The organism is Providencia sp. (assembly GCF_052096715.1).
Classification (GTDB): domain Bacteria; phylum Pseudomonadota; class Gammaproteobacteria; order Enterobacterales; family Enterobacteriaceae; genus Providencia.
Genome location: NZ_JBQDNB010000013.1, coordinates 1 through 57,671, shown reverse-complemented (window position 1 = coordinate 57,671; position 57,671 = coordinate 1). Strand labels below are relative to the sequence as shown.

The window sequence follows — 57,671 nt, the reverse complement described above, 5'->3', positions numbered from 1 at the left end:
TTGTTTTTTGTAACATAATGTTTTTTTATGTGGAATTTGTGGTTTGTTTTTTTATCGAGTATGTTAATTTCTGAGGGGAATTAAATTAGGTAATTAGTTGTTTTTATGTGTGAAAATTGTTTAAATTTTGTGCTTATGTTTGCGATTAAGTATAGATATAGTGGCTTATTAACAAAAATAGATATATTTCGAGATAGCATGATAAATAAAATTTAAAATAGGCGTAATATAAAAATATTAATTTAAAAATGAGATGTGAATATATAAAAATGTAATTTTATGTAGCGGTAAATTAGCGGATAAAAAAATACTGTTAATAAATAAATTTCATTGAGACAATTAATTTTCTCACTCAAATTTTTATTATGATTAAATTACAAATAACGTTAATGATGTATTTTAAATATCTTAATTAAATTTTCACCATTAAGCTAAGTTACGACGTAGTTTGGTTACGTTTATAAGCTGCGAGTAATGTACGCTCTGATAAATCAAGATAGCTTCGCAACATATCTGCCGCTTCTTGGTTATGTCCTGAGTCCAATAATTCAAGAATTGACTGGTTTTTATCAATATAAGGCGCGTAAAGTATTTTTGGGTCATTCAAATGACCAAATGCTAAACGTAATTCAGCTGAAACATTGCGATAAAGCTTGATAAGCCTTTCACTATCAGAAAGTTCAACAATGGCAATATGGAACTTCATATTGGCAGTACCGACACCTATCCAATCTTTGACTTCTTCATGTTCACGCGCTTCATTTACGGCTTGGCTCATTTTTTGAACTGCTGGATGTAAGGCGTATGCATGGCTCAATGCATCACATTCTATCAAACGGCGAACTTGGTAAATATCAATAATAGCGGCCATATCAGGGACTGAGACATAAACCCCTTTATTGGGTGCATAAGTTAATAAGCCTTCTTGAGTTAATACTCTAAATACCTCACGTAAGGTATTACGGGAAATCTCTAACTCTTCACTCAGCATGGCTTCCGATAAGCGCTGCCCAGGAGTAAGCGCACCGACCATAATTTTGTATCTGATAGTTTCAGCGATGGTGACGGACAATGTTTGAGCAACAGGCTGTTTTTTCATAAGAAGACAAATTTTGGGTTGAGTGAAGAAATGGAATAAAGCGCTATCTTCACATATTCGAGTTACAGCGGCAAGGTGCCTTTCATGCACTGATAGGGTGAATATAAATCAATTATCTACCTGAAAGTGATCTATGCATTCAATCTATGCACTTATTTGGTGCATTTGGTTTTAGTTTAGTGCAATCGCAATGTTAATAATTGAGGTTAATTGTTAATTAAGTGATCAAGATTTGATTTTTAATCATGGGATAACGATTTATGTTGATTGTTTTATCAGCATTTCATATTAATTGTTCAACAATCTATTCTTGATGAATTAACAATTTAGGTAACTAGTAGAACAATGGCACGATAATTGCCTAGTCTTATTGGGTTATTTGCTTAGGTTTATAGCTCGGAAAACTAGGTCAGTATTTAAAACACAACATCAATAAGCACACTAATAATTAAAAAAATAATCAAATTAGAGGGGTATGTATATGACAGCTCAAGAAAGTACCACCACCGCCGAGTATGTAAAAAAAAGACGTTCATCGCTAATAGGCGCAATCTTCTTGATGGCAACATCGGCAATTGGGCCTGGTTTTATCACGCAAACGGCAACGTTTACCGTGACATTGGGTGCGGCATTTGCTTTTGGTATTTTAGCTTCGATAGTGATTGATTTCGTGGTACAGCAAAATATTTGGCGAATAGTGACCTTAACTAAGATGCATTCATCGGATATTGCGAATGCAACGATACCGGGAAGCGGGTATTTGTTAGCGGTTTTGGTCATTTTTGGTGGATTGATTTTCAATATCGGTAATATTGCTGGCGCAGGCTTAGGATTAAATGCCTTAGTCGGGCTTGATCCTAAATGGGGTGGGCTAATTAGTGCGCTGCTCGCAATTTATATATTTTCTTCTCGTAAGGCGAGCTCATTTATTGACAGACTTATTATTGGCTTAGGAATAGTCATGATTGGTTTGACTTTATTTGTTGCTATTGCATCAAATCCACCTTTAGGGGAGGCATTACGCCAAACTGTACTACCTGATACTGTCGATTTTGCTATGATCACAACCATTGTTGGCGGTACCGTTGGTGGTTACATCTGTTATGCAGGAGCACATCGTTTATTAGATAAAGGTGCTGTTGGTATTGAAAATATCAAGGCTGTTTCTAGTGCGGCGACTAAAGGCATTTTAGTTGTTGGTTTGATGCGCTATATATTATTTCTTGCTATCTTAGGCGTTGTGGCAAGCGGTGTGACTATTGATATTTCAGGTAAAGCAGCTAATCCTGCATCACAAGCCTTCCAAGCGGCAGCAGGTAACTTCGGATTACGTATTTTTGGCTTGATTTTATGGGCTGCGGCACTCACGAGTGTTATTGGTGCGGCTTACACCTCCATGAGCTTTATTTCAGCATTTAAACAATCCATCACAGAAAGACAACGTAACGTTGCGACCATTATCTTCATTGCCATTTCATTAGTTATCTATTTATTGATGGGAACTGCACCTGCTGCGTTATTGGTTTTCGCCGGCGGCTTTAACGGTCTTATCCTACCGATTGGTCTAACTATTTTTGTTTACATTGGTTGGAAAAGAGCGGATTTAATGTCTGGATATCATTACCCGCGCTGGTTGCTGTGGTCTGGTGTTATAACCTGCGTACTGACATGGTATATGGGCGTTATGTCCGTTGAAGCTATCTTCAATTACTTGAAATAATATCGAGGAATAATAATGAAAAAAAGAATCGATTTAAACAGTGACCTTGGAGAAAGCTTTGGTCAATGGCAAATGGGAAATGATGAGGCAATCCTACCTGTGGTCAGTAGCGCCAATATTGCTTGTGGTTTTCATGCAGGCTCTCCAGAGGGAATATTCAAAACATTGAAGGCAGCGAAAGAAAATGGGGTTGCCGTTGGTGCTCATGTTGGTTATCCCGACTTAGTGGGTTTTGGTCGCCGCAACATGGATATTGACTCGGGCGAATTAACCGCAGATGTAGTTTATCAAATTGGCGCGCTCAAAGGGCTAGCGGCAGCGGCTGGTACCCAAGTGCAATACGTCAAGCCGCATGGTGCGCTCTATAACACTATTGCTCACGATAAACGTCAAGCAATGGCAGTGATAAATGCAATTCTTGCTATCGACAATCAATTGATATTAGTGGCACTTGCCGGTTCACCATTGATTGATTGGGCGCGTGAACAAGGCCTCAAGGTTGTTGCTGAAGCTTTTGCGGATAGAGCCTACAACAGTGATGGAACATTAGTATCCCGTAAACTTACTGGCGCAGTATTACACGATCCTAAGCAGGTTGCACAGCGTATGCTGCAATTGGTCACTGAAGGGGGGGTTATGTCTATTGACGGTAAATTTACGCCGATTGAAGCCGGGTCAATTTGTGTTCATGGGGATACCCCTGGAGCCCTTGAAATGGCACAACAAGTCCGTGCCATATTTGAAGCACAAGGTATCGAAGTCTATGGTTTTGCGCATAAAGGGGATAATGAATGACTCAGTTAATGAAAGCCTCTAAACAGGCGATTGACGCTGCAAAATCAGCAAGAGAAGCGATACGTCATGGATTCGATAAGCCTACGGCAGGGTTAGCGCCGGGTATGACACAAGCGAACATGATTGCACTGCCGCGCGATTGGGCTTTTGATTTTTTACTTTATGCGCAACGTAACCCTAAAAGTTGTCCCGTTCTTGATGTCTGTGAAGCAGGGAGCTGGCAGACGGTATTAGCGGAGGGGGCTGATCTGCGTACCGATATCCCGCGTTATCGCGTTTGGAATGATGGTCAATTGGTTGATGAAATTACTGATGCAACAGATATTTATCATCAACACCCTGATTTAGTTACATTTTTGATTGGTTGTAGTTTTACTTTTGAAACACCAATGATTGAAGCGGGTATTGATATTCGCCACATCACGGATAAATCGAATGTACCTATGTACAAAACTAATCGTTTATGCCGTCCCGCAGGACGATTGCAAGGTGAGCTCGTGGTCTCAATGCGTCCAATCCCTGCCGATAGAGTCGCTGATGCGGTAAGTATTACAGGTAGATTTCCGGCGGTCCATGGAACGCCTGTACACATAGGTGCTCCTGAGTTGCTTGGTATTAACGATATTATGCAGCCAGATTTTGGCGATGCGGTTCGTATCGAGGAGGGTGAAATTCCTGTGTTTTGGGCTTGTGGTGTTACACCGCAAGCGGCTGTAATGAAGTCAGGCGTACCCTTTGCGCTTAGTCATGCGCCCGGTTACATGTTCATTACTGATGTTCCCGATGCTGCTTACCATATATAGAGGTGCCAATTGCGTTTTTTACCGGTCAATTTGAGTGCATTTATGGTCGAATTGCAAAGTCTTGAACAGACGATGGCATTGACTGATTCATTAAATAATATGCCAATTCAGGGAATTGAAGAGATAACCCCGGCAGCGAGAACGATACTGGTTCGTTACAACCCAGTAATTACCAAAATCAATGAATTGGTGCGTGAGATATCATTACGTGATGTTTCTAAAGTGGAGTTGAAAGTCAGTAAGTTAGTCACTATTCCCGTTGATTACCGCGGTGAAGATATTGCTGAGGTTGCGCAGTATTTAGGGGTAACGATTGATGAAGTGATCCGACGCCATACTGAAAATGAATACCAAGTTGCTTTCAGTGGTTTTGCGCCAGGATTTGGTTATATGGTATCTAAAGGGGCACAGTTAAATGTGCCAAGACGTCAATCGCCACGTGTTCGAATACCCGCAGGCTCAGTGGCTTTGGCGGGCGAATTCAGTAGTGTTTATCCACAAGCCAGTCCGGGTGGCTGGCAATTGATTGGTACCACAGATATTGCCGTATGGGATATTGATCGTGAGGAGCCTGCTCTACTGCAAGCAGGTTATCGAGTTAATTTTATCGATAAAGCACGAAGCAATGTGACATATAGCTTGCCGATTAGTCAACCAATTAAGAATCGTAGTCAACAGGTTGAAACTACTGATTTAACCATATTAGCCGTGGGTTTACAGACCTTATTTCAAGATGTGGGACGAATTGGTCAGTCAGCACTCGGAATTTCTGAATCAGGGGCAATGGATAAAAGCGCATTGCACAGTGCAAATCGCTTAGTGGGTAATTCGTCTGATAGCACCGCTTTAGAAATCACGCAAGGTGGCTTTAAAGCACGAGCAAACAGAGATTTGCTTGTTGCCATTACTGGTGCAACTTGTCCTATTCAAATTATGACGTCGGAAAACGAACATTATGAGGCGAAAACTTATCAGCCCATTGGCTTAGCGAAAGGGGATGTCATACATGTGGGGCGACCGAGCCAAGGTGTACGTAGCTATTTTGCTGTAAGGGGTGGTTTCAATGTCGCCACAGTTTTAGAAAGTTGCTCATTTGATACATTAGCTCAAGTTGGACCTGCTCCATTAGTTGTCGGGCAGTCGTTATCTATCAAGGCAAATAATCAACAATCGGCAATATCATTGAATGAAACACCGGCTTTTGAGTATCCAACTTCAGAGGATGTGGTTGTTCTTGATGTAGTCTTAGGGCCGAGAACTGATTGGTTTACTCCGCAAGCGATTGAGTTACTCCGCAATCAGCTATGGCAAGTCACGGCAGCCTCTAACCGTATTGGCTTACGCCTTGCGGGAGATGTGCCATTTGAACGCGAAAAACAGCAAGAGTTACCTAGTGAAGGAACTTGCATTGGTGCGATTCAAGTGCCCGCCAATGGCCAACCTGTATTGTTTTTAAATGACCATCCCTTAACGGGTGGATACCCAGTTATCGGGACAGTTTGTGAATACCATTTGGATTTAGCAGGGCAGCTGCCTGTCAATACTAAAATTAGGTTTAATCCACTTGGTGAATTTAAGCAATTTGAAGGGAGTCATGTTGAATATGAAAACAAATAATAACGCTAACCCATTAAATAAAGAAAATACTTCACATAAAGTATTGATAGCAAACCGTGGCGAAATTGCCGTTCGTATCATTCGCGCTTGTCGTGATTACGGTTTCGCTTCAATCGCTGTTTATGCCGATAACGATATCGATGCTTTGCATGTAAAAATGGCCGATGAGGCGTTTGGCTTAGATGGCAGTGCACCAGCGCAAAGTTATTTAAACATCGAAAAACTGATTGCGATTGCAAAGCGATCAGGGGCCACGATGGTGCACCCTGGTTATGGTTTTTTATCTGAGCGTGCTGAATTTGCGCGAGCAGTCGAAGAAGCCGGCTTAATTTGGATAGGCCCAAGTGCTCAGTGTATTGATATTCTAGGTGACAAAGTCCAAGCGCGTCATATTGCGTTGCAAGTGGGAGCGCCTTTGGTGGTTGGTACTAAAGATCCCGTTAAAGATGTTCGTGAAGTGGTGGAATTTGCTCATACTCATGGCTTGCCGATTGCAATTAAAGCGGCTTTTGGTGGTGGTGGTCGAGGTTTGAAGGTTGCATGGCAACTAAATGAAGTTGAAGAACTGTATCATTCTGCGGTGCGGGAAGCCACCGCTGCATTTGGTCGCGGGGAGTGTTTTTTAGAACAATTTCTCCATAATCCGCGTCATATTGAAGCGCAAGTCATCGCCGATAAACAGGGTAATGTTGTGGTTGTGGGAACTCGGGATTGTTCATTACAGCGACGGAATCAAAAGCTTGTTGAAGAATCTCCGGCACCTTTTTTATCTGATATGCTGCAACAGCAAATTATTAAGGCATCGACTGATATCTGCCGTAAAGCTGGCTATGTTGGTGCCGGTACGGTTGAATTTTTATTAAGCCAAGAAGGAACGTTATCTTTCTTGGAAGTGAATACCCGATTGCAAGTTGAGCATCCTGTTACCGAGGAAACGGCGGGTATTGACTTGGTTATTGAGCAGTTACGCATTGCTCAAGGCTTACCACTAAGTATCAAAGAAACACCACCGCCAAGAGGTCATGCTTTTGAGTTTCGTATCAATGCAGAGGATGCAGGAAATGGTTTTCTTCCTACTCCGGGGACCATTACGTTATTTGATGCGCCATCAGGTCCCGGCATTCGTATTGATAGTGGTGTAGTAACCGGCTCGACTATTCCGGGTACTTTTGATTCATTGATGGCTAAACTCATTGTGGTGGGAAATACTCGGGAACAAGCAATTAATCGTGCTCGACGTGCACTGGCTGAATTCACGATTGAAGGTGTGGCATCTGTATTACCTTTTCACCGCGCAGTCATGGAACATGCTGATTTTTGTGAGCAATTTAAGGTGCATACACGCTGGATTGAAACTGAATTTAATACACCAATTTCACCGGCAAAAAGACAAGTGCCAACATCGAGTGGTGAATTGATACGAACGTTTATTGAAATTGATGGAAAACGTTGTGAACTTGGTTTACCCGCACAATTATATTCTGGTTTTCTTACCAACGGTTTATCTTCAACGAGTTTAGCTGAAAATGGCTCAAGAAACACCAAAGCGAGCCAGCTTGTAGACAACAATCCAGATAGGGTCAATGCACCAATTTCAGGTATTTTATTTAATTGGCTCATTCCTCAAGGGGAAAAAGTCATTGAAGGTGATGTCATTGGTGTAATGGAAGCGATGAAAATGGAAGTTCAAGTATTAGCTCATCGCGCCGGAAAATTAACCTATAGTGCCAATAAAGGTGATTTTATTGAGGCGGATTGTAAAATTGCTGAAATTAATTAATAGTTGAAACTGATGTCGTTTTAAATAAAGCGGTAATTCTAAAAGGTTACCGTTTTAATTTACTTTGCTAGCAGATGTATGATTTTTGAACGCAAACCTTAAGGTGATTTATGTATTATATTGATATAATAGAATAAATAGCCACTTCTTTAGGTGAAGGGAAGTTCTGGAAGGTTGGTTCATTAAATTTATAGGGAAAACTTAGCGTGAATTACGGCTAGGTAAAGTCCGTAAAGGGGGATTAGGGGCAGGGACTGCATGTTTTTCAGAACTAACCACGTCTTCGCTATCTCGATAAACTTCACCACAGAGAAAAAAAAGATTTGGGCGTTTTGACTCAAGATAAGATTTTCGACTGATACACTGTTGCTCAGTAAATAGGGTGTCAGTAACTGGTAGTGCATCACATGAGTCTGTTCCACAAGGGCTAACCCATAATGCCCAACCAACCAGTACCATATGTCCTGCCATTTATGTTGCCTTCCCAATTGAGTCGTTATAAAAATTTTTCAAATTATGCGCTTTCAAATGAAGTAAATATTATTAATACACTATCAGTTAAATCAAGCGTCAAATTCTAGCATTGGATTTAGTGAATGTATTCATCTGTAAGCCACTGAAAGGGACATTCACACTATTAAGCAAATCTATAATTATTATTCTATACGATATGTAATAAAAATTATATTTATCAAAAATGAAAAATATTTTGCACTGGCAGGTACAAGTAAGATAGAACGATTTTTCGTGGTTGATCGCAAAAAAATAAAATAATTATCTGCAAATTGCTGTTTTAAGAGTTCAAGCCTGTCAATTTAAACAATTTTTATCTACGATGAATTTAACATTAAGTATTAATAGAAGCAGGTATATGATGAATACCATGGAAGAAGTGCTTTCATTTTGGTTTGAAGAATCAACGCCAAAGCAATGGTTTGAAAAAAGCAAAAAATTTGATTTAGCAATTGCTAAGCGATTTACACATGTTACTGAAAGAGCAGCTAAATGTGAGTTAGCTTATTGGCGAGTTTCTATTCGAGGACGTTTGGCTGAAATTATTGTTTTAGACCAATTTTCACGAAATTTATGGCGTGATACACCAAAGTCTTTTGCTCAAGACAGTATGGCATTGGCTTTGGCGCAAGAAGCGATTAAACAACATGATTTTAATTTGCTCACATTATCACAGCGTAAATTTATTTTAATGCCATTTATGCATTCAGAATCAAGCTTTATCCACTTACAAGCTGTCGAGTTATTTCGTATGTTAGGGGATGACAATACATTGGATTACGAAATGCGCCATAAGGCGATTATTGATAAGTTTGGTCGTTATCCGCACCGTAATGAAATAGTAGGGCGGTCTTCAACTCCAGAAGAAATCACATTCTTAACACAACCTAATTCGTCATTTTAAGTTTGAAATTTAATGAGTTTGTCGTTGAACAGTTACAAACTCATTAAATGTTATCAAATTAGAAATTAACGATATAATTCAGCTTTAACTGGAGTCAAATTAAGTTGCTGTTGAAGCGCTCTTAAATATTGTTCAGTGATTATGGCAAGGTTAGGGTAAAACGGCTGCTCAGTTTGGCTCTGTTGTACCAATTCTAAATAGCGATATGCCCAAGGTAGTAAGTGTTGTTCTAAAAGGACAATAATCGCCTCATCTTCACCTTTCTCTGCTAAGGCAGAGATTGCCATCAATATTAAACCAAATTGATCTTCTGGCTCACGAACGCCGGTTTCTGTGACTAACCCTTTAGTCATTAAAAACTGTCGGTAAGCTGCGGTTGACTCTCCCATGACCGTATTATCATGGGCCAAGTAAACAGAGCCCCAAGGCGGAGCAGGCATCGCGCCTTGACCTTCGAATAAAATAGAAAAATCGTAAGTAATATCACCAGTATTGATTTGTGAAAATGATGAGCAAATTTGCTGTACTTGGTTGATATTTTCCCATGAATGTAATGATGACAATTCAGGTAAAACAGGCAGTAGGTTCTGAAATGTTTTTGTTTGTGGTGCGTAGTAGAAGCAGGCGCCGAGGATTCTGAGTAGTGTGGTGTCAATCATGATATATCCGTTATATTTCGAGCTACAGCGTTGTTGGCTGCGCTCAGCTACTCGAGTCACATACTTATGTATGCTCCCCGAGCTATCTTTGCTTGCCGCCTAGCTGTAACTCGAACTATTTAGGATATAAATTATTTAGCCTATTTCGAATTACAGCGCTATTGGTTGCGTTCAGTTACTCGGGTCACATACTTATGTATGCTCCTCGAGCTATCTTTGCTTGCCGCCTAGCTGTAACTCGAACTATTTACAGCGTTATTGGTTGCATTCAGTTATTCGAATTACATATTTTGGCGTATTAGTTTTAAACAAAGAACCCACTATTTGGGCTCTTTGATGAACTATCATATCACAGTAAGAACAATGCCTTACATAGTGATCTGCCAGAGGTTATAAAATGCAATACGGCCAGCGAGTTCAGCTAACAGAACCGCAGCAGCGCTGGTGGCTAAAATGGTTTTTGAGGTACGTTGTTTTAATGCCATGCCTACAAAAGCCGCGAGGGCAATAACTAACACAACAACTTGGAATCCCCAAAAGCCAGTTTGTTCACTGCTAAGAGTCGGGCCCGTATCAGTTAAAAATGCTTGGTATCCGGCTCGGCTGGCAAAAATAGCCAATGTACCGATGAGGAAAGAAGCAAGTCCTAAGCCACGAGCGCCAATAACAATAGCCAGCGCTCCACCACCTACTAACATTGTCATCCACATTTGTAGCGTCGTGTAACCCGTGTTCCAGTTAGCGATAGACGCAATATTGTAAACTTGGGGTATTGACCAAACAAAGGCAAGACCTGTAATTACAGCTGCAATATTAGCTAATTCGCGCAATACAGTTTGTTTATAAAAATGCGTAAAAAATAATGTTGCAGCAGCGCAACCGACAAATACACCACTGAGGAATGCTTCGTTACTCATTGGTGAACGACCGACACCTAATAACATATTGAAGAAGCGTAGTGGTTGTCCAACGTGCAGGCCACCAATACCAAGTCCTATCACCATGATAATAAAAGCGACAATATTGGCTGTTTTTAGCTGCTTGTCATCAATCGAGCCCATTTTTCGACTTAAATAAGCGAGCAGAAATAGGCCTACTGCGGATTGTCCTAAGACAGTGAAAAAAACGAGTGGTAATTCATGCATTTTACACCTCCGCAGGGTTTTTTAGTTCGCCACTTTTATCACCAGATGGTTTGGCGTCTTTGTGTGGCTTGATGACGATGTTAGGGTTGGTCAGGCTTGGGTCTGGCATAGGTGCAATACCACACTCAGTACCATGTAACTCGCGTAGAACCGTAATATCATCAAAGTCTAAAGCGCGCTGCGGGCAAGATTCAACACAGACGGGTTTCATTCCTTTAGCGACACGTTCATAACAGCCATCGCATTTGCTCATGAGCTTTTTCTTTTCATCATACTGAGGCGCGCCATATGGGCAACGTAGCTCACAGTAACGACAACCGACACAGATTGACTGGTCAACAACGACTAAGCCATCTTCCGCTCGCTTGTGCATTGCGCCTGTCGGGCAGCCTTCAACACACGTTGGGTTAGAACAATGGTTACAAGAAATGGACAAATAGTAGTTAAAAACATTTTGTTGCCAAATGCCATCTTGTTTTTGCCAACTTCCGCCGCCGAACTCATATACACGACGGAATTTTGGACCTAAATCTAAATCTTTTTCATCCTTACAACTGACTTGACAGGTTTTACAGCCAGTGCATTTAGTGGAGTCAAAATAAAAGCCATACTGTTTCATAAATTAACTCCTTAAGCGCGTTTCACTTCAACAAGGTTGGTATGCTGTGATGTACCTTTCGCGAGTGGCGAAGGAACTTGTGAGGTTAGTGTATTAATACAGCCACCAATATCTAAACCTTCACTATCGAGGGTACGCCATGCACCCTGAGGAACAGCGATAACACCTGGTAATACACGCTCGGTAACTTTTACAGTAATTTTGATACGGCCGCGATCATTGAAAATCTCAGCAATATCGCCATTATTTAGTCCACGTTCTTGGGCATCAATTGGGTTGAGCCAAAATTGGTGCGGGATAGCTTCACGTAACATGGCTACATTATAGTAGGTTGAGTGTACGTGGCCTTTATCATGGAAACCGGTCATGAGTAATGGATGTTTTTGCTGCGTTGCCGCCGCTTCAACACCTTCTTTATTGATGCAATACTCAGGAACTGCAGGGATACGTTGACCAGCTGGTAACTCCCAGTTTTTGACTCTATCCGCCAGTTTTTCTGAGTAAATTTCAATTTTGCCCGAAGGGGTTTTTAGTGGATTATCGACAGGATTATCACGGAAGTTTTTGAGCGCAACATTTTTTGAGCTATCAATAAATTGACGGTCAATAATACCGGCACCATTAGTTTCACTAAATTCAGGTAAATGAGGCATTTTTTCACGTGTTTTGTTATAACAAAATTCAATCCAATCGGCATAAGTACGGCCTTCGGTGAACTCATCTTTAACGCCCATTTTTTCAGCAACTTCAGCTAATACATCATAGTTAGGTCGATTTTCCCACAATGGCTCAATGGCATTTTGTAGGCGAACTAAATAGTGATAAGCACCACTTGCATAAGAGTTGTTGATTAAGTCATTGGTTTCGACTGGCGTGACATCCGGTAATAACAAGTCCGCATATTTTGCTGATGGGGTGTCATGGTTATCCCAAACAAGGATAAATTCACACTTAGATTCATCAGATAAAATTTCATGTGTTTTATTCAAGTCGCCGTGCTGATTGCCAATTACGTTACTGGAATAGCACCACATGAATTTAATGTCATTATCAAGTTTTTCAACGCCTTTAATACCAGCATTTTCAGCGGTTAATTGCTTGCCATGAGTAATCGCATCAGTCCACATATAAGTTGGGATCAATGCTTTAACTGGATTTGGCAGGCCAAACCCAGTGACAGGATAAGCGAAGCTATTACCCCATAAGCCTGTGTTAGTTCCGGCACGGCCAATATTGCCAGACATAATTGGCAACATCATGATTGAGCGGCAAGCTTGTTCACCATTTTCAGTGCGTTGTAATCCCCAGCCTTGTGAGATCCATGCACGATTAGAGTTACCGATTTCACGTGCTAATTGCGTAATGCGGGCAACTGAAATACCTGTAAGTTTACTTGCCCATTCAGGCGTTTTTACGATGCCATCAGGACCATTGCCGAGAATATAATCTTTATAAGAAGCATTGCGTGGCGCTGATTCAGGTAATGTTGACTCATCCCAGCCGACACAATGGCTTTGCAAAAACTGCTCATCGGTTAGGCCTTCTTGGATCATGACATAGCCAAGCGCTGCTACTAATGCAGCATCAGTTCCTGGATAGATAGGGATCCACTCAGCACCGAGTGTGGTGACGCTGTCGGTACGACGAGGGTCAATAATAATGACTTTGGCTTTGCTTTTGTCTAATGCGTTAAGTGTTTCATAAAACTGGCCGCCACCGGACATACGTGTTTCGGCAAGGTTATGACCAAACATCACCACAAGATCAGAATTTTGGATTTCAGATAAATAAGACTCTTCAATACCACCATAAACATAAGGGGTGATTTCCATTAGTTGAGCATAGGAATAAGTCCCATAGTCGCCAAGAAATCCACCTGTTAGGCTTAAAAGGCGTTTACAGGCTGCACGACCATGTAAATTTGCACCAGTAGAGCCTGAACCATATTGATAATAAATTGAATCGCTACCGTATTTATCTATCGTATATTTGAGTTTTTCAGCAATGATGGTAGTAGCTTCATCCCAGCTAATTTTTTTAAATTTACCTTCACCACGTTTACCAACACGCACCATTGGGTATTTTAAACGGTCTGGATTGTAAGTTTTCCAACGAACAGACCGACCACGCAAGCAAGGACGAATTTGATGTTCACCGAGTGTTGAGTCATCAAACATAGTTTCATTGGATATACGACTAATGACGCCATCTTTGACGTGAACTTTTAGAGGACAACGGCTACCGCAGTTAACTAAGCATGCGCTGTAACTGATCTTTTCGCTGGCTTCATCGGGCATTATTGCTGGTGTTTTGGCTTGTGCGGAAAATGGTAGAGCTATTGAGCTGGCAACAGCGGCTGCGCCCGCGATAGTTGCAGAGGTCTGTATAAACTCCCTCCTGCTCAGTGCTCCAAATTGAGTATTTTTTTAATTTTATGCATCGACATTGCCTATATGTAAATAACGTTATAACTTTCTTCTTTTGTATGTTAAAAAAAGTCTGTTCTAAGTAACATGATTTACATCAACAATAGGTAGAATAATTCAAAGGCATTGGTTTTTATTTATTTGATTTTTAATGAGTTATTGTGCCTAAAGAATAGAATAATACTATTTTAATTAACTATCGTTATGTTTTTTTTTATATAATGAGTGGTAGAGAAGGCAGAAAAAAAGAGGGATTTACCCCTCTTTTATTTACTACTTAAGTTGTAGATAAATAAGATATACTTACTAATCACTAAGTGTTAACTATTTTACTGTGCTTTACCTATCATTCTAACGTCATTTCCGGTAGGTGATTGGTGAACTAACAAATTGAATTGCGGTAGAATTGAGAATATATGGTCAAAAATATCAGATTGTATTCTCTCGTAGTCCACCCATACTGTTGTATTGGTAAAAGCATATATTTCTATTGGTATTCCATTCGAGTCAGATTCAAGTTGTCTGACCATAATTGTCATACTTTTATGAATATTAGGGTGTGATTTAAGATAGGCTTCTATATAGGCACGAAATGTACCGATATTCGTCAAACGTCGTTGATTGAGTGGAATGGCTTTATCTTCGGGTAGCGATGAATTGAACACTTGAATTTCAGTGACTTTTTTATCTATATAAGGCTCAAGTAAATTCGCTTTTTCAAGGTTAGCTATTTCATCAGGCTCTAGAAAATGAATGCTATTAGCATCTAGGCGAATGCTGCGTTTAATACGTCGACCACCCGAGTCGGTCATGCCTTTCCAATTTTTAAAAGAATCAGAAATAAGCGCATAAGTTGGGATTGTAGTGACGGTATTATCCCAATTACGGACTTTAACCGTTGTTAATCCGATATCAACAACTGCACCATCAGCACCATATTTGGGCATTTCAAGCCAGTCGCCAATATTGACCATGTTATTGGCAGATAATTGAATTCCTGCTACTAATCCCATAATTGGGTCTTTAAACACTAACATCATTACTGCCGTCATTGCGCCCAAGCCACTTAATATAATTAAAGGCGACTTACCAATAAGCAATGCGATGATCATTATGGCGATAAGAATTGAAGCAATGAGTTTTATGCTTTGAAAAATTCCACGTAATGGCAGGTGAGCTGTTTTTGCAGCACGTTGCAACATGCCTAATATAATATCTAGAATGGAATAAATAGTGAGCAACCCAAATAACAAGCACCAAGCTTGAGAGCCAACTTTAAGAATAATTTGTGCAGTAGAATCTGAGTGTAACCAAAGTGTTGCTTGGATATTCACCACAATACCTTGAATAACAAAAGCAATACGATTGAAAAGATTATGTTGAGTTAATTGATGCTGCCAGCCTATCCCTTGTTTTTGTCCATTTTTTTCAATACGAGGGAGAAGTATTTTATGTAAAAACAGGTGCAGTATTAGGGCGACAATTAGGATTAACCCAAGAACCATTATGAGTGAGGCAAGGTTGGCGTAGTCTTGATTAAACTGGCGTACCCAGTCTAGCAGTTGCTGCTGCATGTGTTCTCCTTCTTTGGAACATGATTAAATCTTTTATTGAGATTAAACCCTAACATAAACAAAACCAAATTTCATTAATGGAACGATAAAAAACGCCGTCAGTACTGCTTAAATAGTGATAAATATTAAGATGTTAATCTCAAATGCATAATAAATGTAAACAGGCAATAGTGATAATACAAAGCATAATATGTAAATCGACAAACTTTATATTTTTAAATACATGTCTATAACATTTATTGAGGTAGATGGTATTGAGCGAGGCGATAAAAAAAAGAAATACGTAACAGTATCGAGAGAGAAAATAGCGTAAATTGGGAAGTCAACACGATGAAATATTATAATAAAAAAGCGGCCTTATAGACTAAGGCCGCTATGCAAAATATTTTGCAAACTAACGCTAATGATGAGGTAAATCAAAGGTCAATTGACTAGGAAATTCTACAAATTACATAAAACGTTTTGAAAGTGATTCAACAACTTCTTGTACGCTGTTGATAAATTCTTTGATGCTGTTCATGTCGGCTCCAATTATTAAAGTGTGATCTTGATCACGTAAGCACATTTTAGCTACTAGCTTGTTAAAGTCAAGTTAATATTCAAAAATATTTGAATGATTAAACTTATTTTTAGTGTGCTTTATAGCACTTATATAATAAAGCTTATTGAGCATCTTTAAGGTGAAAAATAGGTATATAAATTAGAAGTGGTGCAGTGAATTGTTTCGTTATTAGTTGTATTGTTATAGTGTTAGTCGTGTATGAATGTTGGCCTTGAATGAAATTTAATCCACAAAATGGAACGTAAATCTATGATTGCCTATGTTAATGGTGAGTTTTTACCTGAAAATCAAGCAACAGTCTCTATTTTTGATCGTGGTTTTTTATTTGCAGATGGTGTGTATGAGGTAACTGCCGTTATCAATGGGCAGCTTATTGATTTTGAACATCATATTGCTCGGTTACAACGTTCATGTCATGAACTAGAGCTGACATTACCTTATGGTGAAGCTGAATTAAAGCAAATTCATCATCAATTAATTGAAAAAAATAACCTTCATGAAGGATTGATTTATTTGCAGCTAACCCGTGGTAATGCTATGACACGGAATTTTTTATATCCAGATAAAGATGTAAAACCGACATTAGTCTTATTTAGCCAAGAATCTAGCATTGTTGATCATCCGAAAGCTAAGTTTGGTATTGAGGTTGTGACTTTTGACGATATTCGTTGGCAGCGGTGTGATATTAAAACTGTCGCGTTACTTGCCGCATCAATGGCGAAAGAATATGCACATAAGCATGGTGCTGATGATGCTTTATTCACAAAAGATGGTTATATAAACGAAGGAAGTTCAAGTAACTGCTTTATTGTTACTCAGGACGATAAATTACAAACCCGCGAGCTAAATAACAAAATATTACCAGGGATCACGCGTCGAGCTATTCTTACGTTAGCGCAAGAAAAAGGGTTAGAAGTTATTGAGAAAGCCTTTCGGCTTGAAGATGCATTAAATGCAAAAGAAGTTTTCATTACATCTGCAACAACACTTATATGGCCTGTTATTAAAATTAATGGGCAAAATATTAGTGATGGTAAGCCGGGAAATATTGCAGTCCGGCTACGAGAAATCTATTTGCAAAAGGCTAAGAGTCAGAAATAACCAATAAATAAGTTTATTGGTTATTTAACTTATTTAATTTGCATGAATTCTTTAAGTGATGAAATAGTCGCCATTCCTTGCAACGCTTGCATGCTTTGTTCATGAAGCTCAAGCGTTGCAGCAGCACATAAGTCATCGAGTACGCTAACATAGTAACCTAAATCATGGGCTTGTCTTGCGCTACTTTGAATTGCCATTAATGAACTTACACCTGCTAAATATAAATGGGAAATTTGATTATCAATAAGCCATTTATTTAATTTATTGCCCGTAAAAGCAGAGACACCTTTTTTAATCATAACAGGATCACGAAAGTGAACTTCAAGATCATGCACCCAGTTACAGCCATTTCCACTGAGTTTTAGTGCTCCAATTTGTTTTGCACGCTGAAACATAGGTGAACCTGTTGGAATATCTTGATAATCATCAGCAAAGCCAACTTTTACCCAGATAACAGGGATATTATGACTTCGTGCAAAATTGGCGGCTTGGTTGGTTTTTTCAACAATATTACGTGCTAGTACTTGTTGATAACTGGAATTAGATAAGCCGTTTTTTCCAATAATCTCTTCAATCAGATCAATGATTATTAACGCTTGTGACATTAGTACCTCTTTCAATGCATAAATATTTTAAGTAGAAGCACCTATTATACTTAAAATATCCAGTAGCACTGTTAAGTGAATAACATAATCACATTTAAGGTAAGTCAATAATAAAACCAATACCTTTATTTTCTATTCCATCAGATACTCGAATAACAGCCCCAATTTTACCCGCTAAGTTTTGTGCGATTGATAAACCTAATCCGCTACCTATTTCTGTCGTACCGGGAACACGATAGAAACGAGAAAAAATATGCTGACGATTATCGAGAGGAATACCGCGGCCATTATCTTGAACACTAATAATCGCACCAAAGGGTGAAAGATCTTTTAGTGTTATTTTTATTTTTGCATTCTCATGATTATATTTAATGGCATTTTCGAGTAAATTAGTGAAGATATTAGTTAGTGCGAGTTTATCTGAAACAATATAAAAAGAATCAGGGCTTTGTAACTCAACATCAATATTTTTATTGATGGCATGAGGGATATGAGAAGAAATGATATGGCTGATTAGCATCGGAAGGTCAATTTGTTCCGTGTGTAAGGGAAAGTCCTCTGCCTCTAAGCGTGCTAAATCTATGAGCTGATGTGATAACGATGCAGCTCGATTAAGCGTTTGTTGCATATCATCAATGATTTCTTCTTTTTCTTTGGGATTATTAATTTGTATGAGTAAGTGCAATTGAGCAATCACTGCCGCAATCGGGGTGCGTAATTCATGAGCCGCATCAGCCATAAAGCGTTTTTCTCGTTGATTAGTTGCATCCACTCTAGCCATTAAATTATTAATGGCTTCGATAATTGGGCGTATTTCTTTATATTGTTCTTTGATTTCAATAGGCGTTAAGTTACCAGGTTGGCGAGTCGAAATTATTCTTGCAGATTGTCGCAATGGTTGCGAGCTAAAGTAAGCTGCGAACAGTATCGCGATAAGCATTCCGCCTAAAACCAGGGCTAGTGGGATCGCCGTTCCCCCAGCAGGACTACCTAATAGTGTGGTACGTTCAGCTTGTGACTCTGCAATTAAAACCTCAAATGTATTTGCTTCATTCCACGCTGAGGTAAAATGCCAATCTTTATGTAAGTCTGTTAATTCTTCTATAGTTTTTAGCGAAGGAACCTTTAATTTTTCACTATTTCGATATAAAACATTTCCTAGTTTATCTCTAACAACAACGAAGGGGCGATAACTAATACCTTCTTCACTTTCTATTGCATCGGTATACATTTTTTGCAGGGAATCTGCTACTTCATTGAAATATTTTGGGTTATCTGAAACGACCCCAAGGGTTCTAGCAAAACCTTGAGTGATTACTTGTTGTTGTTTATTGAATTCATTATATATGGACGGCCAGTAGGAATACTGAAGCCAAATAAGGAGTAATATCCATAGAAAAAGGACAGAGCAAATTTGTAAACCAAAGGTGTAAATAAAAAGAGATTTAATTTTCACTAGGCTGCGCATCTTTTTTTAATAAGTAACCTATGCCACGTATAGTAATTATTCTGTCTTTACCAATTTTGCGGCGTAAATTATGAATGTGTACTTCAAGAGAATTGCTCTCTATTTTATCATCTAGACCAAACAGGCGTTGCTCTAAATCAGCTTTACGGACAACATTATCTGCATTTTTAATTAACTCAAAAAGTAGTAAATATTCTTTACCTGATAATAATAAAAGCTGTTCATTTAGTGTGACCTGATGATTAATAGGATTTAACTGTAGGTTATCTAGTTGCCATATTTCAGAGGAAAAACCGGCGATGCGACGACTGACAGCTTTGACTCTTGAAATAAGCTCAGGCATGGCAAAAGGCTTAGTGAGAAAATCATCTGCACCAGAATCGAGGCTTGAGACAAGGTTGTCCATTTGATTACGTGCAGTTAAAATAATGATAGGGATCGCTTCACCTGCATGCCGCCAAGCCACTAATTCATCATGACCATCGCCATCAGGTAAGCCCAAGTCTAATAACATTAAATCAAAATTACGGTTTTTTAATTGAAGTTTTGCATCTGTAAGCAAACGAACCCAACATGGATTAAAACCGGCTAATTCAAGTCCTCGACACAACGCTTTCCCTAATTGGAGATCGTCTTCGACTAATAGGATATTCATTTTATCACCTCTGCTTCGCAGTATAAGCAGTCAACCAATACTCGACAATAAGGCAATGACTTATTTTGAAGTAATTTTAAGTATTTCTTAATATTGGGTTAACCATTTATTAAGGTACAAAAAATTAATCAGATTACTATCCTCGTATATCTCTAAAAATAAGAGCATTGGCGATGAAATACACTTTCATAGAAGTGCCTATATACGCAATTGTTATTTTTATTGCTCTGATGTTTATAGGAAAAAATTTTAGTAAAACTCACCACACCAATTTTTATAATGTGAAGGTAAGTGAAGTTAGAACTTGCATTGGAATAGATAAATGCATTCCAAATGTTCACATATCTTTAGATAGAAAAAACACATTCAGTCCAATAAAGAAAATTAAAGTTTTTATTAGGCAAAAAATTTATTAATAAAAAGAGCGTAAACTTTAACATGAGCGAAATGAAACGCGTATTCACATTAGTGCTTTGTGCATTGCCGTGTAGCTATACTGTGGCTAATGAAAATATATTTATTATTGGCACGGGTATGAATATTGCCCCTGTTTATGAAGGCTCTAAAAAGTATCAAGTTGAGCCAAGTCTTGAAGCGAGTTATGCATATGCAACTGATAATTACGGTGTTTTTAGTTTAAGCGTAGATGGTGCTGCATGGGCGGTTGGGCTCACTGATAATTTTACATTTGCGACCTCTGTTGGCTATGATGATGGTCGTGATGAAGATATAGGCGTTTTAGGTCATAAAAATAAAGACTTAAAAGGTATGGGGAAATTAGACGGTTCTGTTCTTGTTGGATTTGATCTTTATTACACATTGAGTGATTATCAATTATACATAATGACAGATATTGCCACTAAAGATCGCAAATATGGTGGGCGTCAGATAGGTAGAGCTGTTACTGTTGAATTAGGCACAAATACGCAATATGAGATTAATCAAGATTGGAACATAGAATATAATCTAGCTACAGTTTGGGGAAATAAAGCCCACAATCAAGCCTATTTTGGTGTTTCTAAACAACAAGCGAGTAAATCAAAGTTTGCAGAATATGATGCGGGAAGTAGCTTTAAAGATGTGCATGGTTCAGCAATTTTAAACTATAAAGTAGATAAAAACCTTTCTTTATATTCAGGTATAGGGGCTTACTATTTAATGGGGGATGCCAGTAAAAGTACGCTTACTGAGCAACGTTCAGGCTTTGTTGGTTTAGCGGGCATTAGATACACGTTTTAGTTTGTAATCTTTATTTTCGAATAATGATAAATGAAAGAAAAATAATAGAGAAAAGGAATGCTGTACACTATTTTATCGGTAAAATAGTGTACAGCATTCCTTTAATTTTTATCACTCTACAGATTCTTCAGGTAACCAGCCATCGTCCATCCAAATTTCTTCAAGTATTTCTTCTATCCTAATTTTGTCTTCCGCAATCTTAGTTCCTGAGATATTAATACTCTGTTGCGTACTTAAACCAACTCGAGTGACCATATCAGGATACTGTGTTTGTAGTTTGCGTAAAATCTCAGATTCAAGTGCATGTAGAACATTGTTATCTGGTTTTTGTTTTGAATTTTTATCAAATAATACTTCAATGCGTAACATAGTAGCCTCGCTTAAGACTGTATTAATATACAGTATATTTAAATGGATGAAGAATAAAGTCAATATCAGAAAGAAAATATTTTTGTTATTGCTAACAGAATAAAACAAAATGCAAAAAACATAAGTCTTATATATTAATAAAAACAATGAATTAGTTTTTTTTATGAGGGCTAAGATGAAATATAACTCATTGCCTATAGGCTGAAAATAAGTATGCTAAGGAGTCTGTTTTTATTCAAATAATGATGAGATTTAAAATCTAATGCTAATAGTAAAACGCATAACTCGAGATGATTTTAGAAAAATTAACGATGTTAATAAGCTTTATGACAGTGCATTTCCACGTTATGAGCAAAGAAGCTATCAAGGAAGAGTAAGCATCTTAGGGCATGATGATTATCATCTCTATTATTTCACTGATAATGAGATTTTTGTTGGATTTATTGGCAGTTGGAAAATAAATGATTATTTTTATGTTGAGCATTTAGCAATATCGCCAACATTGCGGGGGCAGGGCTACGGTCAAGTAGTGCTAAAACAGTTTTGTACTGAAGTAAATAATGTAATTTTAGAGATTGATCCAGTTATTGATGAGGTGAGTCAAAAAAGATTATCGTTTTACCAGCATTGTGGCTTTAAGCAAAATAGCTATCAACATACTCATCCAAGCTATTATCCTGAAAATGAACCCCATAAACTTGAAGTGTTAACATTTCCAACTGAAATCGATCGAGAAAGCTATCATCTATTTAGTGAAAAATTAAAAACTGTGGTAATGAGTCCTTTATTGCTTTAATTTTTATGAGGTTGATTTATCAGTAAATTTATTTTAGGGATTATAGCAGTAGATAAGTTCAGGGTCATTTTTATCGAGATTTTCAATGACTCCACTGGTAATAAATCCCGTTTGAGTAAGTAATTTTTGGGTGGCGACGTTTGATTGATTAGTAGACGTAAATAGTTTTGGTGTTTTACGTAATTGCTTGAAATTTTCAATCAATGTTAACGCCAAACCTTGGCGGCGATATTGTTGGTCTACCATTAATAGTTCAATAAAATTCTGACCAAAAAAGTGGGAATGAAAAATACCATAAGCGACAATGGTGTCACTTATTTCGATCAGGTAAGCGTTATCTTGAGTCACCCATTGTATAATTTCTTGATAGCGTTCACTTGAATTGACACTATCAATACGGCATAAAGCTAGGATATCGTTTTGATTTGCAGGTCTAAAAATAGGACTATATCCTTTGTTTGAATTTTGATTCATCATTATATGAGTAGTCAGCTATAAATATTTAGTTATCACTATAAAGTAGTATAAATTGAAAAACTAAAGAGTGACAGTCGTGTTAATAGCTAATTAAAACTCAAAGTGAGATAGATAAAAATGTCCGATTTAATTGAAAGTAAAGAGTATTTTGAAGAAAGTTTTAAAAAACTTGAAATGGGTGAAAGTCGCTTAGTTGAAACCGTATTTGAAAAGTGTGAATTTATTCAATGTGATTTTTCATCAGCAAGTTTCACTAGCTGTAAGTTTATTGATTGCTTATTTGATAGATGTAATCTGAGTCTGGTCGCGCTTGCAAATACTCGTTTGTCTAATATTGAATTTTTAGGTTGTAAACTGGTTGGTATTGATTGGACTAAAGCTTATTGGCCACGCTTTGATTTTTATTCTCAGCTCAATTTTAAAGATTGTATTTTAAGTGGTGGGAGCTTTTTTGCATTAAAACTCCACGAGTCCACTTTTGAGGATTGCCGTTTACATGATGTTGATTTTAGAAATACGGAGCTAAATAAATCCGTCATAACAGGGTCTGATTTATCAAATAGCTTATTTATGCAGACAAACCTAGAGTCTGTTGATTTTACTGATTCGTACTCGTTTAACATTGATATTCGCCAAAACAAACTCTCAAAAGCAAAGTTTTCACAACTCGAAGCTTTGGCTTTATTACGAAGTTTAGATATTTTGCTGGTGGACTAATAACCAAGCCGATGTTTTTTTAGGCATAATATGCATTATTTTGAGGTTTTTAATGGAAAATACAAATTAAACTGAAAATAGGGTTGCCAGAAGATGAGTAATATGAGTAAATAGCGTCATCGGTTTGGAAGTACAGACCTATTTATGATAGTCGAGTTTAAAGAAGTTCACCATTTAGTTATCCATGATACCTATCAAGTGCGAATTCCTTCTAATTAGTACCATAAGTAATAAATCGAACTCAAACCAAATATGCCTATGGCAATCAATTAAAATTTAAAGGAAATCCTATGTCTAATACAATGACTGGTACAGTAAAATGGTTTAACGATGATAAAGGTTTTGGTTTTATCACTCCTAAAGATGGCAGCAAAGATGTGTTCGTTCACTTCTCAGCAATCCAAAGCGAAAGCTTCAAATCTTTAGCTGAAGGCCAATCAGTTTCATTCTCAATCGAGAATGGCGCAAAAGGCCCAGCTGCAGCTAACGTTGTAGCTATCTAATAGTTTTCTAACTATAGATCAGAATTTAAAGACCTCACTTCGGTGAGGTTTTTTTTTACTTATTATTTAACTATAACGCGAAATATTTCGAGAATACTGAATATAAAGAGTAAAAATTTTCGAGTTAATTTCCCCTTGAAATTTTAAATACGATCATTATATTTATGACTGTCCTGAGTAGGACATTAGTAATTTCATTTGCTAGGTGTAGATAATTTATTCTGACAATTTTTTATAAAAAATAATTATTGAGGGTTGAAAAATAGTAATAAAGCCTTATCTGTATAACGAATCTATTGGTATAAAGTATTTATCTGTACAACTCATTAATATTTAACCTACTATTCAATTAATACTGAAGGAGGAGTTATGGCTCATATTAAACCTTTTTCATTATTTCCAGTAATTTCAGATAATGTGTTGTCAAATCGTGTTGATCAAATTGAACGTTTGTTTAGTCAGTTAACAGGAAGTAAATCTATTTCATCTCCTATTCAGACTTATAATTTGAAGCAGGTGGATGACAATCATTATGAATTAATTGTCAGTGTCCCAGGATATCAAGAAAGTGATTTAGCTGTTTCATTAAAAGAAGGTCGTTTATTTGTTGAAGGAAGAAAAGAAGAAAAAACGAAAGACGAAAACGAAAAATGGATCCATCGTGGGATAACTCAAGGTCAATTTACTTTGCAGTTTGACCTAGGTAAGAATGTTAAAATCGAAAAAGCTAGTCTATCAAGTGGGCTTTTGACTGTAAGTATTGAATATGAAGTACCTGAAGAAGAAAAACCGGTAATGATCGCGATTGAAAATAAAGATAAAAAATAATTCATTTTAGTTTATGGTCGTTTTAAAAGCGTACATAGTTAATAGTTAGATGAAAGAGCCACATAAGCATGATATCGATGCTATGTGGCTCTTTGCTTTAATTAAAATAAACTAGCTGAAATATTAATACATAGGCCTAATATAGCCATATTAAAAATAAATGAAATAATAGATTGTAGTAATACTGCTCGACGCATTGCTGTTGATGCAACTTCAATATCAGCTGTTTGTGATGCAACCGCGATAGTGAAAGAAAAATACATGAAGTCAGAATAACTCGGCTCTGTTATTTTATCGGGAAATAATAACCAAGGCTTATCTTGTTCAGGATTATTGTAATATAAATGAGCATAATGCATGGTAAAGCCTGTCGGCAACAATAACCATGAAGAAATTAAGGTAGATGCGGTTAAGAGATAAGGAAAGATTTTCTCAGTTTTAGTCAGGTCACTATGTCCGCCTAAACCAAAAAATAAGGCTAGTAAGCTTACACAACAGCCTGATATTAGAAAGAAGATAACCATTTTTGCACTTTCATCTTCTATTTTAGTCAGCTTTCTAATATCTTTTACATTCCGTTTGATAATTCGTTGAAATAAAAATAGTAAATAAACCCATGCAAATGCATTCCAACTGATAATTAAATTTATTATTGTATTTTGATAACGAAAAAGTGCTAGAAATGTCACGATTGCAACCAGTAATGAAACCACAAACCGTGGCCGTGAATGAAAAGCATGTTGGATAATATGGGTGATGCGAGTGGCGTAACGTAACATGTCATATACCTTTCATAAGTCGCAATTAATCCTAAAACCTACAGTCATCTTACATGAAAACTTCGTCTTTTGTTATAACACTACTAGCATCTTGGGTGAGAATATAGTTATAAAAATTGAATTTATGGCTGGGTATTACATGGGAGATAGAGTTTAAGATCATTGATTACGCTTATGCTATAGCAATAGGTAGAAAATTTTAATTATTAAAAGTTAAATATATTGTATTCGTTAGATTTCTTAGCGTTAGTAATTATAAGTTAATAGCGAAAATATATTTATAATGATGAGAGCCGTTTAGTTTACGGATTTAATCTTTATTGATGAATATATTGATTCGAGTTGATAGGTGAGTGTTTCTAGTCGAATTTGTGATTAACTCAGCTTGTGATATATATCGATATTTTAATATAATTTATCCATCTTAGAAATGGAGCAAATAATGACTCAAAATATTTATGACAATCCTCAGTTTTTTGCAGGTTATGCCACGCTACCTCGCTCTGTTAATGGTTTAAATGGTGCGCCTGAGTGGATTAAGATACAGGAAATGCTTCCCTCTGTGGATGGAAAGCAGGTTATTGATTTAGGTTGCGGTTATGGTTGGTTTTGTCGTTGGGCACGAGAACAACACGCTAAAAGCGTGATAGGTTTTGATATTTCAGACAAAATGTTAGAAAAAGCGGCTGAAATGACTCAAGATGATCATATAGTTTATTACCAAGGCGATCTGGAAACATTAGTATTGCCACCTGAACAAACAGACTTAATTTATAGTTCATTGGCTTTACATTATGTGGAGCAGATACCTTCTCTTTTTTCATCACTCTATCAGGCACTGAAACCTGGCGGGATGTTAGTTTTTTCTGCAGAACATCCTATTTATACAGCGCCTTTAGTGCAAGCTTGGTGTACAGATAGTGAAGGCAATAAAGCTTGGCCTGTAAATCAATATCAAAAAGAAGGCGAGCGATTCAGTAATTGGTTTGCAGATGGCGTAAAAAAACAACATAGGAAGCTATCGACGTGGATTAATATGTTAATTAATGCTGGATTTGAAATTACAGCTTTGGATGAATGGGGACCATCAATAATGCAAATTGCAGAAAATGCGTTATTAGATGAGGAAAAAGAGCGGCCAATGATATTCATTGTTAGTGCTCGTAAACCATTAAACTAGATAGACTTTAAAAATTTAATGCTTGGGTTAATCAAAAAGTAAAAGCCCTTTTCAGGCATAAGCAGAAAGGGCTTTTAGAGATAGTTACATAACATACATATAGCCTATTTGTTTATCGTCAACGCTAATTTTAACTTGTTCACTATTGGGTGACTCCATAGTATCAAGGGATATAAAAAACGCGATAACAATAATTGTGTATACGAGAAACATACAAACCTCCCGTAATGAGTAAAAGTTCTATTATCTTCGAGTTAGTTAACTCAATTTCATAATAGGTTATTTTTTTAGTTTTGAAAATAGGCTATAGAAATATTTTACATCTTTAAATTTACATTCAGTCATTTGTTTTAACATTTAAGGTCATGTGTTAAATATGAATGCCTTAAATTGCCCTTTGATATCTTTAAGTTAAAGTCTGGTATATGTAAAAAAGCTAACCTTTAAGGTTAGCTTTAAAATGGATTAGATGAGGGATTTTTTAAGTTTTTTATATTTTTTAAATCTAAAGGCTAATTTTCATTAAAGCGCTTAAGTTCAGTGAAAATTTTCAGCAGTTCTGCAAGGTCTGGTTTTTCATTTTTTTCAATTTCACCATTTAAGCTATAGATATTAAACTGGCCATTAGCATCCATATACAAAGTCGCTTTATCTGTTGTGATAACGACATCATTATCATCACCTGTAATAACCCATGGTAGTACACGATTACTACGGAATAAATCTTCACCTTGGCTATAATCATCAGGTTGGTTGCTTACATGTAGCATACGCTGCATGAGTGTGGTCATAATATCTTGATGGCTTGTTAGCTTTTTAATCTGCTGAGTAGGCGTATTAGGCCAATAAATAAATAGCGGTACTTGCATCTTTTCACGATTAAAACGATTTTTATCAACCCAATCATTATCTTGTTGACCATTATTATTATAGTTGGCAGTGATAACCACAATCGTATTTTTCAGACGATCTTCGTGTTTTAATGTGTCAATAATTTGATTGATTTGTTCGTTGGTTTGCGAACTACCTGGCACACCTTTGATGTTTAAGAATGAGAACCATGGGGTATCATTCTTAATATTTTTAAGCCAGGCATCCCATTGTAAAATAGTCTGCTTATCGTTATCTGCTTTGGTTGCAGGTAATGAATAATCAGACAAAATAGCTTGATGGAATAAAGGTGAATTAAAGCCATCGGTTGAGAATAAACCGAACTGGTAGCCTTGATGCTGTAGTGCTTCAATCAACACCGATGGGTGGCGTTCATTTAGAATGTTATCATAATAGGTCGATGAAATACCATAGAACAAACCAAATAGGGCGGTGTCATTGCGTAGGCCAGTTGTATAGTGATTAGTAAACTGAGTGCTGATCTGTTTAAAATCGTTTAACGCAGTCATTTGATCTTGTTGTGATTTATCACCAAGGTCATCAACGACTAAGAGTAATAAATTATACCCTATGCCTTGGTCTTGATAGCTCAAAGGCTTTAGTGGGTACTGAAGTTTTAATGCGGTAGGGCTGCCTTGTTGGAACACTCTATTTTGATGTTCAGTGAGGTCTAATAAGCCATATTTATCGAGTAATTTACGCGCCGTCAATGGCTGAGATAACGGGTAATTATAGCGCTGCATTGTAATTGGGCGATAGAAATTAGCATCCGCTAAAGCGTACATTAGGTGGGTCATAATAAACGTAATGATAAAGATCCCAGCTAGCGGTTTGCCAAAAGTTTGTCGGCTTAAACTCCGTAATTTTTGCCAGCTCCAAGTTGCGAATAACATTTCAACTAGAAAAATGATTGGGATACTAATAAACATCAGTTGCCATTCACGCGCCATCTCACCTTTAGTTGGGTTAATGACCAAATCCCAAACTTGGGGAGTAAGGTGCAGCCCAAATTGACTAAAGACGCGGATATCAAAAATTAAAAGGGTAATACCCGCGGTGGCAAGTGCGACACAAATTAGCCTCAGCAATCGCTGAGACATCACGATAAAGGTCAGTGGGAAAATGATAAGAAGATAAGCGGCAAATACCACAAAGCTAAAATGGCCTAACCAACTGACGAATGCATAAATGCGGCCAGTTAAGGTTTCTGGCCAATCAAAAATAAACAGATAGCTGCTACTTAACGCGAGGCTAAGTAGTATATTAAAGAGTGCAAACCAGTGCCCCCAACCAATCATGTTGGAGACTTTATCTCGGTAGCGCTGACGGTTGACCATTCTGTTTATTTCATTAGTCGATTAGTGTGATTTATCTTCTTTAACAGAAGAAAGTAAGGCATTTGCAAATGATTCTGCAATCATTTTACGTTGCGCAGGCGCAACAGAAGTATTGAGCAGATTCGTAACCATATTACCTAACACCATAAGTGAAAGATCAACAGGGGTATGGTTTTTTTCTAACACGGTAACAAGGTCAGAGAGTAAACCTTCAACTTTTTCATCACTATAGCGAGATGATTGTGGCATAAATTGTGACATCCTAAATTAATGAAAGCTCCATATAATAGCCCATAGTGGGATGTTTTTCTTCTTTCTTCGTAACAAATTTTCGATTAAGTGATAATAATGATTATTCAAACTCAGGAAGCGCTCATTCGCGCCAATAAATAGGCTATAAAAACGACAACTGATAGTTTCGGTTGCAGACAGATAATATCAATGTTTGAATACGCGCAACAATATTTTTGTAAGAACAAGGAGCCAACAATGAGTCTGGAAATTACCCAGATAGCGTTACATCAGTTGATTAAACGAGATGAGCAAACACTAGAAGTGATGTTACGTGATTCTTTATTGACAACAAATGATGTTGTACAAGACATGATGGCTGAATTACATCGTGTATACAGCGCTAAAAGTAAGGCTTTTGGTGAGTTTAATGAAGAAAGTGAATTGGCTGATGCATTGAGGCTGCTGCGCAAAGGTGAAGAAGAATTTTTAGGCTTTAGCCGTGCTATGACTGTGCGTCTAAAAGATGAGTTAGCTAAATACCCTTTTGCTGAAGGTGGCATTGTATTATTTTGTCAGTATCGCTACCTTGCCGTTGAGTATCTGTTGATTTCTGTTCTTAACAGTTGTGACAGTACGTTTGTAACGGATACATTGGATTTAAGCACTACACATTATTTAGATATACCTCATGCAGATATTGTTGCGCGTATTGATTTAACTGAGTGGGAAACTAATCCGGAATCAAAACGTTATTTAACCTTTTTAAAAGGTCGAGTAGGGCGTAAAGTTTCTGATTTTTTTATGGATTTTCTTGCCGCATCAGAAGGGTTAAATGCTAAAGTTCAAAATAAAGGACTTGTTCAAGCATTAGATGATTTTTGTGACAATGCCCAAATGGATAAAAATACACGTCAAGCATATCGCCAACAAGTTCATAGTTACTGTACTGAACAGATGCAGTCAGGCGAAGAAATTGAACTTCAAGTATTGGCAAAAGAACTGCCAATGGTTGAAGAGCAAAGCTTTGATGATTTTGCCCGGCAAAATGATTATCAATTAGAAGATAGTTTTCCTGCTGATAGAGGTACGCTTAAACAGCTCACTAAATTTTCAGGAAGTGGCGGTGGGATAACAATTAGTTTTGATGCGATGCTATTGGGCGAGCGGATTTTTTGGGATCCGATAACGGATACGTTAACGATTAGAGGCACGCCACCTAATTTACGTGACCAACTGCAACGTCGTAGTGGTAAGTAGTCATTTGTGGCTTAAAGTTATTTAAGCCTAGAAATAAATAACGCCGCAATTGCGGCGTTATTTACTCGGCGTCCCGAAAATTTCAAAGCTCGGCTGTGGGCTTTTAATTAAGCGCGCAGGAAGTCAATATGCGTCACTTTAGGTTTAAACGGGTGACGTTGAACAGCCTGAACTTTTACTTTAGTCTCTTTACCATCGATAACCAGAGTCAGAACTTCATAGAACTCTGCTTTGCTTTCTTGGTTAATGACTTCATCATGGTTCAGAGTCACAGAGATAGGTTCCTGATTGCCACCGTAAACGATAGCGGGAAACTGATTAGCTCTGCGCAGGCGGCGGCTCGCACCCTTACCCTGCTCTTTACGTTCAATTGCATTGATAGTTAACATTACTATTTCTCTTTAAAAAGAAAAAATAAAATCCTGCTACAGGCGACCCAGCAGCAGGTTCGATATTTGGCCCCGAGGTCAAACATTATAAATAATGAGATATATGGAGGCGGCAGTATTTTAACCAAAAAACATGCTTTGGGCAATGATTAAGATTTTTTCTTCTAAAAAGAATCAATTGCGATGATTTTTATGGCACTTAAAAGCGCAAGTAATGTGATGTTATTGATTCAAGTGCCGATAGAAACTTAATAAAGTTGGGCGGCTAAGCGAAAGCGACCTTGATAATCAAAAATTTTCTCACGTATTTCCCAAAAATTATCTTTTTTACGTGCCACAATAAATTGAGGGTAACGTAATAATGCTTGCTGTGAAATAATATCATTTGCATTATTCCATACAAAAGGAACACCTGGTGCTCGGTGATGGTTACGTAAGAAACGATATTCAAATACGCGTTTCTGAGCGGGGGTTGTCAATCTAAAACGCTCGGATACAGAGGTACCATCTTCATCATAATAGGTGATTTTAAGCCATTCACCTTTGGCATCTGAATCGGTAGATAATTGCATTCCTCCGCAGCGCAATATTAAAGCATCCTTTAATTTCAAGGCGGCTTTTAGCATATCATCAGGGTCAGAGAGTACTTCTTGGCATTTAATGCATCGACGGGCGGCAATATCATTTTCAGCACCACAGTGAGGACATTGCTTAAAACGAAAGCGAAATTCACATTGTTGTTTGCCTTGCTCATTTTCTTCCCAACCTTGGCAGCGACGACCATAGTGTTCAATAATTTGCCCATCTGATGTACATTTTCCCCAAAATGTATTAGCAAATTGGCATAAAGGGCAGAATACTTGCACAGGGACGCTACTTGAGTGCGGTTTTGTATTACCGACTTCAGGACGAAATAAATCATGTGGATTTCCTGCATAATCAAGGATTAAGCATTTTGTTTTGCCTTCACAAAGGCGCAAGCCACGACCCACGATTTGTTGATATAAGCTGACTGACTCGGTGGGGCGCAATATCGCAATGACATCGACATGTGGGGCATCGAAACCTGTAGTAAGTACAGAAACGTTGACGAGAAAATGTAGTTGTTTGTTTTTGAATTTTTTTATGATTGATTGACGTTCAATTGCAGGTGTTTCTGCTGTCACTAGGGCTGCTGTTTTTTCGGGTAGATAGCTGAGTATTTCTTTAGCATGCTCAACGGTTGCTGCAAATATCATACAGCCTTGAAGGGGGAGGGCGTATTCGACTATTTGAGCAACGATTTTGGGTGTAATGCGCTGCTGCTTTTTTAATGACAGGTTAAGTTCTTGTTCATTAAAAATACCGGACTGATTTATTGAAACCTGACTGAAATCATATTGTAAAACAGGCATGTCCAATCGTTCAGGAGCAATAAGGAATTTATTTTTTATCATATAATGCAATGGTAGTTCATAGATGCATTCATGAAAAAAACATTTCTCATCACCGCGAACCATACCGTGATAATGATAGCGATAAATCCATCCGCTACCTAAACGATAAGGTGTAGCGGTTAGACCTAAGATGCGTAGTGAATTATTATGTTTTTGTAAGTTATGAATAATTTGTTGATATTGGCTTTTATCATTTAAGCTAATACGATGGCACTCATCAATAATTACCAAAGAAAAATGGTCGTCAAAGTGACTCAAATTACGAGCGATTGACTGTACACTGCCAAAAACAACCTTACTTTGTGATTCTTTACGATTAAGTCCTGCGGCAAAAATGTCAGCGTCTAGTCCATATGATAGATATTTTGCATGATTTTGTTCAACAAGTTCTTTTACATGGGCAAGGACAAGTACTCGTCCACGGGCAAGGCGTGCAAGTTCAGCAATAACTAAACTTTTACCTGCACCTGTGGGTAATACAATGACGGCAGGTTGAGTGTGCTGGCGAAAGTATTGAATAGTCGCATCAACGGCTTCTTGTTGATAAGGGCGCAGTACAAAAGGTCTAGCTGATGAAAGAGGCATATTATTCAGTATTATTTCAAAAAGTTAGAGGATACAGGTTAAATTTGAGCTAAGGCAATGACTAGGTCTAAAAATGCGAGTTCCCTTGGCGAAGCTATCACTTGTGACGAGTTATTGATATAATAAAATATGTGATATTAATCACAGCAACCTTTCATTCTATATTCTGACAGTTGAGTGCTATTGTACGCCTCGCTGACATTCCATCAAGTTAAGAGAATCTATGCGACTGGATAAATTTCTGTCCCAACAATTAGGGATAAGCCGGAGTTTGGTAGCGCGTGAGCTACGGGCAGGTAATATCACTGTTGACGATGAAATCGTAAAATCAGGTTCATTCCAAGTAACCACTGATAAACAGGTCGCTTATGACGGCAATGTTCTGACTCAAGTCACCGGACCTCGCTATTTTATGTTGCATAAGCCTCAAGGTTATATTTGCTCAACTGATGACCCAACGCATCCAACAATACTTTTTTTTATTGAAGAGCCTTTGAGTCAGAAATTACATTCTGCGGGGCGCTTAGATATTGATACGACAGGGTTAGTTTTGCTAACGGATGATGGTCAATGGTCACACCGCATTAGTTCACCAAAGCATCATTGTGAAAAAACGTATCGAGTCCAGCTCAGTGAAGACATTACTGACGATGTGACTGCAAAGTTTGAGCAAGGCGTGATGTTAAATAGTGAGAAATATCCAACGAAAGCCGCAAAGCTTGAGATTATCTCTGCTAGAGAAGTGTTACTGACAATTAGTGAAGGACGCTATCATCAAGTGAAACGCATGTTTGCAGCAGTGGGTAATCATGTGTGTGGTTTACATAGAGAGCGTGTGGGTGAGATATGGCTTGATGAAGAGCTTGCACCAGGTGAATACCGTCCACTGACTGAAGCAGAAATTAACAGTATTACTGTGCCACGCTAAATATTAAAAAGCAGGAGTTTAAAGAGTGCAACAGCAGCGTTCATCCTATTTGGGGCTGATATTAATTTTAGGATTATTATCAATGCTAATGCCATTAGCTATTGATATGTACCTACCTAGCTTTCCGATAATGACAGAATATTTTAATGTAGATCAAGGGCGTATTCAGATGACCCTTAATAGCTACATTTTAGGTTTTGCGATTGGGCAGCTATTTTATGGCCCGATGGCAGATAGCATTGGACGAAAGCCTGTCATTTTAGGTGGCGTTATTGTTTTTGCATTAGCTTCCGCAGCTTGTGCAGTTGCAGAATCTATCGATGTCTTTATTTGGTTGAGATTTTTACATGGTTTTGCCGCTGCTGCCGCGAGTGTTGTAATTAACGCATTGATGCGAGATATGTTCACAAGAGATGAATTTTCTCGCAGTATGTCGTTTGTTGTACTTGTTATGACTATTGCGCCATTACTTGCCCCGATTTTAGGGGGAGAAATGATGCGTTGGTTCTCTTGGCATGCAATTTTTTGGAGTATTGCTATTGCAGCCGTTATTGCTGTAGTGTTAGTTAGTTGTTTTATTCGTGAAACACTACCAGCTGAAAAACGGCAAAAATTTCATGTGGGTACTACGTTAAGGCAATTTGCGACTCTATTTAGAGCAAAACAAGTTTTGTTTTACATTCTAGCCAGCTCATTTTCTTTTGCTGGGATGTTCTCATTCTTAAATGCGGGAGCCTTTGTTTATATTGATTTGAATGGTGTTTCACCGCAGCATTTTGGTTACTATTTTGGTATTAATATTATTTTCTTGTTTATAATGACCACGATTAATGGGCGTTATGTGAGGCACTTTGGTGCAGAACGTATGCTCTATTTTGGTATTATCATTCAATTTATTATGGGCTTATGGCTATTGACGACCACTGCACTTGATTTAGAGTTTTGGACTTTAGTTATTGGCGTGGCGATTTATGTGAGTGGTATTGCAATGATTACCTCCAATGCAATGGCGGTGATATTGGATAACTATCCGCATATTGCTGGTACAGTATCATCCCTAGCTGGAACTATCCGTTTTTCAATAGGTGCATTAGTTGGTACGTTATTATCGTTGATCCCTGCAAAAAGCGCGTGGCCAATGGTCGGTTCGATGGTTGCTTGCGTTGCTTTATCGATGTTATTTGTGCTTCTCGCAAAGAAAGCTAAGTAAAATCACTTTTTTATTCAGTTTCATGGATGAAGCTGAAGATCTCGCCTATTTCCTTTCTTGATACTTCTCTTTGTTATTTATTACTTAAACGCATTACTCATCATATACATGCTTTTTGCTCTATTAATCTTCGGAAAAAACGATTAATGACAGATTGTTATTAAATTTCATGATTAAAAATGATCTAAATCAATTATCAGATTTGGGTAATTTGTTAAATTTATGTTTTGATTGAGCCAGTTTTAATTATCATAAAAAGAGGCGTATAGAACATTTATTATTCAAAAAATGTTCTATTATTATAATTGTTGGTTTAATAATGTAAAAATTAGTTTTGTTAGTCATGAATAGTGTTGATTTTTTTTCTAAAAAATATTTTAAAAATTAACATTTTTATCAAAAATATATTTATACAATGATTTGCGTCACAAAAATTTAACGACAGGCTATATTTTTAATGTTATATTTAAGTTCTAAAATTTAACAATCGTGTTACTTATTTGATTTGCTAAAGTTCGGTTTGAACGAGGATTGTTTAGAGAGTACGTGGCTTTATGTGGACTAAAACTATGAACTGCATAGCGGCCTAAAAATAGCTTATATTGTTTTAGTGCTTAAAATAAAAGCGATTTTTTAGTGATATTTGAAGTCGATATAACTGCATGAGAGTTAGTTTTACTCGGCAAATTTATAAAATGTTTTAATAGGATATTTTCGTGGAAAAATTAGGTCTTTCGGTGGTGCACAGGCTACCGCAAAGCTACCGCTGGTTATCAGGAAAAATAGGAACTGATGTTGAAGTTGTTCCTATGAATGATGTCGATAGCGATAAACTTGTGGGGCTAAAATTACTTAGTCATGACTGTGCGACAGATTGTATTGCAATGCAGCAACTGGCTGAATCGTTGTCTGACATGCAAATTGAAAATGCTATTTTAGAATGGCAAAAAGAAATTTGCCTATTTATTCATGCAAATGATGAGCTACCTGCTATGTGTCGTTTAAAAGCATCAGGTGTTGCTATTGCTGAGTTATCTTCGGGTTTTTATTGCGCTTAGCTCAAGCATGATGCTTGGTTAACTGCGATCTTGACGTTTTTAAAGTTTACTTATCTAACCTGCTTATTTTTGCTCATACTTTGTGGGCTGTGCAGAGTGTTTATTAACGTGAACTATATTTAGGTAAGCTATGTTGATTTAAGCTAAATGAATCAATCTTCTATCACTTTGTGTATTAACGAATTTTGAACAATAAAAAAGCTTCCGGTTTAGAGCCTGGAAGCTTTTTTATTGGTAAATTCTTTGTTGCAAGGGATTATATTTACTACAAAGAAATAATGTTATTGAATATTATGAGCCATTCACAATACGTCGGCCTGCATAATATCTTTTACTCCAATAGTTATTGCTCATTTCTGACACAATAACTCCACTGCTTGTTGATGCATGAACAAATTTATCATCACCAATATAAATACCAACATGTTTCATTGTGCGACCCGTTTTAAATAAAACGATATCACCTGCTTTTAAGCTATTACGTTTAACGCCTTTACCTGATGATTCTTGTTCGGAAGTTGTTCGGGGGAGCTGTACGCCAAATTGTTCAAAGAAAGTACGCTGAACAAAACTTGAACAATCGATGCCATTTTTAGTTGTTCCACCGAGGCGGTAGCTTACGCCTTTCCAATTTGCATACTGGCTCATGATTTTTGATTTAGTATCGACGCTTTGAACTAATTCTTCAAACTCGTCCTGTGAGGCCATTGCGAGGGAATCATTAGATGTTGCATTTAACATACGAACATCAGATTTAGTGGTGTTATTAGCGTTCTGACTTGATTTGGGGTTAGTACATGCTGTAAGTGTTACGGCTATTGCGATTGCCGGAACAATGCGCCAAGCATAGCGCTTAAATTTTTCAGAGGTTAACATTATTATATATATCCCTTGCCATTCTATGTTTCATCATTGTGTAAATAGACACAACAAAGTTAAACTTATCCCTGTGAAAAACGCATTTAGAACGACAACAGTGTATTTTTCGCAGAAAGTGTTTATGAAAAACTTCATAATTCTTTATCTAAATTAGCTGATTTTCTAGGCGCTCTAATCGCCCGTTACTAACAAAACTCACTAAAATATTCATTCCTTGAATTTGGCGTAGATACAACCCTTAAACCAAACACTAAGAGCATACATAAACAAAGCTAAAATGGCGAGTTATCGGGGGGTAATTTACAAAACCTTAAACATAAAGTGATATTAGTCATCAATTTATCGCCTAAAAGTAATAATACTGTATTTTTTTACATCGAGTTACCCTTTATAGGGAGAAAAACATGATCTAATTCACGTTTATTTAATGTTATTGCTTATTTACACACTATTTGGGTGGGATGAATAAATATGAATGTAAAGAAAGTTAAATTTATCACGATTAATCCCTAAATTAGGGTTCATCATAATGAAAAAATTGCACAAAATATTATCAATTTTGTGATGCCTATTATCTTGAATATAAGCAATACAGTGACAATTCATTTTATTAATATAAGCCTAAATGATAGCGATTTTAATCTGATGTTTTGTAATATACCCGATACTTTTATCTATTCTATAGGGCGTGGCTAGGTCAATTAAAACTCGACATTTAAGATATGGCAGCGATTGATTATAATAATCATATTAACCATATTGTTTCTAAGTGGAATTATGATCTAGATTAAAATACGGTTATTAGTTAGTTATTACTGATGGAATTTATTATTTAAATTCCAATTTCAATTTGATAACTGTCACTCATATTATTTTTGAAAACAACATTATTTTTTAACTCATTGTTTTTATTTGGTTTAATTTGATTTTTGTCATTGTTTCATAAATTGATAAAATTGCGACCACACTTAATAGATTAAAAAAGAAATGAAGTATAAATTGTAGAGTTAAACATAATAATGTGATGAACCTATCTAATATAATTTCATTTATCCAACTAAAAGTAATATAAAAAACTACGGCTATTATTGAAATCCACACTTTTCCTTTTAATTTAATATCTCATCATCGAACAGAGAAATATAAATAAATATTTTAACTGTAAACAAATCTTTGTAAATGACGATAACATAATTTTAATAGGAAAATCTCAATGACTCACTCAGTAAAGAAGATGGCAAAAGTAGTTCTTGCATTAACAGCCCTAACGGCTAGCGTGACAGCGTTTGCATCACAGTCTAGTGGCATGAAGCAAGCACATACAGGTGTTATTCATTTTACAGGTTCAATTGTCGCGCCACCTTGTGTTATCGAAACGAGTGGTCATAAAGTTGAGACTCAGTGTTGGCATGATAACGGCAATACGAAAACGATTTCTGTTGATGTGACTAAGTTAAAAGGAAAGGATGTTCAATTACCAAATAATAAAGGAACACAAAAATTTAATTGGATAAATAAAGATAACAAATTAGGTCTTTATACTGTTGTTTATGATTAATAAATGATTGATAGCAAATGAATGAAAAGAAATATCAAAAAGGTCTATGAGGGGAGTTGAATGTGTGACGATATTGTATGCCTACGGATATAACTCCCTAGGCATACCGACGTGAGTGTTCTTAATCGCTGCGTCCCATATAACGACGCTCAGCAATATGAATACGAATTTTATCACCTGTAGAGAGGTATTCAGGTACCAGTACAGTTAAACCCGTAGGTAAGGTGGCCGGTTTATTACGAGCACTTGCCGACGCGCCTTTAATACCTGGAGCTGTTTCGATAATAACCATATCGACAGTCTGTGGTAATTCTAATGCGAGAACTTGTCCTTCCATAGTTAGAACTTGCATTCCTGGTAGGCCTTCTTCAGGGATGAAAAGTAATTCATCTTCAATATCCGCTTTTTTAAATAGATAAGGCGTGTAATCTTCATTATCCATGAAAACATACTCATCACCATCTATGTAAGAAAAGCTGACCGCACGGCGAGTTAACGAAATCAAATCAAGATTATCATCGCCTTTGAAACGTTCTTCAACTTTTTGGCCAGTTTTGATATCAGTAAAGCGCATTTTATACAGAGTACTTGCACCACGAGCGCTTGGTGCTTGAATATCGATATCTTTTACAAGTAATAATTTACCATTGTAGTTAATTGCTAAACCACGTTTGATTTCATTGGCCTTGGCCATAAATAACCTTCATTTTAGTCATTGTCAAAAGAGTGCGACAAAATTACTCGTAGATAAGCGATTAGGCAAGATGTTGATATCAATTTTATGTAAAAAAATCCCTAGTTAATGAACTAGGGATGGCGTTTTAGCTGAATGAGATTAATAAATAGGAAGTAGACCAAACAAAGACAATATATGTGCGACCGCATTGATGACACCGAAAAGGATCACAAAGCCGATAATAAATGCGCCACCGGGTGCTTTATAACTGTTATTTGGAAAACGTTTACGACTTGCTCTTGCCATTAAGGCGGGCACGATGACTGCCCATATTGTTGCAGCAAGACCTGCAAAACCAATCGCATAAATAAAGCCATTTGGAAAAATTAAAGCCAGTACAGTTGGTGGCAAAAATGTCATTAACACTGACTTGAAACGGCCGGGCTTGTTATCATCAAATTTAAAGAAATCAGCAATAAAATCAAACAAGCCAAGGGAAACACCTAAAAATGAACTGGCTAATGCCATATAAGAAAACAGGTTTAAAAATTGAGAAATAAAACTATTTTGAGTGGAAATATTCATTTGAGTTAGCAATGAATCAATATTATTACCACTTTCTCTTATCTCAATAAAGGCTGAGCGAGGGATATTTCCTTGGATAGCATACTGCCATAAAATATAAATAGTGACAGTGATTATCGAGCCATAAACTAAGCTTAAAACGACGCTACGACTGTCTTTATTGTAATATTTAACCAGTCCTGGCACGTTGCCATGGTAACCAAATGAAGTTAATAAGTAAGGTAGGGCCGCTAATGCATAAGGTAAGTATTGAGTATCGTTCTGTTCTATTTGGTTAAATAAAATAGAGGGTGATGCCGTTGTTACCATGCCACCAATAGACATAATAAAGGTAATCACCATTCCGCCAATTAAAATGGTGCTTAGTCGGTCAACTGCACGAGTTGATCTCCAGACAAAAAAAGCCACGATGACGGCAAATATTAATCCTGCAAGCGCTTGTGGAATTTGTATGTATTGCGATAAATTGCCCGTAATTATCGAGCTACCAGCAGAAATATAAGCGTAAGTTAAAATATAAAGTACGAAAGTAATCGATAGGCTATTAATTGAGTTCCATGTAGAACCGAGTAAATCTTTTACAACGGTATGAAAACTAGCACCTGCCGGATAATTCATATTAGCTTCTAAAATCATCAAACCTGAAAGAAGCATACAAACAAAGGTGTAAAGGAGTAGGGCAACTGAGCCTGAAAACCAAATACCGGAAGTCACCATTGGAATTGAAAACATACCAGCACCGACGGCGGTGCCTGCAATAATCATCGAGCCGCCTAATATGGACGGGCGTTTTTGTTGTTTTACAGCATCAACTGACATGGTGACCTCTAAATTTACCGTTTCAATGTACTAGCTGAATGATACATAGTGAATGTGATGATGTAAATAAAAAAGACATAATATAATTTGGAAAAAAGGAGTAATTTTATAGGCTTGTGTAATAAACGAACAAATTAAGACATGGGTATTCTTATTTATTCGTTTAAGCCGCTATTCGATTAGGATGCTGGATGATAAAAGCGCTTAGTTAGCCAGAGGTCAATGGCATTACGGCTTGCTTCGAAATGTGGTTCAGGTAGCTCATTGGGGAGAACCCACATAATGCTTTCACATTTATCTTTTTCCATATTACAAGGTGCAATACCGCCATCGTATTCAACATGCATACAGATAGAAACCGTATGTTTACCTTCTTGTTGATAAGTTTGTAAATTATTACTGATACCGAATATTGTTGGTGTATTGATATCAATGCCTATTTCTTCTTTAATTTCACGCTTGGCACAAGCTTCAAAGGATTCACCTGGATCTACATGCCCACCAAAAATTGACCAGTAAGGAGCGTGTTTACTACTGCGTTTGCCGATTAAAATTTGCCCTTGTTTGTTAGTAATGATGACACCCACCCCAACAACGACATTGACAGAACTGGACATGAATTATTCCTATTTTTGTATTTTATCTGTGTGTAAATTTTGCCACGTTAGCGTAGAAATACAATTAGGAAAAATATAAATATCACTGAAAGCAGTACGCTTTAATGTTATAACTGTGAATAGAAAATCTTGTTATATGACAATAATGATAAGGGAGATTAGTGGTTATGACTCGCCGGGTTGCTACAATTACATTAAATCCTGCCTATGATCTTGTCGGGCTTTGTCCATCAATTGAAGTCGGTGAAGTTAACCTTGTTAAAACTGCCAGCCTGAATGCTGGAGGCAAAGGGGTTAACGTTGCGAAAGTATTACGTGATCTTGGTGTTGATATCACGGTTAGTGGTTTTATGGGAAAAGAAAACCAAGAGGAGTTTCAACATTTTTTCAGTGAAAATGGGATGGCAAACCGTTTTAGTATGGTGCCAGGACGTACCCGTATTAATGTTAAATTGACTGAAAATAATGGTGAATCGACTGATTTTAATTTTTCAGGCTTCGATGTGAGCCAAGACGATTGGAATCGATTTTCAACGGAATCGTTAAACTGGCTCGGCCACTTTGATATGGTGGTCGTCAGTGGCAGTTTACCCAATGGCGTCGATCCTCAAGAATTTACACGCTGGATGACTCGTTTACGTCAGTTATGTCCTTGTATTATTTTTGATAGTAGCCGTGAAGCGCTTAAAGCAGGGCTTAAAGCATCACCATGGCTTGTAAAGCCAAATCGGCATGAGCTCGAAGTTTGGGCTGGTCGCAAATTACCTAATTTAAATGACGTTATTGCTGCAGCGCATGAGTTGCGTGATAAAGGTATTTCTCATGTTGTTATTTCGCTCGGAGAGGAAGGGGCGTTGTGGGTAAATGCTTCCGGTTCTTGGTTGGCAAAACCACCTCATTGTGAGGTCATTAGCACAGTGGGTGCCGGCGATTCTATGGTTGCAGGACTTGCCTATGGTTTATTGAATGGTGAATCCAGTGAGCATACGTTACGTATGGCAACGGCTATTTCAGCGTTATCGGTATCACAGGCTGACGTAGGTCTTAAAAATCGCAATAAGTTAGCGGATATGATGGCTAAAATTGAAATGAAGTCTTTGTAATCTGAGATTAGCATGAGAAGGGGTGGTGAATGTCACCCCTTTAACGATTTAATTTAACTATTCTGTTGAGATTTAAGCCAAGCAATTTCTTGTGGCCAAATATCCGGATTGACGGTTTCTAATATTAATGGAATGCCATCAAAACGTGAGTCTTTCATGATATAGCTAAATGGTGCATAACCAATATTACCTTCACCAAGGCTATGGTGGCGGTCAACTCGGCTAGCAAATTCACTTTTCGCATCATTGAGATGCATACCTTTTAGAAACTCAAACCCTACGATATCTGAAAATTGCTTAAAGGTATTTTCACAGGTTTCTTCTGTCCGTAAGTCATAACCTGCGGCAAATGCATGGCAAGTATCAATACATACACCTACTCGACTTTTGTCTTTGACACCTTCGATGATTTTTGCCAGATGAACAAAATCAAAACCAAGATTAGTGCCTTGTCCTGCGGTATTTTCAATCACTGCGGTCACGCCTTCCGTTTCATTTAACGCAATGTTAATGGATTCCGCGATGCGTGCTAGGCAGTCATCTACATCAATTTGTTTTAAATGACTACCTGGGTGGAAGTTTAATAAGTCGATACCTAATTGTTCGCAGCGTTGTAATTCATCGATAAATGCAGCACGCGATTTTTCTAGTGCTTCAATTTCAGGGTGGCCTAAATTGATTAAATAGCTGTCATGAGGCAATATTTGATGCTTGCCATAGCCATATTTAGCGCAGTTATCTTTAAATTTTTTAATCACTTCTTCTGAAAGTGGGGCGGCTTTCCATTGGCGTTGGTTTTTGGTGAATAACGCAAAGGCTGTCGCATTAATTTCATGGGCGCGAATAACGGCTTGATCAACACCACCAGAGGCGCTGACGTGTGCTCCAACATATTTCATTATTGACTCCTATTTTTTAGGAGTATGACATTAATCAACAAAAAAATGAACTCAACAAAAAGCCGCTTTAAAAAGCGGCTATAGAAACGAATGAATCAAAAAATAGTTTGAATAACTAAGTTTATAAATAGTCCACCAACAATTAACCAAATAAATAAAATCAAAGCCATGAGTAGAGGTTTGATCCCTGCTTGACGAATAGCACTAACATGGGTGGTCAATCCAAGAGCAACCATGGCCATTGCCAGCAAGATAGTATCTAACGTGATAATGTGGTGTACCAACGCTTGCGGCAATAAATTAAATGAATTAAATGCCGCAACCAAGATAAAAATAACCGCAAACCATGGAATGGTGATTTTATTTTTCTGCGCACTGGTACCATTTTTTTTGGCGATTTTACGACTTAAAAAAGCCGACAGTATGATTAGAAATGGCGCTAGCATCATCACACGGATCATTTTGGCTATTACGGATGCATTTTCAGCTTCGGGTCCAATCGTGTGGCCTGCGGCAACAACCTGTGCAACTTCATGTACGGTAGAGCCAATAAAAATACCAAAAGTTTCTTGGGTGGCAGGAAACCAGCCGTAATGCATGTTTAGTTGGTATATCCATGGATAAACAAAGATACAAATGGTACCGAAAATCACAACGGTAGAAACTGCAACAGCAACTTTACTCGCAGGCGCATTGATCACCGGTTCGGTCGCCATTACCGCGGCGGCACCACAAATACTACTGCCTGCACCGATTAAGATAGTGGTTTCATCATCTAAACCAAAAACCTTTTTTCCTAACCAATAAGCCAGTAAGAAGGTTGATGTTAGAGTTAGAGCATCGATTAATATACCTGTTGCGCCAACATCAGTAATTTGTTGGAAAGTAAGACGAAAGCCATACAAAATTATCCCAGCACGTAAAAAATAATGCTTAGCAAATTTAATACCCGTATCACAAGATTGGCTAGCAACGGGATAAACTGTATTACCAACAAATATACCTAATAAAATAGCCAAGGTTAAAGCTCCAAGGCCGATATCGATAAACCAAGATTGTTCACCTAAATAAATAGAAATAGCGGTTAATATCCCAGCGAGAATGATCCCAGGCAAGAGTTTGAATATAGGATGCATATTATGTTGTGCAATCTCATTAGTTTCAGTTTTATTCATTTTAATGCTCTTCATTACTGCTTAGATGAATTTGTAATAAGCATATAACAAAATTTATAATAATTTAAATTGATTATATTCATATAATCAATCTGTAAAACAGGTTAATAATTTTTTCTGGTATATTGCTAACAAATCATTAATATTAACAATATTATTACAAATACTATAAGGCATCTTGGGGCTATCTTTATGCGAATAACACTTAGGCAACTAGAGGTTTTTACTGAAGTATTAAAAAGTGGCTCCACCACGCAAGCATCTCTCTCATTAGCGCTATCTCAGTCTGCGGTGAGCGCGTCTTTGACTGATTTAGAAGGGCAATTGGGCGTTCAGTTATTTGACCGTGTCGGTAAACGATTAGTGACAAATGAACACGGGCGACTCCTCTATCCTAAAGCTTTAGCGTTGCTAGATCAGGGATATGAAGTTGAGCAATTGTTTAAAAAAGAGATGGGAGCAGTGCGACTCGCGGCAAGTACCACGATAGGTAACTATATATTGCCTCAAATTTTAGCAGGTTATCGTCATGACAACCCAGACATTCCTCTCGAATTATTTATTGGTAATACCGATGAAGTGATTAAAGCGGTGATGGAATTTCGCGCTGATGTAGGGCTAATTGAAGGTGTGTGTCACAGTTCTGACCTTGTTTCTAAATCGTGGTTAAAAGATGAGCTAGTGATCTTTGTCGCACCAAATAACCCATTAGCGGGTAGAACGGTGACATTAAAAGAGCTCCGAGACGCACCTTGGATTTTGCGTGAAAGAGGTTCAGGTACTCGGGATGTATTAGACCAATTATTATTTGCCCATTTGCCAAGCTTTCATATTTTAATGGAGTTAGGTAATTCAGAGGCGATTAAACATGCTGTTCGTTTTGGCATGGGAGTGAGTTGTCTATCAAGACGTGTCATAGCCGAACAGCTAGAAAATGGCTCATTAGTTGAATTAAAAGTTGAAAAACAGCATTTAGAAAGAACACTATATTTGATTTATCATCGACAGAAACATCTTTCCAAGGCTATTACTAATTTGCTTGATTATTGTAACTAGGCTCCTTTACCCGTCATACTTCGCGCTGTCGGGTTGTTGACTGCTCTTGTCTCGAGCTATCCTCGTTTGTTGCCTACCGATAACGCGAATTATTTAAATAAATCAATTGGTTGATGTGAGTAATGACTGAGAGCTTCAAAATGTCAGTGAGATAATGTGTTTTGCTTATAATTATTGATGGATTATGAAGGTATCTTATAACAGCAAAGAGTTGCTTAGTTCTGGCGGGATGTTTTGCTAGAATTCCGGCGATATTGGCTGAATAATAAAAAACAGGGAACAGATGTCAGAACAACATACCAAGACTGTCTCGCAAGGCGGACCTCAAAGACTACGTCGTGAATTAAAATCTCGCCATCTTGCTATGATTGCTATTGGCGGCTCTATAGGCACAGGTCTATTTGTTGCATCAGGTGCAACAGTTGCTCAAGCAGGCCCCGGTGGTGCACTACTTTCTTACGCTATCATTGGCTTAATGGTCTATTTTTTAATGACCAGTTTAGGTGAATTAGCGGCTTATATGCCAGTCTCTGGCTCATTTGCTACTTACGGTGCTAAATACGTTGATGAAGGTTTTGGTTTCGCACTCGGTTGGAATTACTGGTACAACTGGGCTGTAACCATTGCAGTTGACCTTGTGGCTGCACAATTAGTGATGGCCTATTGGTTTCCTGATACCCCAGGCTGGATCTGGAGCGCTATTTTCCTTGCCGTTATTTTTCTCCTTAACTTTATCTCAGTAAAAGGTTTCGGTGAGGCTGAATATTGGTTCTCATTAATTAAAGTAGTTACTGTCGTTGTGTTTATAACGGTAGGTGTATTAATGATTATCGGTATTATGAATGGTGCGCCAAATGCAGGATGGCATAACTGGGAAATCGCCGATGCGCCTTTCGCTGGTGGCTTTTCAGCAATGATTGGTGTGGCGATGATCGTAGGGTTCTCGTTCCAAGGCACTGAATTAATTGGTATCGCAGCCGGTGAATCAAAAGATCCAGCTAAGAATATCCCCAAAGCAGTACGTAAAGTCTTTTGGCGTATACTTTTATTCTATATCTTCGCAATCTTAATTATTAGCTTAATCATTCCTTATACTGATCCAAGTCTATTGCGTAATGATGTGAAAGATATCAGCGTGAGTCCATTCACCTTAGTATTTGAAAATGCAGGTCTGCTTTCTGCCGCTGCTGTCATGAATGCTGTAATTTTAACAGCGGTGTTATCGGCGGGTAACTCTGGCATGTATGCCTCGACACGTATGCTATATACCCTTGCTCGTGAAGGTAAAGCCCCTCGTATATTTGCGCGTTTATCTAAAGGTGGTGTGCCTCGTTATGCTTTAGTGGCAACGACCGTTATTGCTGGTTTATGCTTTTTGAGCTCAATGTTTGGTAACCAATCAGTTTATTTATGGTTATTGAACACCTCAGGCATGACAGGCTTCATTGCGTGGTTAGGTATTGCAGTTAGCCATTATCGTTTCCGTAAAGGCTATATGGCTCAAGGCAGAAATCTTAATGACTTACCTTATGTGTCAGGGTTCTTCCCAATCGGTCCAATTTTTGCTTTTGGGCTCTGTTTAATTATCACCCTTGGACAAAACTACCAAGCATTTTTAGCAGATAGAATTGATTGGGTGGGTGTTACAGCGACTTATATTGGTATTCCTCTTTTCTTAGCTATTTGGTTTGGCTATAAAATTGTGAAGAAAACAACGATTATCCGCTATAAAGAGATGGATTTTCCTACTTATCATGAAAATTTGAATAAGTAGACCCTTAGTTAACTAATTATTTTTTTTAAATAATAGAATGATAAAAAACAGTATCTTGTAATGAGGTGCTGTTTTTTTACTATATAACGCTTATAAATATTCAAATAGTCGATAAAACGAACAAAAAGTATAACTTTTCGATATAGCTCACAATATTGCATACATATAGCTTATGATAAAACTAATAATCGCATTGATAAGTATTCTTATTTGCTTTATTGTTACCGCATAGAAATAAGTGTGAATGAATGGGGTTGATTGTGAAGCTTAATACTATGTCGTCGATAGCCAAGAAGTCGATAGCTAGGTCGGTAGTAAAGGGGATAAGTTTAACATTATTAGCGGGTGCAAGTTTTGGTTCATGGGCAGTAACTGTGACTGATATTGCAGGTCGTACCGTTGAAGTGCCTGATGATGTTAACCGTATCTTACTTGGTGAAGGTCGTTTATTCAGCGCAGTTGCGTTACTTGAAGGTGATAAACCGATAGAGCGAATCGTTGGATGGCAAGGAGATTTACGTAAGCTAGACCCGCAAACCTACGCAGTATATAAAGCAAAATTCCCCGCAATCGATAATATCCCATTAATCGGTAATACTAGCGCTGATAGTGTTAGTTCTGAGAAGGTATTAACACTTAATCCTGATATTGCCATCTTCGGTATCTCTGGGCATGGTCCGGGTAAAAATAGTGAATTAGTCAATCAGCTTGAAAAAGCGGGCATTCCGGTTGTATTTGTTGATTTTAGAGATAATCCACTTAAGAATACGTTGCCAAGTATACGTTTGCTCGGCAAAGCGTTAAATCGTGAACAAGTCGCTAATAAATATATCGATTTTTATGAAAGAAATCAGAAATTGGTGACTGATGTTACGGCAAAAATACCTGAAGATAAAAAACCAACGGTATTTATTGAGTTACGCGCAGGAGCATTTGAAGACTGTTGTGGCACCGCTGGTGATGGAAGTATGGGTAATTTTATCGATCTTGCTGGCGGTAAAAATATCGCGAAAGGTGTTTTGCCCGGTGCGCTAGGCACGATGAACTTAGAAAAAATTATTGCATCTGATCCGAATATTTACATTGCTAGTGGTGCTAAAGCCCCCGGCAGTCAAGATGTAGGTATTCAATTGGGTGCGCAAAGCACTAACGAAGACGCTAAAAGCAGTTTGCAAAAAATTGTTGATCGCAAAGGAATTAATGCCTTATCTGCCATCAAAGATGGGAATGATCATGCTATTTGGCATAATTATTATAACTCGCCATATAACGTTATTGCGACGCAAGTCTTTGCTAAATGGTTTTACCCGGAGCAATTTGCCGACCTTGACCCTCAAAAAACACTCGAGGAACTTCATAATGAGTTTCTTACAGTCGAGCCAACTGGCGTATATTGGGTCAGCAAAAAATCATTATAGTGGGTAAGAATCAATGAGTATCACGAGCGAGCCGATAGTTGTCACTGAGCAAGCGGCAAAAAATACAGACGATGGTGTTAAGCTGCATTATCAGCAAATGCTGCGTCGTCGATTAGTATGGATAGGCGTTATTGTCGCGGCTATTTTATTATCTTTAGTTATCGATTTTACTTTAGGGCCTTCAGGTTTAGCGCTTGAAAAGCTTTGGCAAACCCTGAACACACCAGAAGCCGTTGATGCGGGTACGCGTGTAATTGTGTGGGATATTCGTTTGCCATATGCATTAATGGCTGTCGTCATTGGGATGTCATTAGGTTTAGCGGGTGCAGAAATGCAAACTATTTTGAATAACCCGTTAGCGAGCCCGTTCACATTAGGGGTATCTAGTGCCGCTGCTTTTGGTGCTGCGTTAGCAATTGTTTCTGGAATTGCGATCCCCGGTGTGCCTGACCAATGGGTTATTTCTGCAAATGCATTTATTTTTGCACTTTTGGCGGCTCTAATGCTAGATGCAGTCACTCGCTGGACTCGCGTTGCGACTTCAGGCGTTGTTTTATTTGGTATCGCCTTGGTCTTTACCTTTAACGCATTGGTTTCGATGATGCAATTCATTGCTACTGAAGATACGCTCCAAGGTTTGGTTTTTTGGACTATGGGTAGCTTGTCGAAAGCGACTTGGATAAAACTAGGCGTGATGGCATTGGTTTTCGCATTAATTTTCCCAATTGCCATGATGAGTTCATGGAAACTGACGGCATTACGTCTTGGTGAAGATAGAGCGATTAGTTTCGGTATTGATGTGCGTCGCCTACGTTTGACGACATTATTGCGTATTAGTATTTTGTCAGCATTGGCTGTGGCATTCGTGGGACCTATTGCGTTTATTGGTTTAGTTGCACCGCATATTGCACGTTTAATTTTTGGTGAAGACCACCGTTTTTACTTGCCAGCAAGTGCATTAATTGGCGCATTGATATTATCAATGGCATCGATAGCTTCTAAAAACATTATACCGGGTGTCATTATTCCTGTGGGCATCGTGACTTCGTTGGTAGGGGTACCGTTCTTTCTTAGTATTATTTTGCGTCACAGAGGAAACGTATCATGAGCGGATTGATAATTAATCGGTTTAATGCAGGTTATCCTAAGCGCGCAGTGATAGAGAATCTCTCTACGCAAGTATTACCAAGGGGGAAAATAACGGTATTACTTGGACCAAATGGCAGCGGTAAATCAACGTTATTGCGTTCTTTAGCGGGTTTGAATAAATCAACGGGTCAAATATTATTAGATGGGCTCGATTTAATGCAGCAAAACTTTGCCCAGCGCGCACAGAATGTGGTGTATTTACCACAGAGTTTGCCCGCAGGTGTTCATCTTTATGTTTTAGAGTCAGTTATTGTTGCTCAAAGAGCGTCAGGTGGATTGAATAATAAAAGCAATAAAGATGAAGTGATGCATTTATTGCGTCAATTAGGTATTGAACATTTAGCATTAAGTTATTTAGACCAATTATCTGGCGGTCAAAAACAGCTTGTTGGTTTGGCTCAATCTTTAATTCGTCAACCCAATTTATTATTGTTAGATGAGCCACTGAGCGCATTAGATTTAAATTATCAATATCATGTGATGGATTTGGTTGCAAAAGAAACGAAGCGGCGAAATATAATCACAGTGGTTGTTGTTCACGATATTAATATTGCATTACGTCACGCAGAACATGTATTAATGCTGAAGCAAGGTAATTTGATTGCGCAAGGGAAACCTGAAGAGGTGATTACCCCTGAAAGTTTAGCAGAAGTTTACGGTGTGAGAGGGCGCATAGAGCGCTGTTCACAAGGTGTGCCTCAGGTACTTATCGACGGGTTAGTTGAAAAACTGGCAAGTTAGATTATTTGAAATTACTAATATTAATGGTAATACAGTGCTTATTAATTGAATAAGCACTTTAGGAGTATTTATAGATTTAATTTCATATAAAAATAAAAGATAGAAAATAATAATTACCCACAGAAAATTTAATCTCTTTATTTGCTAGTTAATATAGCATGAATTTTCTATGGGTATTTAAATATTCAATAATAAAAATAATAGATTTTCATGGTTCACTGAATCTAATGTCGAGCATATATCAGTTCATGTTGAAAAATATATTTCTTGGAGAGTTGGGAATGGTTGTTTTTAATAAAAGAAAAATAGCAATTAGCGTAATTGCAGCTATCACTGCTATACCTGCATTAGCGGATGATAGTAAAGATACAATTTATGTCACTTCGGCGTCAGGTTATCAACAAAAAATTGAAGACGCTCCGGCCTCAATTTCAGTTGTGACGCGTGAACAATTAGAAAATAAAGCTTACCGTGATGTCACTGATGCACTGAAAGATTTACCGGGTGTTCAGGTAACTGGCGGTGGCAGTGGTTCAGATATCAGCATTCGGGGTATGGACGCTAAATACACCATGATAATGATTGATGGTAAACGTGTTGATACGCGAGGCACTCGTCCAAATAGCGATGGCTCAGGTATTGAACAAGGATGGTTACCACCGTTGCCTGCTATTGAGCGTATTGAAGTTATTCGTGGTCCTATGTCTTCATTATATGGTTCAGATGCCATGGGTGGGGTTATTAATATTATCACTCGTAAAGTAGGTAAGGAGTGGCAAGGTAGTTTGCGTGCAGATACAACCATCACTGAGCGTCAACATTCAGGTAATACAGGGCAAGGTAGCTTTTATGCCTCTGGCCCTCTAGTAGATGGTTTGTTAGGTATCAAATTGAATGGCCAATATTCTAAGCGCGGTGAGGACAAGTTTGTAGGTGGGTATAACGAGCAAAAAGTTGGCGCGATAGGGACTACTTTGACGTTAACACCTGATGAATTTAATACATTTGATTTCGATTTTAAGCATGATGAACAAGAAAGAAATGGTACTCCTGGTAAATCGAAAACATTAATGTGTACGACAGGCAAGGTTCCCAATCAGGTTACTAAGCGTTGTGATGATTCGAATACCACGTATAGAAAAAATAATTACGCAATTACACATAATGGAATTTATGAGTGGGGCGCAACAGAGACATTTGTGCAGCGTGATGAGTCTAAGAACCCGAGTCGTCAAATGGAATATAATGACACTTTAGTTAAAAATCAGACTGTTTTTAATCTGGGTGATCATACTATTAGTCTTGGTGGCCAATATCGTTATGAAGATCTTCGCGATAAAGGCAATAAACTTGTATCCGCTGGTGGTATCGATAAATTAACTCGTTATAGCTGGGCATTGTTTGCTGAAGACGAATGGATGATGACCAATGATTTTGCCGTCACTGGCGGTATCCGTATGGATAAAGATGAGAATTTTGGCTCAAATTGGACACCACGTTTATATGGCGTATGGCACGCAAGTGATGAATGGGTTGTTAAAGGTGGCGTATCTACTGGCTATCGTTCTCCTGAATTAAGACAAGTTGCACCTAAGTGGGGACAAGCAACCGGTGGTAGTGGCGATCCTGCCGTTATTATTGGTAACCCAGATTTAAAACCTGAAAAAAGTGTAACAGAAGAAATTGGTATTATTTGGAATAATCAAGACAATTTAAATATTGGTGTTAGTTTCTTTAACACTGATTTCAAAGATAAAATCATGGAAATACGTACATGTACCGACTCCACAGGTAGCAAACCTGGTACCGTTGCTAGTGGAGAATGTATGTATGATGGAGAAGCCTATAAATTTATCAGTAGCCGAGAAAATGTCGACAAAGCAAATCTGAAAGGTGCTGAATTCACCTTCAATTGGGATATCACAACTGATTTAGTCTTTGCTGCAAACTATACCTATTCAGACTCAGAGCAAAAAAGTGGTGCATTTAAAGGTAAACCTTTAAGTCGTACACCTAAGCATATGGCAAATGGTTCTTTGACATGGCAAACCACTGAAGATTTACAATTATGGAACCGAGTTAACTTTAATGGTAGAAGCAGTTCTTATCTATCAAGAACAAGTATGAGCGAAGAACGTCCTTCATATACTTTTGTTGATATGGGGGCAAGTTATTACATTACTAAAAATGTTAATGTAATCGGCGGCGTATATAATATCTTTGATAAGATATTGACTGAAGAAACTAATGATAAAGTACTTGATGGCCGTCGCTACAATATCGGTGTTAACTATAACTTCTAATTAGAGTTGTTAATCACAATTAATATGAGCCCTTTGGCAATAAACCAAAGGGTTTTTTTTATCTATAATAAAGGGAATGAAACAATTTTCACCTTCAAAATTGATAGAAAAATGAGGGTTATTAGTTATAAGAGTAAAATGAACGAAATCATCAGAAATACTCATCGAAAAGAAAGGGATTAGTAACAATATGACTTGCTATTTGATGGTATGGCGTGCAAAATGCGCCAACAAAAAAAGACTGATGCCTAATTAAAATAGCATCGGTTTTTTTTATTTAGAGTTCATCCATTTTTATGGGGCCGGTTAATAGACCGGATAGATAATTTTTATATTTTTGTGTAGCTAAAATGTAATGCTACCGATTTGAGGAATGCTTTTATGGGTTACTTTTTCGCATTAGCAGCAGGACCTACTGGTCGTCGCTGCCGTATTGATGACTATGGGGCTATTAGCGCCTTCGCTCGCCTGCCGTTTTATCTTCCTTCATTCTTTTCTGCCTATAGGCAGATGCAAAGTCTTCCCAGTAGCTATCGATTGAGTCAAATATTTAAGACTCAATCGACAGTTATGGGAGGGCTTAGACATGCCAAATAGCTCAATACCTTTATCTATCGGCCCTAACCAAACGGGTGCGAATAACCGCGTACAGCTTGCAAAAACACTGACTTTGCTGCAAGTCGTGATGATTGGTATCGCCTATATCCAGCCGATGACAATATTTGATACTTTCGGTATGGTATCGGATAAAACGGGTGGACACGTCCCAACTTCATACATTATTGCACTTGCTGCGATACTGTTTACAGCACTGAGCTACGGCAAATTGGTGAAACGTTTCCCATCTGCGGGTTCAGCCTATACTTATGCCCAAAAATCAATGAGCCCTCATATAGGCTTTTTAGTGGGCTGGACATCTTTGCTGTCCTATATATTTATGCCAATGATAAACATCTTATTGGCGAAGATTTATTTACAAGACATTTTCCCAACAGTTGAACCTGCGATATTTGTGGTCGGTCTGGTCATTATCATGACAGCAGCAAACTTACGCGGTATTAATGTGATTGCAAATCTCAGTACTATTATTGCAATTATACAAGTTGGGGTAATGGTCGTCTTTACTGGCCTTGTGATCCACGGTGTAAGTAGTGGCGAGGGTACGGGAGAAATATGGACTTTCAATCCATTCGGTAATGAAAAAACAGAAATGATCCCGCTGATTGCTGGTGCAACTATTTTATGTTTTTCATTCTTAGGTTTTGATGGATTAAGCTCGCTCTCAGAAGAAACGCCGAATGCAGGTAAAGTGATCCCACGCGCTATTTTCTTAACGGCGCTTATTGGTGGTGTTATCTTTATTACTGTTTCGTTTTTCTTGCAGCAATATTTCCCTGATGTATCACGTTTCAAGAATATTAATGAGACACAGCCTGATATTATGCGATTTGTGGCGGGTACATTCTTCCAGTCAATCATCTTAGTATTCTCATGTGTTACTGTGTTGGCATCAGGCATGGCAGCGCATGCAGGTAGTGCACGTTTGATGTATGTTATGGGTCGTGATGGCGTATTCCCAGAGAAAATATTTGGCTATGTAAGTCCTAAATGGCGTACACCGGCTTATAATGTTTTGTTAGTTGGTGTATTAGCGCTCGGTGCTATCTGGTTTGAGATGGATTTTGCAACCGCATTGATTAACTTTGGTGCATTGATTGCGTTTACCTTTGTAAATATCTCTGTTATCAGTCAGTTTTTTATCCGAGAACGACGTACTCAAGGTTTTAAAAATATCTTCAACTATTTGATTTTACCAATAATAGGCACACTCACTGTTTGTGTGCTATGGCTTAATATCGAAGAAGATTCGATGGTATATGGTTTAATTTGGACAGCGGTCGGCCTTATTTATATGGCTATTTTGACCCGGATGTTTAAAAGGCCTATGCCTCAGATGAGTGACGTCTAAATTTTCTCGTTATAGTTCTTGTATCGGCGTTGGCTTCGCTTGCTAGCCCTAGTGCTTCTAGGGTCTAGCTCGCTTTGCCGCCTTGCTACAACATGAATTATTTAGAGGAAATATCTACTTGTTAAACGAAAGGCCTTTTGATTTTCTAAACTTAAATTTTTCGTTTTTTTGCGGCTAATTTATAATTCTTCAATTCTTCAATTCTTCAATCTGATATAGATTCTATTCCTTAATTCTTATTTTAATATTTAAAAGCTATGTTATTGTTATGCAAAATTAATATTACCTTATTGATGCACTGATAGTGCTATTTGAGTTAAAGGAATAAGGAAATTGACATAACATGTCATCGGTAATCAATTCTATAGAGTCATACATCGAAAAACGTAACTATTTGCGTTCATTACTGGCTTCCCATCAATTTGAACAGCTTGATCTGTTGCTGAATAATATGCAGCAGCAATGGCTAGAAAAATTATCTGAACCATTTGATTATGAATGGTTTATTAGTGATTTACTTGACCCCACAAAGATTGCGGCTGATATACTTTCTCATTTAGATACTTGGATCAAAAGTAATCCAACGTCCTATCATGGGTATTTACTTCAGGGTTGTTATTGGGAAGCAGCAGCGGCACGTATTCGAACCTCTAATGGGGGAGAATATGTAAGTGATGATCGCTGGATTGGTGCTCAACTTGCTCGAGATTTAGGGTTAGTATCCTATTTGCGCGCAATATCATTACATGAGCGTCCTGCTTATGCATTGCGCCGAATGATGCGCTTAACTGCCTATCTCGGAGAACCACAATGGCTATACGATTTAGCTTATGGTCGTGAGCCATATACTTATGTGCAATTGCAAAATGATATTGACCCCGAAATATGGCGTGCTGGTTTGCGTCGTTTACTCGATGAAGGTGGCGACTTAGCGTTTATTCCTCAAGAGTTACCTAGTAACCTTCCTGTTCGTGAAACAGATGAAGTTAAAACATATTGGTTGAATGCGACTTTAGCTATTCGCCCTCAAGATGTTGGCATTCGCAATGAGTACCTTTACTTCCTTTACCCGCGCTGGGGTGGTAGCCATGAACAAATGGCAGAGTTTATCGAAGGGGCTGTATGTGAAACATTGAGTGAGCAAGAGCGTAATATTTTGTGGATCACTAAAGCTTGGGATTTCCTTGGTTATTCTATCTATTTTCCCGAACAAGAAGACCATGATGAAATTGAATATTGTTGTGATGCATTTGAACAGTTATTAGCGTTGGATTTAGCCGAGGAACAGCGTGCTCGTGTACTGTATCAATATGCCAATTTCCGTGCACATTACGGAAAACAAGATGGCGTTTGGCAAGTAGAAAAAATGCAGCTTTGTTATGAACTATTAGCAAAAGCATGGCAAATAAGTCCGGCCATGGCTAACCCACAAATGGGATTAGATACATTGATGAGCTGCATTAATTTCGCGCATATTAATGATAGTTATAATTTATTACCTCAATGGTTGGAGCGATTACAGCTGTTGGGTGATGATAAATATGCTGTCATTCTGGCCGCAGTAGCCAGTAAGTTTGGACTATATGGTATTTCGAAGGGACAATTCGATCATCAGGCACTAATGGCTCAAGCTAAATTTTTAGATGCGGAAGATCTTGATGTGGGGCAAGCCGCCGCTAATTTATTTGGCTCTCAATCTGAAGACGCGGCAATTTACCTATTGCAGCAAGCCTGTGAATGGGGCGATATTTCAGCAATGGCAACGTTATCAGACGTATATGCAGGGGTATTATCACGTCAGAACGATCGTGATATCAATACCTATAAAGATAATGCGTTGAGAACGTATTGGATGGAACGCGCTGCAAACGGTGGTGATGCGACTAGCCAATATAATTTAGCCTATGGGATTCTTAAAGATAATGAAGAGTTGAGTCCAGAGCAGTATCAGCAAACGAAAAAATTATTACTCAATGCAATGAATACATCCAATGTACGGCGAGATGTTTGGGAACGTTCAGCACATAGGCTCGCAACCTTATTGATATTTGGTGATATTCAAGATGATATGCTGCTGTGTCTTGATACCGTATTACCCGCTTTATGGAATGATGAAAGTGTGGAAAACCAAGTGTTTGCTGCCGGCTATTATGCTTTGGCGTTTCATTTGGGCGCTGGGTGTACCCGAAATAGCTATTTGGCTAAAGTTTGGTTAGAGCGCGGATTGGAATTAGCACCAGAAGATAGTTATTTGGCTGACCGAGCAGCAGAGATATTCCGACATAAAGAACTGCTGGGTGGGACACGTGCCAAAATAGGTTTTAGTAAAGATCAAAAGTTAATGGATCAACATGGATATAATTTAACTTTTGGTGAGTAAAATAGGTCAGTAGCGTTATTGCAAGTGGCATTACCACAAAAATAGCGCTACGATTTTTCCATTCCAACTGAAATTATGCGTTACCTTTGTATAAAGTTATGGCAACAACCGCTAGATAGATATTTTATCGTCCTCAGTCAACGTTTAGCAATATATCGCTGTTTTCTCTTTCCTTAATGCCAAGTTTAAGGAAACGTAATAACCTACTAATACACTAATATTATGTGATATTGTTGTTATATCTAATGACAGCACAACTTTGTGTATAGGAAGATGAGTAAATGACAGATACAAAAAGCCCTGAGAATCAAC

Annotated in this window: 52 protein-coding genes; 28 read left to right on the top strand and 24 right to left on the bottom strand. The window is 37.8% G+C overall.

Annotated elements, in window-relative coordinates:
- Positions 1-436: 436 nt before the first annotated feature.
- Positions 437-1,099, bottom strand: coding sequence for a GntR family transcriptional regulator (locus ACTH6U_RS11860; RefSeq protein WP_294108066.1), 663 nt, complete (start codon positions 1,097-1,099; stop codon positions 437-439).
- Positions 1,100-1,580: 481 nt separating this feature from the next.
- Between ACTH6U_RS11860 and ACTH6U_RS11855 the strand changes: the two genes are divergently transcribed.
- Genes ACTH6U_RS11855 through ACTH6U_RS11835 form a run of 5 tightly spaced genes read left to right on the top strand, consistent with a single transcriptional unit; the run spans position 1,581 to position 7,814 of the window.
- Positions 1,581-2,819: an NRAMP family divalent metal transporter gene (locus tag ACTH6U_RS11855; RefSeq protein ID WP_294108070.1), complete on the top strand. Its 1,239-nt coding sequence runs from the start codon at positions 1,581-1,583 to the stop codon at positions 2,817-2,819.
- 15 nt (positions 2,820-2,834) lie between these two features.
- Positions 2,835-3,614, top strand: a complete 780-nt coding sequence (locus ACTH6U_RS11850) for a LamB/YcsF family protein (RefSeq protein ID WP_441832267.1) — start codon at positions 2,835-2,837, stop codon at positions 3,612-3,614.
- Complete coding sequence (locus ACTH6U_RS11845) at positions 3,611-4,417, top strand: putative hydro-lyase (RefSeq protein WP_441829290.1); 807 nt, start codon at positions 3,611-3,613, stop codon at positions 4,415-4,417. Before ACTH6U_RS11850 ends, ACTH6U_RS11845 begins: the two co-directional genes overlap by 4 nt.
- Positions 4,418-4,426: 9 nt before the next feature.
- The gene (locus ACTH6U_RS11840) at positions 4,427-6,034 is read left to right on the top strand and encodes a 5-oxoprolinase/urea amidolyase family protein (protein ID WP_441832266.1); all 1,608 of its coding nucleotides are present in this window, start codon (positions 4,427-4,429) and stop codon (positions 6,032-6,034) included.
- Complete coding sequence (locus ACTH6U_RS11835) at positions 6,021-7,814, top strand: ATP-binding protein (RefSeq protein ID WP_441832265.1); 1,794 nt, start codon at positions 6,021-6,023, stop codon at positions 7,812-7,814. The genes ACTH6U_RS11840 and ACTH6U_RS11835 overlap by 14 nt, the downstream gene beginning before the upstream one ends.
- 201 nt (positions 7,815-8,015) lie before the next feature.
- On the opposite strand, the gene ACTH6U_RS11830 is transcribed toward ACTH6U_RS11835, so the two are convergent.
- Positions 8,016-8,285 carry a hypothetical protein gene (locus ACTH6U_RS11830; RefSeq protein WP_294108082.1) on the bottom strand — a complete coding sequence of 90 codons (270 nt, stop codon included), beginning with the start codon at positions 8,283-8,285 and terminating at the stop codon, positions 8,016-8,018.
- A 403-nt stretch (positions 8,286-8,688) separates the two neighbouring features.
- On the opposite strand from ACTH6U_RS11830, the gene ACTH6U_RS11825 reads away from it, so the two are divergent.
- Positions 8,689-9,231, top strand: coding sequence for a DUF924 family protein (locus tag ACTH6U_RS11825; protein WP_294108103.1), 543 nt, complete (start codon positions 8,689-8,691; stop codon positions 9,229-9,231).
- A gap of 65 nt (positions 9,232-9,296) precedes the next feature.
- Here ACTH6U_RS11825 and ACTH6U_RS11820 read toward each other — a convergent pair whose 3' ends face one another.
- The 5 genes from ACTH6U_RS11820 to ACTH6U_RS11800 form a co-directional block, all read right to left on the bottom strand.
- Positions 9,297-9,893, bottom strand: coding sequence for a molecular chaperone TorD family protein (locus tag ACTH6U_RS11820; RefSeq protein WP_434719639.1), 597 nt, complete (start codon positions 9,891-9,893; stop codon positions 9,297-9,299).
- 365 nt (positions 9,894-10,258) lie between these two features.
- A complete protein-coding gene (locus ACTH6U_RS11815) occupies positions 10,259-11,035 on the bottom strand; it encodes a dimethyl sulfoxide reductase anchor subunit family protein (protein ID WP_294105235.1) in 777 nt (258 codons plus the stop codon).
- Position 11,036: 1 nt separating this feature from the next.
- Positions 11,037-11,654 (bottom strand): DMSO/selenate family reductase complex B subunit, encoded by a 618-nt coding sequence (locus tag ACTH6U_RS11810; protein ID WP_441832264.1) that lies wholly within the window; start codon positions 11,652-11,654, stop codon positions 11,037-11,039.
- Between the two features lie 11 nt (positions 11,655-11,665).
- On the bottom strand, positions 11,666-14,059 hold the full coding sequence (locus tag ACTH6U_RS11805; RefSeq protein ID WP_441832273.1) for a DMSO/selenate family reductase complex A subunit: 2,394 nt from the start codon (positions 14,057-14,059) through the stop codon (positions 11,666-11,668).
- Positions 14,060-14,409: 350 nt separating this feature from the next.
- Positions 14,410-15,654 (bottom strand): mechanosensitive ion channel family protein, encoded by a 1,245-nt coding sequence (locus tag ACTH6U_RS11800; protein ID WP_294105243.1) that lies wholly within the window; start codon positions 15,652-15,654, stop codon positions 14,410-14,412.
- A gap of 796 nt (positions 15,655-16,450) precedes the next feature.
- Here ACTH6U_RS11800 and ACTH6U_RS11795 point away from each other — a divergent pair.
- Positions 16,451-17,317, top strand: coding sequence for a D-amino-acid transaminase (locus tag ACTH6U_RS11795; protein ID WP_294105245.1), 867 nt, complete (start codon positions 16,451-16,453; stop codon positions 17,315-17,317).
- Positions 17,318-17,346: 29 nt separating this feature from the next.
- Here ACTH6U_RS11795 and ACTH6U_RS11790 read toward each other — a convergent pair whose 3' ends face one another.
- The 3 genes from ACTH6U_RS11790 to ACTH6U_RS11780 all read right to left on the bottom strand — a co-directional run bounded on the left by ACTH6U_RS11790 (position 17,347) and on the right by ACTH6U_RS11780 (position 20,045).
- Positions 17,347-17,922, bottom strand: coding sequence for a cysteine hydrolase family protein (locus ACTH6U_RS11790; protein ID WP_294105247.1), 576 nt, complete (start codon positions 17,920-17,922; stop codon positions 17,347-17,349).
- A 94-nt stretch (positions 17,923-18,016) separates the two neighbouring features.
- Positions 18,017-19,378: a sensor histidine kinase gene (locus ACTH6U_RS11785; protein WP_294350058.1), complete on the bottom strand. Its 1,362-nt coding sequence runs from the start codon at positions 19,376-19,378 to the stop codon at positions 18,017-18,019.
- Complete coding sequence (locus ACTH6U_RS11780) at positions 19,368-20,045, bottom strand: response regulator (protein WP_294105253.1); 678 nt, start codon at positions 20,043-20,045, stop codon at positions 19,368-19,370. The genes ACTH6U_RS11785 and ACTH6U_RS11780 overlap by 11 nt, the downstream gene beginning before the upstream one ends.
- A gap of 438 nt (positions 20,046-20,483) precedes the next feature.
- Between ACTH6U_RS11780 and ACTH6U_RS11775 the strand changes: the two genes are divergently transcribed.
- Complete coding sequence (locus ACTH6U_RS11775) at positions 20,484-21,284, top strand: MipA/OmpV family protein (protein WP_441832263.1); 801 nt, start codon at positions 20,484-20,486, stop codon at positions 21,282-21,284.
- A 111-nt stretch (positions 21,285-21,395) separates the two neighbouring features.
- Here ACTH6U_RS11775 and ACTH6U_RS11770 read toward each other — a convergent pair whose 3' ends face one another.
- On the bottom strand, positions 21,396-21,653 hold the full coding sequence (locus tag ACTH6U_RS11770) for a DinI-like family protein (RefSeq protein WP_336429776.1): 258 nt from the start codon (positions 21,651-21,653) through the stop codon (positions 21,396-21,398).
- A gap of 262 nt (positions 21,654-21,915) precedes the next feature.
- Here ACTH6U_RS11770 and ACTH6U_RS11765 point away from each other — a divergent pair, with 262 nt between their 5' ends.
- Complete coding sequence (locus ACTH6U_RS11765) at positions 21,916-22,449, top strand: GNAT family N-acetyltransferase (protein WP_441832262.1); 534 nt, start codon at positions 21,916-21,918, stop codon at positions 22,447-22,449.
- A gap of 33 nt (positions 22,450-22,482) precedes the next feature.
- Here the strand turns inward: ACTH6U_RS11765 and ACTH6U_RS11760 are convergent, their stop codons facing one another.
- Positions 22,483-22,926 (bottom strand): GNAT family N-acetyltransferase, encoded by a 444-nt coding sequence (locus ACTH6U_RS11760; protein WP_441832261.1) that lies wholly within the window; start codon positions 22,924-22,926, stop codon positions 22,483-22,485.
- 117 nt (positions 22,927-23,043) lie between these two features.
- Here ACTH6U_RS11760 and ACTH6U_RS11755 point away from each other — a divergent pair, with 117 nt between their 5' ends.
- From ACTH6U_RS11755 to ACTH6U_RS11745, 3 genes are all read left to right on the top strand, one after another.
- Entirely contained in the window at positions 23,044-23,643 is a 600-nt protein-coding gene (locus ACTH6U_RS11755) for a pentapeptide repeat-containing protein (protein WP_441832260.1), read from the top strand.
- Between the two features lie 290 nt (positions 23,644-23,933).
- Complete coding sequence (cspE, locus tag ACTH6U_RS11750; protein ID WP_294105272.1) at positions 23,934-24,146, top strand: transcription antiterminator/RNA stability regulator CspE; 213 nt, start codon at positions 23,934-23,936, stop codon at positions 24,144-24,146.
- Positions 24,147-24,515: 369 nt separating this feature from the next.
- The gene (locus ACTH6U_RS11745) at positions 24,516-24,974 is read left to right on the top strand and encodes an Hsp20 family protein (RefSeq protein WP_441832259.1); all 459 of its coding nucleotides are present in this window, start codon (positions 24,516-24,518) and stop codon (positions 24,972-24,974) included.
- 101 nt (positions 24,975-25,075) lie between these two features.
- Here ACTH6U_RS11745 and ACTH6U_RS11740 read toward each other — a convergent pair whose 3' ends face one another.
- Positions 25,076-25,753 (bottom strand): DUF1345 domain-containing protein, encoded by a 678-nt coding sequence (locus ACTH6U_RS11740; protein ID WP_294105276.1) that lies wholly within the window; start codon positions 25,751-25,753, stop codon positions 25,076-25,078.
- 442 nt (positions 25,754-26,195) lie between these two features.
- On the opposite strand from ACTH6U_RS11740, the gene ACTH6U_RS11735 reads away from it, so the two are divergent.
- Positions 26,196-26,933, top strand: a complete 738-nt coding sequence (locus ACTH6U_RS11735) for a class I SAM-dependent methyltransferase (protein ID WP_441832258.1) — start codon at positions 26,196-26,198, stop codon at positions 26,931-26,933.
- Positions 26,934-27,017: 84 nt separating this feature from the next.
- On the opposite strand, the gene ACTH6U_RS11730 is transcribed toward ACTH6U_RS11735, so the two are convergent.
- From ACTH6U_RS11730 to ACTH6U_RS11720, 3 genes are all read right to left on the bottom strand, one after another.
- On the bottom strand, positions 27,018-27,146 hold the full coding sequence (locus ACTH6U_RS11730) for a hypothetical protein (RefSeq protein ID WP_294105282.1): 129 nt from the start codon (positions 27,144-27,146) through the stop codon (positions 27,018-27,020).
- A gap of 299 nt (positions 27,147-27,445) precedes the next feature.
- Positions 27,446-29,161 (bottom strand): LPS biosynthesis-modulating metalloenzyme YejM, encoded by a 1,716-nt coding sequence (yejM, locus tag ACTH6U_RS11725; protein WP_434719139.1) that lies wholly within the window; start codon positions 29,159-29,161, stop codon positions 27,446-27,448.
- 21 nt (positions 29,162-29,182) lie between these two features.
- A complete protein-coding gene (locus tag ACTH6U_RS11720) occupies positions 29,183-29,410 on the bottom strand; it encodes a YejL family protein (RefSeq protein ID WP_294105288.1) in 228 nt (75 codons plus the stop codon).
- 240 nt (positions 29,411-29,650) lie between these two features.
- Here ACTH6U_RS11720 and yejK point away from each other — a divergent pair, with 240 nt between their 5' ends.
- Complete coding sequence (yejK, locus tag ACTH6U_RS11715) at positions 29,651-30,652, top strand: nucleoid-associated protein YejK (RefSeq protein ID WP_441832257.1); 1,002 nt, start codon at positions 29,651-29,653, stop codon at positions 30,650-30,652.
- A 107-nt stretch (positions 30,653-30,759) separates the two neighbouring features.
- Here the strand turns inward: yejK and rplY are convergent, their stop codons facing one another.
- Both rplY and ACTH6U_RS11705 read right to left on the bottom strand, forming a co-directional pair.
- Positions 30,760-31,041 (bottom strand): 50S ribosomal protein L25, encoded by a 282-nt coding sequence (gene rplY / locus ACTH6U_RS11710; protein WP_294105294.1) that lies wholly within the window; start codon positions 31,039-31,041, stop codon positions 30,760-30,762.
- A 248-nt stretch (positions 31,042-31,289) separates the two neighbouring features.
- The gene (locus ACTH6U_RS11705) at positions 31,290-33,062 is read right to left on the bottom strand and encodes a DEAD/DEAH box helicase (RefSeq protein ID WP_441832256.1); all 1,773 of its coding nucleotides are present in this window, start codon (positions 33,060-33,062) and stop codon (positions 31,290-31,292) included.
- A gap of 223 nt (positions 33,063-33,285) precedes the next feature.
- Here ACTH6U_RS11705 and rsuA point away from each other — a divergent pair, with 223 nt between their 5' ends.
- The 3 genes from rsuA to ACTH6U_RS11690 all read left to right on the top strand — a co-directional run bounded on the left by rsuA (position 33,286) and on the right by ACTH6U_RS11690 (position 36,258).
- Complete coding sequence (gene rsuA / locus ACTH6U_RS11700) at positions 33,286-33,990, top strand: 16S rRNA pseudouridine(516) synthase RsuA (protein WP_441832255.1); 705 nt, start codon at positions 33,286-33,288, stop codon at positions 33,988-33,990.
- Positions 33,991-34,015: 25 nt separating this feature from the next.
- A complete protein-coding gene (locus tag ACTH6U_RS11695) occupies positions 34,016-35,200 on the top strand; it encodes a Bcr/CflA family multidrug efflux MFS transporter (RefSeq protein ID WP_294105304.1) in 1,185 nt (394 codons plus the stop codon).
- 716 nt (positions 35,201-35,916) lie between these two features.
- Entirely contained in the window at positions 35,917-36,258 is a 342-nt protein-coding gene (locus ACTH6U_RS11690; RefSeq protein ID WP_294105305.1) for a hypothetical protein, read from the top strand.
- 291 nt (positions 36,259-36,549) lie between these two features.
- Here ACTH6U_RS11690 and mepS read toward each other — a convergent pair whose 3' ends face one another.
- Positions 36,550-37,134, bottom strand: a complete 585-nt coding sequence (gene mepS, locus ACTH6U_RS11685) for a bifunctional murein DD-endopeptidase/murein LD-carboxypeptidase (protein WP_294105307.1) — start codon at positions 37,132-37,134, stop codon at positions 36,550-36,552.
- A 1,216-nt stretch (positions 37,135-38,350) separates the two neighbouring features.
- On the opposite strand from mepS, the gene ACTH6U_RS11680 reads away from it, so the two are divergent.
- Positions 38,351-38,695 carry a hypothetical protein gene (locus ACTH6U_RS11680; RefSeq protein WP_294105309.1) on the top strand — a complete coding sequence of 115 codons (345 nt, stop codon included), beginning with the start codon at positions 38,351-38,353 and terminating at the stop codon, positions 38,693-38,695.
- A 121-nt stretch (positions 38,696-38,816) separates the two neighbouring features.
- Here the strand turns inward: ACTH6U_RS11680 and yeiP are convergent, their stop codons facing one another.
- The 3 genes from yeiP to ACTH6U_RS11665 form a co-directional block, all read right to left on the bottom strand.
- A complete protein-coding gene (gene yeiP / locus ACTH6U_RS11675; protein ID WP_294105312.1) occupies positions 38,817-39,389 on the bottom strand; it encodes an elongation factor P-like protein YeiP in 573 nt (190 codons plus the stop codon).
- Positions 39,390-39,530: 141 nt separating this feature from the next.
- Complete coding sequence (gene mtr / locus ACTH6U_RS11670; RefSeq protein ID WP_294105315.1) at positions 39,531-40,775, bottom strand: tryptophan permease; 1,245 nt, start codon at positions 40,773-40,775, stop codon at positions 39,531-39,533.
- A gap of 179 nt (positions 40,776-40,954) precedes the next feature.
- Complete coding sequence (locus tag ACTH6U_RS11665) at positions 40,955-41,392, bottom strand: nucleotide triphosphate diphosphatase NUDT15 (protein ID WP_441832254.1); 438 nt, start codon at positions 41,390-41,392, stop codon at positions 40,955-40,957.
- Positions 41,393-41,559: 167 nt separating this feature from the next.
- On the opposite strand from ACTH6U_RS11665, the gene fruK reads away from it, so the two are divergent.
- Entirely contained in the window at positions 41,560-42,495 is a 936-nt protein-coding gene (gene fruK / locus ACTH6U_RS11660) for a 1-phosphofructokinase (RefSeq protein WP_441832253.1), read from the top strand.
- Between the two features lie 53 nt (positions 42,496-42,548).
- Here the strand turns inward: fruK and nfo are convergent, their stop codons facing one another.
- The gene (gene nfo / locus ACTH6U_RS11655) at positions 42,549-43,394 is read right to left on the bottom strand and encodes a deoxyribonuclease IV (RefSeq protein WP_294105323.1); all 846 of its coding nucleotides are present in this window, start codon (positions 43,392-43,394) and stop codon (positions 42,549-42,551) included.
- Between the two features lie 95 nt (positions 43,395-43,489).
- On the bottom strand, positions 43,490-44,569 hold the full coding sequence (locus ACTH6U_RS11650) for a YeiH family protein (RefSeq protein ID WP_441832252.1): 1,080 nt from the start codon (positions 44,567-44,569) through the stop codon (positions 43,490-43,492).
- 192 nt (positions 44,570-44,761) lie between these two features.
- On the opposite strand from ACTH6U_RS11650, the gene yieE reads away from it, so the two are divergent.
- The 9 genes from yieE (at position 44,762) to ACTH6U_RS11605 (ending at position 57,359) form a co-directional block, all read left to right on the top strand.
- Positions 44,762-45,625 carry a DNA-binding transcriptional regulator YeiE gene (gene yieE, locus ACTH6U_RS11645; RefSeq protein WP_294105327.1) on the top strand — a complete coding sequence of 288 codons (864 nt, stop codon included), beginning with the start codon at positions 44,762-44,764 and terminating at the stop codon, positions 45,623-45,625.
- Between the two features lie 283 nt (positions 45,626-45,908).
- Positions 45,909-47,399: an amino acid permease gene (locus ACTH6U_RS11640; protein ID WP_294105334.1), complete on the top strand. Its 1,491-nt coding sequence runs from the start codon at positions 45,909-45,911 to the stop codon at positions 47,397-47,399.
- Between the two features lie 248 nt (positions 47,400-47,647).
- The gene (locus tag ACTH6U_RS11635) at positions 47,648-48,817 is read left to right on the top strand and encodes an ABC transporter substrate-binding protein (protein WP_434719133.1); all 1,170 of its coding nucleotides are present in this window, start codon (positions 47,648-47,650) and stop codon (positions 48,815-48,817) included.
- Between the two features lie 97 nt (positions 48,818-48,914).
- Complete coding sequence (locus ACTH6U_RS11630; protein WP_441832272.1) at positions 48,915-49,925, top strand: FecCD family ABC transporter permease; 1,011 nt, start codon at positions 48,915-48,917, stop codon at positions 49,923-49,925.
- Positions 49,919-50,707, top strand: coding sequence for an ABC transporter ATP-binding protein (locus tag ACTH6U_RS11625; protein ID WP_294106174.1), 789 nt, complete (start codon positions 49,919-49,921; stop codon positions 50,705-50,707). The genes ACTH6U_RS11630 and ACTH6U_RS11625 overlap by 7 nt, the downstream gene beginning before the upstream one ends.
- A 281-nt stretch (positions 50,708-50,988) precedes the next feature.
- Positions 50,989-53,010, top strand: a complete 2,022-nt coding sequence (locus ACTH6U_RS11620; RefSeq protein ID WP_441832251.1) for a ligand-gated channel protein — start codon at positions 50,989-50,991, stop codon at positions 53,008-53,010.
- 381 nt (positions 53,011-53,391) lie between these two features.
- Positions 53,392-53,607 (top strand): hypothetical protein, encoded by a 216-nt coding sequence (locus tag ACTH6U_RS11615; protein WP_294105338.1) that lies wholly within the window; start codon positions 53,392-53,394, stop codon positions 53,605-53,607.
- Entirely contained in the window at positions 53,597-54,979 is a 1,383-nt protein-coding gene (locus ACTH6U_RS11610) for an APC family permease (RefSeq protein ID WP_294105339.1), read from the top strand. The genes ACTH6U_RS11615 and ACTH6U_RS11610 overlap by 11 nt, the downstream gene beginning before the upstream one ends.
- A 343-nt stretch (positions 54,980-55,322) precedes the next feature.
- Entirely contained in the window at positions 55,323-57,359 is a 2,037-nt protein-coding gene (locus tag ACTH6U_RS11605; RefSeq protein ID WP_441832250.1) for a DUF4034 domain-containing protein, read from the top strand.
- Positions 57,360-57,671: the final 312 nt, after the last annotated feature.

What these genes read in the sequence shown, in the direction of transcription:
- ACTH6U_RS11860 (WP_294108066.1), bottom strand. Translation starts at nt 1,099, where the DNA reads ATGAAAAAACAGCCTGTTGCTCAAACATTGTCCGTCACCATCGCTGAA.
- ACTH6U_RS11855 (WP_294108070.1), top strand. Translation starts at nt 1,581, where the DNA reads ATGACAGCTCAAGAAAGTACCACCACCGCCGAGTATGTAAAAAAAAGA.
- ACTH6U_RS11850 (WP_441832267.1), top strand. Translation starts at nt 2,835, where the DNA reads ATGAAAAAAAGAATCGATTTAAACAGTGACCTTGGAGAAAGCTTTGGT.
- ACTH6U_RS11845 (WP_441829290.1), top strand. Translation starts at nt 3,611, where the DNA reads ATGACTCAGTTAATGAAAGCCTCTAAACAGGCGATTGACGCTGCAAAA.
- ACTH6U_RS11835 (WP_441832265.1), top strand. Translation starts at nt 6,021, where the DNA reads ATGAAAACAAATAATAACGCTAACCCATTAAATAAAGAAAATACTTCA.
- ACTH6U_RS11830 (WP_294108082.1), bottom strand. Translation starts at nt 8,285, where the DNA reads ATGGCAGGACATATGGTACTGGTTGGTTGGGCATTATGGGTTAGCCCT.
- ACTH6U_RS11825 (WP_294108103.1), top strand. Translation starts at nt 8,689, where the DNA reads ATGAATACCATGGAAGAAGTGCTTTCATTTTGGTTTGAAGAATCAACG.
- ACTH6U_RS11815 (WP_294105235.1), bottom strand. Translation starts at nt 11,035, where the DNA reads ATGCATGAATTACCACTCGTTTTTTTCACTGTCTTAGGACAATCCGCA.
- ACTH6U_RS11810 (WP_441832264.1), bottom strand. Translation starts at nt 11,654, where the DNA reads ATGAAACAGTATGGCTTTTATTTTGACTCCACTAAATGCACTGGCTGT.
- ACTH6U_RS11800 (WP_294105243.1), bottom strand. Translation starts at nt 15,654, where the DNA reads ATGCAGCAGCAACTGCTAGACTGGGTACGCCAGTTTAATCAAGACTAC.
- ACTH6U_RS11795 (WP_294105245.1), top strand. Translation starts at nt 16,451, where the DNA reads ATGGAACGTAAATCTATGATTGCCTATGTTAATGGTGAGTTTTTACCT.
- ACTH6U_RS11790 (WP_294105247.1), bottom strand. Translation starts at nt 17,922, where the DNA reads ATGTCACAAGCGTTAATAATCATTGATCTGATTGAAGAGATTATTGGA.
- ACTH6U_RS11780 (WP_294105253.1), bottom strand. Translation starts at nt 20,045, where the DNA reads ATGAATATCCTATTAGTCGAAGACGATCTCCAATTAGGGAAAGCGTTG.
- ACTH6U_RS11775 (WP_441832263.1), top strand. Translation starts at nt 20,484, where the DNA reads ATGAGCGAAATGAAACGCGTATTCACATTAGTGCTTTGTGCATTGCCG.
- ACTH6U_RS11770 (WP_336429776.1), bottom strand. Translation starts at nt 21,653, where the DNA reads ATGTTACGCATTGAAGTATTATTTGATAAAAATTCAAAACAAAAACCA.
- ACTH6U_RS11765 (WP_441832262.1), top strand. Translation starts at nt 21,916, where the DNA reads ATGCTAATAGTAAAACGCATAACTCGAGATGATTTTAGAAAAATTAAC.
- ACTH6U_RS11760 (WP_441832261.1), bottom strand. Translation starts at nt 22,926, where the DNA reads ATGATGAATCAAAATTCAAACAAAGGATATAGTCCTATTTTTAGACCT.
- ACTH6U_RS11755 (WP_441832260.1), top strand. Translation starts at nt 23,044, where the DNA reads ATGTCCGATTTAATTGAAAGTAAAGAGTATTTTGAAGAAAGTTTTAAA.
- cspE (WP_294105272.1), top strand. Translation starts at nt 23,934, where the DNA reads ATGTCTAATACAATGACTGGTACAGTAAAATGGTTTAACGATGATAAA.
- ACTH6U_RS11745 (WP_441832259.1), top strand. Translation starts at nt 24,516, where the DNA reads ATGGCTCATATTAAACCTTTTTCATTATTTCCAGTAATTTCAGATAAT.
- ACTH6U_RS11740 (WP_294105276.1), bottom strand. Translation starts at nt 25,753, where the DNA reads ATGTTACGTTACGCCACTCGCATCACCCATATTATCCAACATGCTTTT.
- ACTH6U_RS11735 (WP_441832258.1), top strand. Translation starts at nt 26,196, where the DNA reads ATGACTCAAAATATTTATGACAATCCTCAGTTTTTTGCAGGTTATGCC.
- ACTH6U_RS11730 (WP_294105282.1), bottom strand. Translation starts at nt 27,146, where the DNA reads ATGTTTCTCGTATACACAATTATTGTTATCGCGTTTTTTATATCCCTT.
- yejM (WP_434719139.1), bottom strand. Translation starts at nt 29,161, where the DNA reads ATGGTCAACCGTCAGCGCTACCGAGATAAAGTCTCCAACATGATTGGT.
- ACTH6U_RS11720 (WP_294105288.1), bottom strand. Translation starts at nt 29,410, where the DNA reads ATGCCACAATCATCTCGCTATAGTGATGAAAAAGTTGAAGGTTTACTC.
- yejK (WP_441832257.1), top strand. Translation starts at nt 29,651, where the DNA reads ATGAGTCTGGAAATTACCCAGATAGCGTTACATCAGTTGATTAAACGA.
- rplY (WP_294105294.1), bottom strand. Translation starts at nt 31,041, where the DNA reads ATGTTAACTATCAATGCAATTGAACGTAAAGAGCAGGGTAAGGGTGCG.
- ACTH6U_RS11705 (WP_441832256.1), bottom strand. Translation starts at nt 33,062, where the DNA reads ATGCCTCTTTCATCAGCTAGACCTTTTGTACTGCGCCCTTATCAACAA.
- rsuA (WP_441832255.1), top strand. Translation starts at nt 33,286, where the DNA reads ATGCGACTGGATAAATTTCTGTCCCAACAATTAGGGATAAGCCGGAGT.
- mepS (WP_294105307.1), bottom strand. Translation starts at nt 37,134, where the DNA reads ATGTTAACCTCTGAAAAATTTAAGCGCTATGCTTGGCGCATTGTTCCG.
- ACTH6U_RS11680 (WP_294105309.1), top strand. Translation starts at nt 38,351, where the DNA reads ATGACTCACTCAGTAAAGAAGATGGCAAAAGTAGTTCTTGCATTAACA.
- yeiP (WP_294105312.1), bottom strand. Translation starts at nt 39,389, where the DNA reads ATGGCCAAGGCCAATGAAATCAAACGTGGTTTAGCAATTAACTACAAT.
- mtr (WP_294105315.1), bottom strand. Translation starts at nt 40,775, where the DNA reads ATGTCAGTTGATGCTGTAAAACAACAAAAACGCCCGTCCATATTAGGC.
- ACTH6U_RS11665 (WP_441832254.1), bottom strand. Translation starts at nt 41,392, where the DNA reads ATGTCCAGTTCTGTCAATGTCGTTGTTGGGGTGGGTGTCATCATTACT.
- fruK (WP_441832253.1), top strand. Translation starts at nt 41,560, where the DNA reads ATGACTCGCCGGGTTGCTACAATTACATTAAATCCTGCCTATGATCTT.
- nfo (WP_294105323.1), bottom strand. Translation starts at nt 43,394, where the DNA reads ATGAAATATGTTGGAGCACACGTCAGCGCCTCTGGTGGTGTTGATCAA.
- ACTH6U_RS11650 (WP_441832252.1), bottom strand. Translation starts at nt 44,569, where the DNA reads ATGAATAAAACTGAAACTAATGAGATTGCACAACATAATATGCATCCT.
- yieE (WP_294105327.1), top strand. Translation starts at nt 44,762, where the DNA reads ATGCGAATAACACTTAGGCAACTAGAGGTTTTTACTGAAGTATTAAAA.
- ACTH6U_RS11640 (WP_294105334.1), top strand. Translation starts at nt 45,909, where the DNA reads ATGTCAGAACAACATACCAAGACTGTCTCGCAAGGCGGACCTCAAAGA.
- ACTH6U_RS11635 (WP_434719133.1), top strand. Translation starts at nt 47,648, where the DNA reads ATGGGGTTGATTGTGAAGCTTAATACTATGTCGTCGATAGCCAAGAAG.
- ACTH6U_RS11630 (WP_441832272.1), top strand. Translation starts at nt 48,915, where the DNA reads ATGCTGCGTCGTCGATTAGTATGGATAGGCGTTATTGTCGCGGCTATT.
- ACTH6U_RS11620 (WP_441832251.1), top strand. Translation starts at nt 50,989, where the DNA reads ATGGTTGTTTTTAATAAAAGAAAAATAGCAATTAGCGTAATTGCAGCT.
- ACTH6U_RS11615 (WP_294105338.1), top strand. Translation starts at nt 53,392, where the DNA reads ATGGGTTACTTTTTCGCATTAGCAGCAGGACCTACTGGTCGTCGCTGC.
- ACTH6U_RS11610 (WP_294105339.1), top strand. Translation starts at nt 53,597, where the DNA reads ATGCCAAATAGCTCAATACCTTTATCTATCGGCCCTAACCAAACGGGT.
- ACTH6U_RS11605 (WP_441832250.1), top strand. Translation starts at nt 55,323, where the DNA reads ATGTCATCGGTAATCAATTCTATAGAGTCATACATCGAAAAACGTAAC.